Source organism: Kitasatospora sp. NPDC089913 (assembly GCF_044748625.1).
Lineage (GTDB): Bacteria > Actinomycetota > Actinomycetes > Streptomycetales > Streptomycetaceae > Kitasatospora.
Genome location: NZ_JBIVGI010000009.1, coordinates 57,672 through 114,207 on the forward strand (window position 1 = coordinate 57,672; position 56,536 = coordinate 114,207).

Here is a 56,536-nt window from a genome sequence, read left to right on the forward strand (position 1 = left end):
AGCACCGGCGAACGGACCCGGTGCACGTACGACCGCGGGTCGGCCGCGCGGTAGCGCTCGGGCACCTCGTCGGGACTCCCGCCGAAGAGCTGCCGGTCGAGTGCGCGCAGGGCCGGGGTGGTGCCGCGGTAGGTGGCGGGGTAGTCCGCGATCGGCTGGGCGGCCATGCCGAGCGACCACAGGTCCGGCTGGGCGCCCATCGCGAGCAGGGTCAGGTAGCCGCCCCAGGAGAACCCGCAGAGGCCGGTGCGGTCCGCGAGCGCCGTGCCGTCGGCGACCAGCTCGGCGCGGACGGCGGCCAGGTCCTCGATCTGGGCCAGCCCGACCCGGTGGTCGTACTCGTGCTGCCAGCGGGCCCCGTAACCGGTGGAGCCGCGGTAGTTGGTGCGCACCACCGCGTAGCCGTGGCCGACCAGGATGTTCACCCGGGGGTCGTAGGAGTCCCGGTCGTGGGTGGCGGGGCCGCCGTGCACCAGGAACAGCGTCGGCCACGGGCCCGGGCCGGGCGGGGTGCTGACGAAGCTGTGGATCCGCCCGTAGGGGCTGGGCGTCCAGCGGCGGCCGCGGGAGGTGCCGTCGAGGTCCGGGCCGGGGTGGTCCGGGTCCGCGTGGTCCGGGTCCGCGTGGTCCGGGTGGTCCGGGTGGTCCGGGTGGTCCGGGTCCAGGTCGGGGCCGGGGCGGGCCGTCGCCCCGGCTTCCGGACGCAGCACCAGCGGTCGGGGCGGGGTGGACTCCCGGCTCCAGACGCAGTGCAGGGTGCCGTCCGGGGCGCAGGACAGGTCGTGGATGGTGCCGCCGGGTGTGCCGAGCTCCCGGACCACGGGCGACGGGCCGAGGTCGGCGAGCAGCAGTCGGCTCCGCCCGGCCCGCTCGTGCTGGATCAGCACCCCGCGCGGACCCCGGTACCAGCCGGCCGATATCTGGGCGTCGAACGACAGGCCCGGGTAGCGGCGCAGGCCGGTGTCCGCGCGCCAGGTCGCGACCGTGTACCGATCGTCCTCCTCGACCACCAGCAGCAGTTCGGGGTCGAGGAGCGCGAGCGGGTCGAACTCGATCGGCCAGAGCCGCAGTCCGCCGCCCCCGGCCGCACGGACGGCCGGGCCCCCGTCCGTCCGCCACAGCAGCACCGCGTCGTCCCCGTCGGGCCGCCCGCCGAGGGCGAGCAGCCGACCGTCCGGCGACAGGTCGGCCAGGCTCAGGTACCCCGGCGCGGAACCGATCAGCCGCGCCTCGCCCGCGGGCGGTCCGACGTAGCAGTGCGAGGCCCCGTCGACGCCGACCGCCACCGCCGCGAGCGCGCCCGTCCGGTCGAAGGCGACGCCGTACGGGCGACCGGGCGGCACCCCCCGCAGCGCCTCGCCGTCCGCACCGCCGGCGAACGGCTCCCGGCGCCACCGGCCCCGCTCGTCGCTGTCGGCGTCGAACCACCAGATGGCGTCGCCGTCCGGCTCGATCTCGCTCAGGTGGACGCCGCCGGGCCGGTCGGTGACCACCCGGCGGCGGTCCGTCCGGAGGTCCCAGGCCACCGCCTGCCAGCGCTCCTCGACGAGCCGCGTCTCGACCGCGCGGTCCGCGGCGAGCGCGGCGAAGCCCGGGGACTGGTACGCCTGTGTCACGGACCCGCCCTTCCGGCTCGATGGTGGGAACAGGCTGCGCCGAACGATCGAGGAACCAGTGAACTCCTGTGACGTAAAGGTCACTTGTGGAGGAGCGCGGTCCACTCTAGGGGGGTGCTGCGGCCTCGAACAGACCTCTCGCACGGTTGACCGGAAGAAAATTGAAATGGACACCGCCCGACCGGGGGGAGCCGCCCCGGACGTGCCGGCCGTCCGCCGGACGCGGCCTCCCCCGCCGTCGCCCTCGGCGGACTCCGGACCTCGGCGTCAGCGCAGCGAGTCGATCCAGCGCTCCAGCCGGTCCCCCTCGGCCAGCATCAGTCCGGGGTCGCGGAGGGTGTTGGTGAGCAGCGAGATCCCCTGGTAGGCGGCGACCAGTGCGACGGCCAGCTCGCGGGAGTCCTCACGCCCCATCTCGGCGAACTGCGCCTCGGCCCAGTCGATCAGCCTGCGCACGACCTCCGCGACGGCGACGTCGAGGCCGTCGGCGCGCTTGTCGAGCTCGGACGCGAGACTCCCGGTCGGACAGCCGTACCGGGCGGTGAGTTCACGCTGTCCGACCCAGCCGGCCAGCAGCGCCTTCAGCCGCTCCTGGGGGTCGGGGAGCGCGTCGAGCCGTGCGATCAGCTCCTCCAGCCCGGCCCCGTGGGCCTGGATCGCGGCCTCGACCAGCTCGTTCTTGGTCTTGAAGTAGTAGTAGACGTTCCCGACCGGGACGTCCGCCACGCGGGCGATGTCGGCGAGCGTGGTCTGCTCCACGCCCTTCTCGTGCAGCACCCGCGCCGCCGCCGCGGCCAGCCGCTCACGTTTTCCCGGGGCGCGCCCGGCGCCCCTCGCGCCCCCCGCGGCCTTCGCACCCTCCGCCGTCCTCGAGGTCTTCACGGCCTTCGCCGCCTTCACGGCCTTCGCGGCCTCGGAGGTCTTTGAGTCAGTCACCTGACTAAGAGTAGACGCCTGACGCGGCGTCGGCTACGGTCGTTCTAAGTCAGCCAACTGACTAACTCAACCGGAGCGGCCGACTGCCGCTCCCCACAGGGGGGTTCACGATGATTGTTGTCACGGGTGCGACCGGGAACGTCGGCCGCGAGCTGGTCCGGACCCTGGTCGACGCCGGCGAGCGGGTGACCGCCGTCTCCCGTCGGCCGGGGCCGCTCCCGGCCGGCGTCCGGCACGTTCCGGCAGACCTCGCCGACCCGGCGAGCCTGCGCCCCGCCCTCGACGGTGCCACGGCCCTGTTCCTGCTGGTGGCCGGCGAGGAACCGCGGGAGATCCTCCGGCTGGCCCGTGCGGCCGGGGTGCGCCGGGTCGTCCTGCTGTCCTCCCAGGGCGTCGGGACGCGGCCCGAGGTCTACCGCCACGCCGCCGGGTTCGAGGAGGCGGTGCGCGACTGCGGCCTCGACTGGACGGTACTGCGCTCCGGCGGCCTGAACTCGAACGCCTTCGCCTGGGCCGAATCGATCCGCACCGATCGCACGGCCGCGGCACCGTTCGGCGACGTCGGACTGCCGTCCGTCGACCCGGCGGACGTCGCCGCGGTCGCCGCCGTCACCCTGCGCGAGGACGGCCACACCGGCCGGACGTACGAACTGACCGGCCCGGCCCCGGTCACCCCGCGCGAACGGGCCGAGGCGATCGGCGCGGCCCTGGGCACCCCGGTGCGGTTCGTCGAGCAGACCCGCGACGAGGCCCGGGCCCAGCTGCTGGCGTTCATGCCGGAGCCGGTGGTGGAGGGCACCCTCGCCATCCTCGGCCTGCCGCTGCCCGCCGAGCGGACGCCGGGCCCGGACGTCGAGCGCGTCCTCGGCCGCGCACCGCGCCCCTTCGCCGACTGGGCCGCCCGCACCGCCCCGGCGTTCCGCCGATGACCGCCGGAGGAGGAGAACCGACGAACCGTCATCACCTCGTGCCCTCCCGTCGGTCCACTCCGGTGCCGATGCCCCCGGGAACGCGGCCGTCGCGCTCCCGGGGGCCGGCCCCGGCCGGATCAGCCGAGGGTGGCACCGCGCTCGGCGGCCAGCTCCTCCAGGCCGTACCGGGCGACGTGCTCCGGGTTGGCCAGGTCGACGGTGCGGACGCCCTCGGCGGCCAGCCGCTCGTTGATCTCGTCCAGACGCTCCCGGACGACCTGCTTCTCGGCGTCGGTGGTACGGCCCTTGTGCGGACGGCCGGCGTGCTCCGGGCTCGCGTAGTTGACCCGCTCCCGCCCCGCCCCGGCGGCCGCGGCCTGCACCGGGACCGTCCGGGCGGCGACCCGCTCGGCGCCGCGCAGCACCTCCGCCATCGGCGTCGCCGTGGCCAGCCGGTCGAAGGCCTCGGCGGTCATGACGACCGTCTCCGGCTCCTCCCCGTCCGGGTGGTGCAGCTCGATCGTCACCAGGTCGAGCGCCAGCCCCCGCACCTCGGCCAGCTCCCCGACGAGCGCCTCGATCGCGACCGGCCCGTCGGTGAGGCCCGGGTGGGCGCGGACCACGACCCGCACCAGCTGGTCCTCGTCCTCTGCGTGCCGGCCGGTCAGGTCCGAGAACCGGATGATCTTCTGCCCCATGGCTTCCTCTCCTGCCCCTCATGATCAGCTCAGCGAGCCTACGGCCTGTCCCGCGGGGATCGGCCCCGGCATCGGCCCGGGGATTGGCCCGCCGAACGGCAGATGCGGCACAGTGGCCACATGAGCGCGGACACGAGGGGTCACCGGACATCGGGAGGGACGGCCCCCGGGCGGCGGCGGCCGGTGCAGCAGCGCAGCCAGGAACGCTACGGCAGGATCCTGGACGCGTGCGGCGCGCTGCTCGACGAGGCCGGGGCCGCCGCGCTCACCACCAAGGAGGTGGCCCAGCGCGCCCAGGTGCCGATCGGCACCCTGTACCAGTTCTTCGCGGGCAAGGAGGACCTGCTCGCCGCGCTGGCCGGCCGCAACCTGGACCACTACCTGCACCGGCTGGACGACCGGCTGCGCGCCGAGGCCCCCACCGGGCCGGCCGGGTTCACCGACCTCGCGGTGGACGAGTTCGTCGTGATGAAGCGGACCGTCCCCGGCTTCGGCCAGGTGGACTTCGGACTCACCGGACCGGCCGCACCGGGCGGTGTGCACGACGACCGGCACCTGCTGGACGCCGAGGTGGACAACAACACGGCCGTCGCACTGCGGCTCCAGGCCCTCGGCGGCACCCTGTTCGGCACCACCGACCCGGCCGCGCTGACCCTCGCCCTGCGGGTGGTGCTGGAAGCGGCCGACGCGGTGCTCAAGCTCGCCTTCCGCACCGACCGGGACGGCGACCCGGCGATGATCACCGAGTGCAAGCGGCTGGTCCGGTGCTACCTGGCCGACCTGCTCGGGCCGCGCTGAACCGCACCGTCCCGTGCGGCGCCCGGACGCGCCGTTGCGGGCCGTGCGCGCCCGCAGCAGAGTGGAGGGAGCGGACGGGGAGCCGAGCGGCCCCGTCGGCCGCCGGTGTCCGCACACACCCGAGGAGCACGACCATGCACGCAGCGGTAGGTGACCAGCTCCACGTCCACAGCCGGGCGGTGGGCATGGTCGACCAGAAGGGCGAGATCGTCGAGGTGCGCGGCCAGGACGGCTCGCCGCCGTACGTGGTCCGCTTCGAGGACGGCCACACCGGCCTGGTCTACCCGGGCCCGGACTGCAACATCGAACCCCGCGGGGCGACCCGCTGACGCCACCGCCCACCGCCCCGCGGCCGTCCGGCCCGGGGCGGTGAGCCGTGTCCCTCCCACCCTGGACGGCACGGCTCCTCGCCGAGGCCGCGCCCGAGCTGCCGGGGCCGCTCGCCGCGCTCGCGCCGCTGCTGCAGGAGTACGGCTACGCGCTGGTGGCGCTGTTCGTGCTGCTCGACAACTGCGCCGTCCCTGCACCCGGCCAGACCGTGCTGGTGCTGGCCGCCGTCTACGCGGGCACCGGACAACTCGACCTCGCCGCCGTGGTGGCGATCGCCTTCACGGCGGCGGTGCTCGGCAACACCCTCGGCCATCTGATCGGTGCCACCGGCGGCCGGGCCTTCGTCCACCGCTGGGGCCGGTACGTGCTGCTCACCCCGGAGCGGACGGCCCGCGCGGAGGTGTTCTTCGCCCGGCACGGCGGCAAGGTGGTGACGGTGGCCCGGTTCGTCGACGGCCTGCGGCAGACCAGCGGCCTCATCGCCGGGACGACCGGCATGCCCTGGCGCCGCTTCCAGGTGTTCAACGTGCTCGGCGCGGCGCTCTGGGTCGGGGTGTGGGCGGCCGTCGGCTACGTCGCCGGGGCCAACGTCGGCACGGTGTGGCGGACGGCGGTGCGCTACCAGCTCTGGCTGCTGGCCACGCTCGGCCTCCTGGTCGCCGCCCTCGTCGTCCGTCAGTTGCTGCACCGCCGCCGGCGGCGGCGGGCCGAACCCGAGGCACGGGAAGCACCGGAGGCACGGGAAGCACCGGAAGAACCGGAAGAACCGGAGGCACCGGAAGAACCGGAGGATCAGGCAGCAGGGGAGGACCCGCGGCGGGATCGACCGCAGGAGCCCTGAGAGCGGCACCCGCGCCCGGTTGCGGGGGCCGTCCCGGCCGGTGAGCCTGGAAACCACCGGCTGGGAGGCGAGGATGAGCGGACCCGGCACCCCGACGGACTCCGTACCGGCCGGCCAGGTCCGGCCGCCGCGCGACCGGACGGTGGCCGTCGCCGTGCTCGCGGCCACCGTGCTGCTGCTGGCCGCGCAGGCGGTGAGCGGCAGCAGCGCACGGCTCGTGCTGCTGCTGGTGTTCGTGCCCGCGCTGCTGGCCGGCCTGGGCACGCTCGCGCAGACCGTCGCCGCCGCGATCTGGGTGACCGGGGTGATCGTGATCAGCTCGCTGGTCTTCCCCACGCCGTCGGTGGCCGGGCGCGCGCTGACCCTGGTGGCCGTCGTCCTCGCGCAGACGGTCGGCGTGCTGCTCTGCGCGCGCCGCCTGCGCCGGGACCGCGAACTCTTCCGGATGCGGCAGACCGCCGTCGCCCTCCAGCGCCAGCTCCTGCGCCCGCTGCCCGCCCCGACCCGGCACGCCGGGCTGGACGGCCGCTACCGCCCGGTCGAGGAGGACGCCCTCGTCGGCGGCGACCTCTACGACATCGCCGACACCCCGTACGGCACCCGGGTCCTCGTCGGCGACGTCCAGGGCAAGGGCCTGCCCGCGATCGGCGCCGGCTTCGCCGTGCTCGGCGCCTTCCGCGAGGCGGCGTTCCGCGATCCGACGCTCACCGCGGTGGCGCAGGCGCTGGAGAACGCCGTCGCCCGGCACAACGCCTACGCCGCACAGAGCGGCGAGGACGAGCGCTTCGTCACGGCGACCGTGTTCGGCCTGGACGACGGCAGCACCGTCCAGGCCGTCAACTGCGGCCACCTCGCCCCCTATCTGCTGGGCGACGAGCGCGAACCCGGGGCCGTCCCGCTGGCCGCCGGGGTCCCGCTCGGGCTCGCCGAGCTCGCCGGAGAGGTCCGCGCCGTGCAGCGGTTCGAACTGGCCGAGGGCGAGACCCTGCTGCTGGTGACCGACGGCGTGACCGAGGCCGCGGACGCCGAGGGCGAGTTCTACCCGATCGACCGGCGGCTGCGGGGGCTGTCCGACCGCTCCCCGGACGCGCTCGCCGGGGCCGTCGAGGAGGACGTCCGGCGCCACAGCCACGGCCCGCTGCGGGACGATCTCACCATCCTCACCCTGCGCCGCGCAGCCGGGGGCGACGGGCCGGACGGGGGCGCTCGGCCGAACGGGAGCCACCGGCCGAGCGGGGCCTGAGGCCCTCCGCCGAGGACCTCAGCCGAGCGGGAACACCTCGAACGGGACGGCGAAGCGGGTGCCGAGCCGGGTGCCCGCCGCGCGGCCGAAGCCCTCCAGGAAGCCGCGCGCGTCCGCCATCGCGCCGCCGAGGCCGGCCAGGTACGCCTTGTGCTCCTCCAGCGAGGCCACCCCCCGGTCGAAGTGCTCGGTGATGTCGACCGCGTGCCCGGACTCCGGCGAGCCGGAGACCAGGATCGCCCGCACCCCGTTCCACGGCTCGTGGCCCTCCGCGGTCAGCTCGCGGAAGATCCAGCGGTTGCCCGCGTCCCGCACCCCGTCGAGAACGGCCCGGCCGACCGCGATGTGGTCGGCCTGGTTGAGGTACGGCCCGCCCCAGGTGTCGTGGAAGTTGATCGTGACGACGACGTCGGGGCGGTGCCGGCGGACGGCGCGGGCGATGTCCCGGCGCAGCGGCAGTCCGTTCTCGACGGTGCCGTCGGGGTGGCCGAGGAACTCGACGGTGTCGACGCCGACCACGGCCGCGGAGGCGATCTGCTCCGCCTCGCGCAGCGGGCCGCACGACTCCGGCTCCATGCTGTCGATCCCGGCCTCGCCGCTGGTGGCCATCACATAGACGACCTTCTTGCCCTGGTCCGTCCAGCGGGCGACGGCGGCGGCCCCGCCGTACTCCATGTCGTCGGGGTGGGCGACGACCACGAGGGCGCTCTGCCAGTCCTCGTCGAGGTGCTCGAACGGCTTCGGCTGCGGCTCGGTCATGGTGCTGCCTCTCCCTGGAACCGGTGCGCGCGATGGAAACGCACCGTGCGGTCGTACGGTCCGACGGTCCTACCGGACGCGACTCTAGAAGATCATCGGACCGCCCGGGATGCGATTCGGGACAATTACAAAGATGCAGAGGATTCTCTGCAGATACCTCTATGCAGAGGATCCTCTGCAATCTAGGCTGCCGTCATGACCACCGAATTCCCCGCCGCTCCGGAACCCCCCGCCGCTCCCGGACCGCCCGATCCCCCGGGACCGCCGCAGCGCCGCCTGGACGCCCGCAGTCTGCGCGGGCTCGCGCACCCGCTGCGGATGCAGATCTTCGAGCTGCTCAACCTCGACGGGCCCGCGACCGCGACCCGGCTCGCCGAACGGCTCGGCGAGAACACCGGCACCGTCAGCTGGCACCTGCGCCACCTCGCGGAGCACGGATTCATCGAGGAGGAGACCGGGCGCGGCACCAAGCGGGAGCGCTGGTGGCGGCGGGTGGAGGTGTCCAACCGGCTCGACACCGCCGACTTCCGCGACGACCCGGACACCCGCGGCGCGGTCTCGCTCTATCTGAACCAGCTGGTCCAGCAGTACTTCAACCGGGTCAACGACTACATCACCGAGGACTGGCCGGACGAGTGGCGCAACGTCGGCACCATCTCCGACTGGCGCCGGCTGCGGCTGAACCCGGCCCAGCTCCAGGCGCTCAACGACGAGATCTTCGCCGTCGTCGAACGCCACACCCCGGCCCCGGACGCCGCCCCGGACCCGGCGGCGCTGCCGATCGTCGTCCAGCTCCAGTCCTTCCCGCGACGGTCCCGTACCGACGCGGCCGGGAGCGCCGAGTGACGGGCGACGGGCGCCGCCGCAGCCTGCTGCGCCGCCACCGGGACTTCCGGCTGCTCTGGTGCGGCGAGACCGCCGGCAAGTTCGGCGCCTCCGTCACCGGCGTCGCGATGCCGCTCGTCGCCGTCTCCGAGCTGCACGCCTCCACCTTCCAGATCGGCCTGCTCAGCGCCGCCTCCTGGGCACCCTGGCTGGTCATGGGCCTGCCGGCCGGCGTCTGGGTGGACCGCTTACCCCGCCGGACCGTGATGCTGGCGGCCGCCGCCGTCTCGCTCGTCCTGTTCACCGCCGTCCCCGCCGCAGCCTGGGCCGGGCGGCTGAGCACCGGTCTGCAGCTGGCGGTCGCCCTGCTCACCGGCACCGCGGCGGTGTTCTTCCAGACCGCCTACACCGCCTACCTGCCCGACCTGCTCTCCCCCGCCGACCAGCCCGAGGGCAATGCCAAGCTGCACGGCAGCGCCTCCGCCGCCCAGATCGCCGGCCTCGGCTCCGGCGGCCTGTTCGCCCAGCTCGCCGGCGCCGCCAACGGCATGCTCGCCAACGCCGCGACCTTCCTGGTCTCGCTGCTCTGCCTGGGCCGGATCCGGCACCGCGAGACCCCGGCCGACCGCGCCGGGCGCGGCGCCGACCGGGCGTTGCGGCGCGAGATCGGCGAGGGCCTGCGGCTGGTCGCCCGGGACCGCTGGCTGCGCACCCTCACCCTCTACGGCGCCACCTCCAACCTGGCCCTGATGGGCTACCAGTCGATCCTGGTCGCCTTCCTGGTGCGCGAGGTCGGACTCGCCCCCGGCACCGTCGGCGGACTGGTCGCGGCGGCCGGCGGTGGCGGAGTGGTCGGCGCCTTCGCCGCCCGCCGGGTGGCCGCCCGGGTCGGCACGGCGCGCGCGATGATCCTGTTCGAGCTGGGCCTGCCCGTGCTCGCCCTGCTGATCCCGCTCACCGGGACCGGCGCGGGCATGCTCTGCTACGCCGTCGGCGGCTTCGGGGTCTCGGCCGGGGTGGTGGCCGGGAACGTCATCAAGTCCGGCTTCCAGCAGCACTACTGCCCGCCCGAGCTGCTCGGCCGGATCACCGCGAGTGCCGCCGTGCTCAACTACGGCACCATCCCGGTCGGCGCCCTGCTCGCCGGTGTGCTCGGCACCGCGGTGGGCCTTCGCCCGGCGATGTGGATCACCACGGCCGGGGTGCCGCTGGCGGCGCTGGTCCTCCTGTTCTCCCCCGTCGGCCGGGTCCGCGACCTCCCCACCACCCGCCGCCCGGCCGACCCGGCCCCCGCACCGGCACCGGCGCCGGCGCCCGGCACCACCGCCGCCCCCGCCTGACCCGCCCTCACCCGCGCGGTGGGCCCCCGGGCCGGCCCGCCCCGCCCGTGCCCGCTCCGCCCGTGCCCCGCCCCGCCCCTGCCCGCTCCGCCCGTGCGCGCCGCGCCCGGGGCCGTACCGCCGGGCACCGTAGGTTTGGCCCATGGCACAGCGCGCACACGGCGTCCGGCTCTCGCCGCCGACCTGGCTGACGGCCGGCCTGCGGCCGCAACCCGCGCCGGTGCCGTGGGCGGCGGTGGCCCGCGCCGCGGTGGCGCTCTCCGCGCCGCTGGCCGTCGGCCTCGCCGCCGGGCGGCCCGCGTACGGCGCGCTGGTCTCGATGGGCGCCCTGTCCGGCGTGATCGGCGACACCGCCGACGCCTACCGGATGCGGTTCTTCAACATCGCCGTCCCCCAGCTCTTCGGCGCCGTCGGCGTCACCCTCGGCACCCTGGTGTACGGCCGCGACTGGACCGCCGTCGCCGTCCTCACCCTGGTGGCGCTGGTCTCCGGGATGATCTCCTCGATCGGCTCGGTCGCCTCCGTCTCCGGACTGCTGCTGCTCCTCAACGCCGTCGTCGGGGCCGGGCTGCCGATGCCCCGCCCGTGGTGGACGGCACCGCTGCTGCTCACCGCCGGCGGGGCCGTGGTGCTGCTGCTCACCCTGTTCGGCTGGCCACTGCGCGGCGGCGTCCCCGAACGGGCGGCGGTCGCCGCCTCCTACCGCGCGGTCGCCGGGTTCGTCCGGGCCGCGGGCACCCCCGAGCACGACGAACGGCGGCAGGCCGTCACCCAGTCGCTCAACACCTCCTACGACCTGCTGCTCACCCACCGCACCCGCCGGCACGGCCGCTCCCCCGGGCTGACCCGGCTGATCGCCGGACTCAACGCGCTGATCCCGATCGTCGAGGCGGCCTCCGCCGCCAAACTGCGCCCGGCCCGGCTGGGCCCGCTGCCGGAGGCCTGGCCGGCGGCCGTGCTGGCTCTCGCCGACAGCATCGAGCGAGGCCCCCGGACCGGTGCCGCCGTCGCACTCGACCTGCCCGCGCCCACCGGCCCCTCGGAACGCGCCCTGGACCGGGCGCTGCGCTACGCGGCCGCCGTCGCCGCCGAGCCCGACCACGCGCACGCCGCCGATCCCGACCGGCTCGGCCGCCCCGCCGCCCCCTGGGTGCGGACCCGGCGCGCGGCCCGGGCGGCGCTGCTCTCCGGCGCGTCCTGGCGCTACGGCCTGCGGCTGGCGCTCTGCATCGGCCTGGCCCAGGTGGTGGTGTCGGTGCTGCCGGTGCCCCGCTCCTACTGGGTCGCGCTGACCGTCACCTTCGTCCTCAAACCGGACTTCGGCTCGGTGTTCTCCCGGGCCGTGCTGCGCGCCCTCGGCACCGCCGGCGGGCTGCTGCTCGCCGTGCCGGTACTGGCCGAGGTGCCGCGCGGCTGGTGGGACGTGCCGACCGTCGCGGTGCTGGCCGCACTGATCCCGGCCTTCTCCGCCAAGGGGTACGCGTTCCAGACCGCGGCCATCACCCCGGTCATCCTGCTGCTGTCCGACCTGCTCAACCACCAGGGGTTCGGACTCGTCCTGCCGCGGCTCTACGACTCGCTGATCGGCTGCGGGATCGCGCTGGTCGCCGGGTACCTGTGCTGGCCGGAGTCCTGGCACACCCGGATCGGCGACCGGCTGGCCGACACCGTGGCGGACGCCGCCGCGTACGTGGCACTGGCCTTCGCCGGCGCCCCCGGCCACGACCGCCCGGCCCGGCCGCTCCGGCGCCGGCGCCTCTACCGGGACCTCTCGGCGGTCCGCTCCGAGTTCCAGCGCGCGCTCACCGAACCGCCGCCGACCGGACCGCGGGCGGCGGCCTGGTGGCCACTGGTGATCGCGGTGGAACGGGTGGTGGAGGCGACGACCGCCACCCGGGTCCGGGTCGAGCACGGGGAACCGGCGCCACCGCCGGGCGAGGTCGCCGCCATCGCGGCGGACCTGGCCGCGCTGGCCGGGGCGCTGCGCTCCGGCACGCCCCTGCCGGGGCCGGACGGGGAGGCGGCCGCGCGGCCGGCCGCCGTCGCGGCGACCGGCCCCGCCGCACCCGACGTGCTCGGCCCGCTGCGCAGCGAGGTCCGGGCCGCCTGCGCCATCGCCTCCCCGGTGCTCGGCTGAGCGACCCACCCCGGACCGCGGCCGTACGGGCCCCGCGCGTCCGACCGCCCCGCCCCCGGTCCTGGATCCCCCCCCGGTCCTGGATCCGCCCTCAGTCCTGGATCCGCCGCCAGGGCCGGTCCGTCTCCAGGGCGAACGCCAGCTCCAGCAGCACCCGCTCCTCCCCGTGCGCCGCCGACAGGTGGACGCCGATCGGCAGGCCCTCGGCGCTCGCACCGGTCGGCAGCGCGATCGCCGGGCCACCGGTGACGTTGTTGACCGGTGTGATCGCCACGTACCGGGTGAGCCGGTCGATCAGCTCCTCGAAGGCGACGTTCGGGCTCAGGTACCCGATCGGCGGTGCGACGTGCGCCAGCACCGGCGAGAGGACCACGTCGTGGGTCCGGAACATCCCCGCGTACGTCTCCTCGGCGTGCCGCAGCCGCCGGACCACCCCCGGCACCCGGCGGAACTCCCGGTGGAAGAGCCGCCGCAGGCCGGTGGTCAGCCCGTCGAGACGGCTCGCCCGGAAACCGGGGTCGACGGTCAGCCGGCCCGTGGTGGCGATCAGGAAGGCGATGTAGCCCCAGTAGAGGACGAAGTCGCGGGAGAACTCCTCGCCGAACGGCATCACGGCCGGGGTCACCTCGTGCCCCAGGGCCTCCAACCGGGCCGCGGTCGCCTCGACCGCCGCCCGGGTCGCCGCGTCGCTGGGTGCGACCGGCGAGTCCACCACCAGGCCCACCCGCAGCCGGCGCTCGCCCGGGCCCTCGACCAGGCCGAGCGGGGGCAGCGCGGGATTGCGGTAGTGGCGTTCGGCGGCGGCGAAGAACGCGGCGGTGTCGCGCACGGAGCGGGTCAGCACGCCGTCCGTCACCAGGTCCACCGGCAGCCGGCGGCCCTGGGCGTTGGCCACCACCCGGCCCCGGGTGGGCTTGAGTCCGACCAGCCCGCAGCAGGCGGCCGGGATCCGGATCGACCCGCCGCCGTCGTTGGCGTGCGCGATCGGGACCACGCCGGAGGCGACCAGGGCGGCCGCGCCGCCCGAGGAGGCGCCCGGGGAGTGCGAGGTCAGCCAGGGGTTGCGGACGGGTCGGGCGGAGGCGAACTCGGTGGAGGCGTTGAGCCCGAACTCCGGCAGCCGGGTCTTGCCGAGAACACCCAGGCCGGTGCCGAGGAACTGCTCGGCGAAGCCGGCGCTGCGGCGCACGGGCCTGGCCCGGTAGGCCGAACTGCCCTGGCCGGTGGGCATCCCGCGCAGGTCGGTGTTGTCCTTCAGATAGCTGGGCACGCCGTACAGCGGAGCGTCCCGCACGCTTCCGTCCGCCGTGTGCGGCCGCCCGTACGCGGCGAAGGCGACCGGGGCGAGCGCGGCGTCGACCCGTCCGGCCCGGGCCGCCGCGGCCGCGGCCAGCTCGGCGGGGGCGACCTCACCGGCCCGCACCAGGGCGGCCAGCGCCACCGCGTCGTGCTCCCCCAGCGCGTCGTCCGCGTACGCGTGCACCCGCTCGTCGGCCATCCGGACTCCCCATCCCTGCCAGTCGGTGGCGGCGCCCGCGGATACGTACCTACCCGCCGGTAATGCCGCGCGAGCTGAGCAGTCTAGGGGCGGAGCGGCGTGTGCGACAGCCTGTGTCCCGCACGCCGGCCCGTCCTGCGGACGCGGAACGACCGCCCGGGCGCGGCGCCCGGAGCGCCGGTGGTGTCGAAGCCACTGCGGGAATCCCGGGGCACGGGCGTCGGCGACCTCGCCCTCCTGCGGAGTGCCGCGTGCCCGCCGAAAGCCGGGTGGGGCGCGTACGGACCTCGTATACGCTGGCCGGACGAGGGCCGGCCCGGGGGGCTGACGCCCCGGGGCCGGTTCCGACGCAGCAGTACCCGACCGACGACCGCGTCAACCGAAAGCTGGTCCGCATGATCGAGCTCGACTTCGACGACGACGGCTTCCGCCGCAACGGCGTGCCGCACCGGATCGTCTCCGGCGCTCTGCACTACTTCCGGGTGCACCCGGAGCTGTGGGACGACCGGTTGGCCCGCCTGCGCGCGCTGGGTCTCAACACGGTGGACACCTACATCCCCTGGAACTTCCACGAGCTTCCCTCCGGCGAGCTGGACTTCACCGGCTGGCGGGACATCGCGCGGTTCGTCCGGACCGCCGAGCGGCACGGGCTGGACGTCATCCTGCGCCCGGGTCCCTACATCTGCGCCGAGTGGGAGTCGGGCGGCCTGCCGGCCCGGCTGCTCGCCACGGAGGCGACGGGGCTGCGCAGTTCCGACCCGGCGTTCCTGGCCGAGGTGGACGGCTGGTTCGACGCCGTGGTGCCCGAACTGCTGCCGCTGCTGGGCAGCCGGGGCGGTCCGGTGGTGGCCGTGCAGGTGGAGAACGAGTACGGGAGCTACGGCACCGACGCCGCCTACCTCGCCCATCTGCGCGACGGTCTGCTGGCGCGCGGGGTGGACTGCCTGCTGTTCACCGCCGACGGTTCCGAGGACTTCATGCAGCAGGGCGGCGCGATCCCGGGGCTGCTGGCAACCGGGACCTTCGGCTCGCGGGCGCCGGAGCGCTTCGAGGTGCTGCGGCGGCAGCAGCCCAAGGGGCCGCTGGCGGCGATGGAGTTCTGGATCGGCTGGTTCGACCGGATCGGCGAGCCGCACCACGTCCGGGACGCCGCGGAGACGGCGGCCTCGCTCGACGAGCTGCTCGCGACCGGGGCCTCGGTCAACCTGTACATGGCGCACGGCGGCACCAACTTCGGTTTCTGGGCGGGGGCCAACCACTCGGGAACCGGGCCGGACACCGCCGGCTACGAGCCGACCGTGACCAGCTACGACTACGACGCGCCGATCGGCGAGGCGGGCGAGCTGACCGACAAGTTCCACGCCCTGCGGTCCGTCATCGGCAAGTACCTGCCGCTCCCCGAGGGTGAACTCCCCTCTCCGCTGCCCCGCTTGGCGCCCCGCCGACTGGAGCGGGCGACCGGGCGGGCACGGCTGCTGGACTCCCTGGACGCGCTGTCGACACCCGTCCACCGGCCGACCACCGAGCCGATGGAGCGGGTCGGCCAGTCGCTCGGCCTGATCCACTACCGGACGCGTGTCCCCGGCCCGCGCCCCGAGATGCCGCTGCGGATCGACGGCATCGGGGACCGCGCGCAGGTCTTCGCGGACGGCCGCCCGATCGGTGTGCTGGACCGCAACGACCCGGGTGCGACACTGCGGCTGGCCGCCGGCCCGGCCGGGGTCACCCTGGACATCCTGGTCGAGGCCCTGGGGCGCGCCAACTACGGGCCCCAGCTGGACGATCGCAAGGGCATCCGGCGCGGCGTCTCGCACGAGCGCCAGCGGCTGCACGGCTGGGAGATCCGGCCGCTGCCGCTCGCCGACCTCTCCGCCCTGGCCTTCGGCGACGCCGTCGGCACCACCGACGGCGACCCGGCCTTCCACCGTTTCGAGACCGAGGTCGACGCGCCGGCGGACGCCTTCCTCGCCCTCCCGGGCTGGGGCCGGGGGCTGCTCTGGCTGAACGGTTTCCTGCTCGGCCGCTACACCGCGGAGGGCCCGCAGCGCACCCTGTACGCGCCGGGTCCGCTCTGGCTGGCGGGCCGCAACACCCTGGTGGTGCTCGAACTGGACCGGCACGCCGAGGCGTTGGAGATCCGCGACGAGCCGGACCTCGGCCCCACCACCCGCGCGCCCAGCGCGGACTACTGAGGCCCCCGAGGGGCTCCGTCCCGCGTCCGGGCGGGGCCCCTCGGCCACGCGAACCGCCGCCGTACTACTCGACGGTGACGCTCTTGGCCAGGTTGCGCGGCTTGTCGACGTCGCGCCCCAGCGCCACCGCCGCGTGGTACGCGAGCAGCTGGAGCGGGATGTTGAGCAGCAGCGGGTCCAGCTCGGGCTCGCTCCTGGGCACCAGGATGCAGTGGTCCGCGAGCTTGGCCTCGGGCCGGCGGTGGGCGACGGCGAGGACGCGGCCGGAGCGGGCCTTGATCTCGCCGAGGGTGGTGAGGTTCTTGTCGAGCAGCTCGTCGTCCGGGACGAGGGCGACGGTGGGCAGCTCGGGGCTGATCAGCGCCAGCGGGCCGTGCTTCAGCTCGCTCGCCGGGTAGGCCTCGGCGTGGACGTAGGAGATCTCCTTGAGCTTCTGCGCGCCCTCGCGGGCGACGGGGTAGCCGCGCACCCGGCCGATGAACATCATGCCCTCCGACCCGGCGTACTCGGCGGCGAGTTCGGCGATGGCGTCGCTCTGCGCGAGGACCTCGCGGATCTGGTCGGGCAGCGCCTTGAGGGCGGAGACGATCCGGCGGCCGTCGGCGGGCGAGAGGTCGTGGATCCGGCCGAAGTGCAGGGCGATCAGCGCGAAGGCGACGACGGTGGAGGTGAACGCCTTGGTGGAGGCGACCGAGATCTCCGGACCGGCGTGCAGGTAGATGCCGCCGTCGCACTCGCGGGCGATGGCGCTGCCGACGGTGTTGACGACGCCGAGCACCCGGCCGCCCTTGCGCTTGACCTCCTGGACGGCGGCGAGCGTGTCGTAGGTCTCGCCGGACTGGCTGACCGCGATGTAGAGGGTGTCGGCCTCGATCACCGGGTTGCGGTAGCGGAACTCCGAGGCGGGCTCGCTGTGCGCGGGGATCCGGGCGAGCTCCTCGATCAGCTGGGCGCCCATCTCACCGGCGTAGTAGGCGGAGCCGCAGCCGAGGATCTTGACCCGGCGGATCTCGCGCAGTTCGCGGGCATCCAGGTTGAGGCCGCCGAGGTGGGCGGTGGCGAACCGCTCGTCGAGGCGGCCGCCGAGGGTGCGCTCGACCGAGCCGGGCTGCTCGTGGATCTCCTTGAGCAGGAAGTGCTCGTAGCCGCCGGTGTCGTAGGAGTCGATCTCCCAGTCCACGGTGGACGGCTGGCGGTGGGTGGTGCGGGCGTCCTCGGTGAAGGTGCGGAAGCCGTCGGCGCGCACGGTGGCCAGCTCGCCGTCCTCCAGGTGGACCACCTGGCGGGTGTAGCGAACCAGGGCGGAGACGTCGGAGGCGACGAACATCTCCTTCTCGCCGATGCCGAGCACGATCGGGCTGCCGTTGCGGGCGACCACGATCCGGTCGGGCTGCTCGGCGTCGAGGACGGCGATGCCGTAGGTGCCGACGACCTTGCCGAGGGCGGCGCGCACGGCCTCCTCCAGCTCCACGCCCTCGGCGGCGTGGGCGGCGATCAGGTGGCCGAGCACCTCGGTGTCGGTCTCGGAACGGAAGACCGCGCCGTCGGCGGCCAGCTTGGCCCGCAGCTCGTCGGCGTTCTCGATGATGCCGTTGTGGACGACGGCGATGCGCTCGGCGTTGTCGAGGTGCGGGTGGGCGTTGGCGTCGCTGGGGACACCGTGGGTGGCCCAGCGGGTGTGGCCGATGCCGGTGGCGCCCTTGAACCGGGCGGGGACGGCGGCGGCCAGGTCGGCGACCCGGCCCTTGACCTTGCGGACCTTGATGCCGCCGGTGCGTCCGGCGACGGCGACGCCGGCCGAGTCGTAGCCCCGGTACTCCAGTCGGGCGAGGCCCTCCAGCAGGAAGGGGGTCGCGTCCTTGGGGCCGATGTAGGCCACGATTCCGCACATGGTGGTGGGCTCCTTGGTTGCTTGGTTCCTTGGTTCCGGCTCCGCTACCGGTAGCGGTGGCGGCCGGTTCCGGCGCTCGCCGCTCCGGCACCGGCAGTCGCCGTTCCGCTCCGGCACCGGCCGGTCAGCCGTAGACGATCCGGCGCAGCTGGCGGGCCGAGAGCTCCGGAGCCGCGACCCGGCGGGCGGGCAGCTCCTCCGCGAGCCGGGCGAAGATCTTCTCGTTGGTCAGGCCGCGCGCCTGCAGCTCGCCGTGACGGCGGCGGACGTACTCCTCGGTGGTCTCGGAGAAGTACGCCAGCACCTCCGCCACCACCCGCGCCGCCTCCCGGGGCCCGAGCGGGCTGGTCCGGGTGAGGTGGGCGAGGAGGTCTTCGTGAGGGTGCGAGGAACCGGTCGGGCTGGACACAGTCGGTGAGCCTAGGCGGCCCTCCCGGGAAAGATCAAAGATCCTGCCCGAAATCGGGCAGGATTCAGCGTCAATCGGCGCAGTGCCGGGGTCTTGTCCGCATCCGGGCCATCACGTAGCGTGATGCCCTGCTCACACACCGGGGGGTCGCGGGTGACCAGGGGGGCTGGAGCATCGAAAGAGTGTCGGAAGAACCGGAGGCTTGCTGATGTGCGGGATCACCGGATGGGTCGCCTACGACCGCGACCTGACCCTCGAACGCGACGTGCTCGACGCCATGACGGCCACCCAGCTCTGCCGCGGCCCGGACGACGGCGGCTCCCGGCTGGAGCGGCACGCCGCCCTCGGCCACCGGCGCCTCGCCGTGCTCGACCCCGGGGGCGGCGCCCAGCCGATGACGGCCGAGCACGACGGCCGGCTGCTGGCCGCCCTCAGTTACAACGGCGAGGTCTACAACCACCACGAGCTGCGCGCCGAGCTGGTGGCCGCCGGCCACCGCTTCCGCACCCGCTGCGACACCGAGGTGGTCCTGCGCGGCTACCTCGAGTGGGGCGAGCGCGTCGCCGAGCGGCTCAACGGCATGTTCGCCTTCGCGCTCTGGGACGCCCGCGCCGAGGAACTCCTCCTGGTCCGCGACCGGATGGGCGTCAAGCCGCTGCACTACCACCCCACCCCGGACGGCGTCGTCTTCGGCTCGGAACCCAAGGCGCTGCTCGCCCACCCCGCGGTGCGCCCGGTGGTCGACCTGGACGGGCTGCGCGAGCTGATCGCCATGACCCGCACCCCCGGCCTCACCCCGTACCGGGGCATCGCCGAGGTCCGGCCCGGCCACCTGGTGCGGGTCCGGCGCGGCGGCGTCTCGGTGCACCGCTACTGGGCGCTGGAGGCACGCCGGCACACCCAGGACCTCGCCACCACGATCGGCACCGTCCGGGCCCTGCTGGAGGACATCGTCCACCGCCAGCTGGAGGCGGACGTGCCGCTCTGCTCGCTGCTCTCCGGCGGTCTCGACTCCAGCGCGGTCACCGCCCTGGCCGCCCGCAACCTGGACGCGGCAGGCACCGGGCCGGTCCGCTCCTTCGCGGTCGACTTCACCGGGCAGAGCGAGCACTTCCGCCCGGACGCGATCCGCACCACCCCGGACCGGCCGTACGCGGAGCTGCTCGCCCGGCACGTGGGCGCCGACCACTCGGTGATCGAGCTGGACAGCGCCGCCCTCACCGATCCGGCGCAGCGGCTTGCCACCCTGCGCGCCCGGGACCTGCCGGGCGGCGTCGGCGACATGGACACCTCCCTGCTGCTGCTCTTCCGCAGGGTCCGCGAGCACTCGACGGTCGCACTGTCCGGCGAGTCCGCGGACGAGCTGTTCGGCGGCTACCGCTGGTTCCACGACCCGAAGGCCCTCGACACCGACGACTTCCCGTGGGCGGCCGCGGTCAGCGGCTTCGGCGGCGCGGGCACCGGCCCGCGCGAGCAACTGCTGGACCGGGAGCTGCTCGCCAAGCTCGACCTGCCCGGCTACCGGCGCGCCCGGTACCGGGAGGCGCTCGCCGAGGTGCCGCACCTGCCGGACACCGAGCCGTTCGAACGGCGGATGCGGGAGGTGTCGTACCTCAACCTGACCCGCTTCGTCCGGATCCTGCTGGACCGCAAGGACCGGATGAGCATGGCCGGCGGGCTCGAGGTGCGGGTGCCGTTCTGCGACCACCGGCTGGTGCAGTACGTCTTCAACACGCCGTGGACGATGAAGTCCTTCGACGGCCGGGAGAAGAGCCTGCTGCGCGCCGCCGTCCGGGACGTGCTGCCGGCCGTGATCGCCGACCGGGCGAAGAGCCCGTACCCGATCGTCCAGGACCCGCGCTACCCGGAGCTGCTCCGCCGCGGCCTCGCCGGGCTGGCCGCCGACCCCGCTTCCCCCGCCCTCGCCCTGCTCGACCGCCGTGAGCTGGCCGACGCGCTCGCCCCGGACACCGACCCGCAGACGGTCCGGCTGGCGGCCGATCTGGCCCTGGACCTGGACACCTGGCTGACGGAGTACCAGGTGTCGCTCGAGCTCTGACCCCGGGCGCCCCGGGTGGTGCGCCGTTGCGCCGCCCGGGGGAGGGTGACCCGCCGTGAACCCGCCTCGTTGACCGGGCGGGACGTGCGATAGCGTCGCCGACACCTCCCGAATGGCGGCCGAAAACACGGAATCCGAGACCCGTGCCGTCAGGATGGGGAACGTCCCGTCCGTCCCGATCCGCCGGGGGATCTCCGTCATGCAACCGCGCGCCTTCGCGATCCTCACCGCCCTGCTGCTCGGGGTGCTGGGCCTGGGGTCGGTGGCCGTCACCGACTGGACGCCCCAGCAGACCGCCGACCGCGCGGCCGTCGCCGCGGCCGTCCCGGGAACCGGGGCCGGGGGCACCACCGGCCCGGCCGGCGCCGCGCCCGCCGGCACCGGCCGGCCGGCCGCGTCGGCCACCGCGACGGGCGACCCGGCGGTGTGGACCCGCTCGACGCTGCGCAACAAGCTGATGGCCGAGATGGACGCCAGCGACCCCGGCGTCGCCCTGGCCGACCTCGACCGGATCACCAAGCAGCTGCCCTACACCGTCCGGTTCTGCCACCCGATCGCCCACGAGCTCGGGCACGCGGCGGTCAAGCGGTTCAACGCCGACTTCCAGAAGGTCATCTCCTTCCCGCACGAGACCTGCGCGGCCGGCTACCTCCACGGCGCGGTGGAGGAGATGCTCAACGCCTCCGCCCAGCCGGAGACCGACCTGGTCAAGCTCTGCGCGCCCAAGAACAGCGGCCCGTGCATCCACGGCGTCGGCCACGGCACCATGTTCGTCGCCAAGCAGGACGTCGCCAAGGCGCGCGAGCTGTGCAACAAGTTCACCACCGACCAGAACCGGATCCGCTGCTCCGAGGGCCTGTTCATGCAGCTCTTCGGCCCGGACGAGGAGGACGAGAAGGCCAAGGCCAACCTCCCCGCCGACAAGCTCGCCCAGGACCCGCTGTACCCGTGCAAGGACCAGCCGGCGCTGTTCCAGTCCGCCTGCTTCTTCTACGCGCCGACCTTCTACCTCTCCTCGCACGACTACCCGAACCACCCCGAGGTGTACGCCGAGGCACTGAAGTGGTGCCTCAACGGCAAGGCCTCCGGCGGGGCGGTCGACTGCAGCCGGGGCGTCGGCTCGCGCACCATGAAGTACAACCTTGACCGCGAGGACTGGGCCGCCCAGCAGTGCGCCACCGCCGCGGACGGCTGGCAGCGCAAGGCCTGCGCCGAGGGACTGGTCAGCTACTACACGGTCAACTACACGGACGCGGGCGCGGCCGGCCGGCTCTGCGCCAAGTTCTCCGACAAGGAGATGCAGGGCTACTGCCGCTCCGCCGGCGGGCTCTCGGCCTCCCTCGACTGAGGAGGTGCGGCGCGTACGGCACGGCGTCCGCGGGCGGCCGGCGCGGGAACTCCGACGGCCGCCCGCTCGCGGACGGATGCCGCACCGGCGGCGGGACGGCAGGGTCCGGCGGCCCCACCGCCGTGGCGGGGCCGCCGGACCGGGTGCGACCGTACGGCCGGGGCCGTACGGTCACGGCACTGCGATCAGAGCACTGCGGTCAGAGCCGGGTGGTCATCACCATCGGCTGCGGGAGTCGCTGCTTCTCGTAGTTGAAGGCGCCGGTGACGGTCACCTCACGGCCGCTGGTGGACACCTTCCAGGACCAGTACGCCGTGCCCGCGCCGGACTCCGGGAAGTCCAGCGAGGTCGCCCGCGAGCCCGTCACCCGCAGCGCGTACGCGTCCTCGCCGCCGCCCGAGACCCGGCCCACCGTCACGATGCCGCCCGGCGCGGACGCGGCGCCGCTCACCGCGCCCGCGCCCTCGGGAGCCTCGACCCGGCTCCAGGCGCGACCGTCCCAGTGCATGAGCAACGCGTGGCCGCGGTCCTTCTCGTCCAGCACCACGCGCCCGACCGCCCACACGTCACGCGGCCCCTTCACCACGACATCGTTGAACTCGCCGTACAGGCCGCCGAAGGCCGGCACCGGCACGACGCTCCAGCCGCGCCCGTCGTAGTGCAGGGCGACCGGCCGGTCGTCCTCGGCGTAGCCGTTGCCGACCGCCCAGACGTCGTCGGGGCCGGCCGCGGCGATCGCGCTGAGGCCCCAGCTCTGGTACGGCGCGGGCAGTTCGACCTGCCGCCAGGAGCGGCCGTTCCAGTGCTGGACGATGCCCACGTGGCTGTCGGCCCCCTGGCTCCAGCCCGCCGCCCAGGCATCGTTCGGCGTCAGCGCGGCGATTCCCAGCAGGCCGCCGCCGGCCGAGTCGGCGGGCATCGGAGCCTGCTCGATCTGCCAGGAGCGACCGTTCCAGTGCTGGGTCATGACCGGCCCACCGCCCCGGCCGGAGTCACCGACCAGCCAGCCGTCGCGGGCCGAGGTCGCCGCGACGGCGTTGACCCGCTCGGTCCCGCCGGGAGCGGTCGGCACTTCGGTCCACTTCCCGTCGCGGCGGTCGTCGCGGGCGTAGAGCACGGGGTCGAACCCGACGCTCCCGTCGCCGCCCGGGACGACCCGGAAGCCGGCTGCCCAGGTGGTGCGGGCCTCGGGACGGGTGGAGCCGGTCAGCACGGTGTCGCCACCGGGCAGTTTGGCCGCCGTCCAGCGCGCCGCCCCCGCGGCGGGCGATGGTTCCGGGGCGGCCGAGGCGGTGGCGGGCAGGACCCCGCACGCGAGGAGCGCGGCGAGCGCGCCTGTCAACGACAGTCGGATGCGTGTTCCGACAGCCATGTCGTACCTCCAGACCCGGGGCGCGGTGCCCCGATGCCCGGATGACGCCCGTCCCTCCGCCGGAGGTTGCCCGCCCGGTCCCGGGAATTCGGCGCATGCGAAGTTCTTCTGAGGACATGTCAGTTCCGTTGTCCCGCAGGCGCACCGGGCAACCGCCGCCCCGTTCGGGGCACCGTCGCGGTTCGCCCGGCGCCGGACGATCGGGCGATCGCCCGCGCCACCCGGGCCACCACCGGCGCATCACCGCTCGCGGTCGACCGATCACCCTGGCCTCCCGGGCGCCGGGCCGTCCCGGATACCGGGCCCGCGCCGCACGGCGCGGGCCCGTTTCCGTAGGATCGCGGCGTTCGGGTGCGCCGAGGACGCCGCGCCACCGGGCCCCGCACCACCAGGAGCCACCGCATGACCTCCGACGACTTCCGCGCCGCCGCGCACACCGCCGCCGACCTGGCCGCCGACCACCTCGCCGGGATCGCCGCCGGTCCGGTCTGGCGGCCGATGGACGACGCCGCCCGCCGCACCCTGCTGGACGCCCCGCTGCCCGCCGCCGGCCGTCCGCTGGACGAGCTGCTGGCCGCCGTCGGCCGCGACGTCCTGCCGTACCCGATGGGCAACGGCCACCCGCGCTTCTTCGGCTGGGTGAACTCGGCGCCCGCCCCGGCCGGCGTGCTCGCCACCCTGGCCGCCGCCGCGATGAACCCGAGCTCGGCCGGCGGCGACCACGCCGACGTCCACCTCGAACGGGCGGTGGTCCGCTGGATCGCCGAACTCGTCGGCTTCCCGCACCCGCCCGGCGGCGGGCTGCTCACCTCCGGCACCTCGATGGCGACCATCGTCTGCCTCGCCGCCGCCCGCAACCGCGCCGCGCGCGCCGCCGGGTGGGACGTCCGCGAGGACGGCCTGGCCGGGATGCCGCCGCTGGTCGGCTACGTCACCGGCGAGACCCACTCCTGCGTCCGCAAGGCCGCCGAGCTGCTGGGCCTCGGCAGCAAGCACCTGCGCGCCGTCGCCACCGGACCGGACGGCCTCCTCGACCCCGCCGAGCTGCGCACCGCGATCGCCCGCGACCGGGCCGCCGGACTGCTGCCGTTCCTGGTGGTGGCCTCGGCCGGCACGGTCGGCACCGGCACGGTCGACGCCTTCGACCCGATCGCCGACCTGTGCGCCGAGGAGCGGCTCTGGCTGCACGTGGACGGCGCCTACGGGGCGTTCGGCGTGCTGGACCCGGAGATCGCCCACCGCTACGCCGGGCTGGCCCGCGCCGACTCGCTCGCCCTCGACCCGCACAAGTGGCTCGGCGTCCCGGTCGACTGCGGCTGCGCGCTGGTCCGCGACCCCGCCGAGCTGCGCGCCGCCTTCAGCCTCGTCCCCTCCTACCTGCGCGACGAGGCGGCCGGCGAGCTCGGCTGGTTCTCCGAGTACGGGACCGAGCAGACCCGCCCGTTCCGCGCCCTGAAGGTGTGGGCGACCATCGCCCACCGGGGCCGCGACGGCCTGGCCGCCGACATCGCCCGGACCACCGCCCTGGCCCGCCGGCTCGGCGAACTCGTCACCGCGGACCCGGAGCTGGAACTCCTCGCCGAGGTCCAGACCTCGATCGTGGCGTTCCGGCTGCGCCCCGCCGGCCGGACCGACGAGGCCGCCCTCGACGCCGTCAACCGCGAGCTCCCCGCCGCCGTCCAACGCCGCGGCCGCGCCTTCCTCACCGGCGCCCGGCTCGACGGCCGGGAGATCCTCCGCGCCTGCCTGCTCAATCCCGCCACCACCGAGGAGGACCTCGCCGTCCTGCTCGCCGAGGTCAAGGCCGCCGGGCGCGAGCACTCCGGGTGACCGGCGACGGTGATCGAGTCACGGCACCATTAACCGCGGGGTCACGGAGGATTCGTGATCGTGAAACACGGAAGCGGCAGATTGATGGCATGGAGCACACGGAGCAGCTGACGTCCACGACCGATCCGACCACGACCCCCTCCCGTGCCCAGCGCCGCGGCCTCCGCAGCCACCGCTGGCGGCGCGACGCGGTGGAGCTCTCCGCCGTCTTCCTCTCGGTGACCGCCGCCGATCTGGTGGCCAAGCTCGTGGTGCACGGGCCGGACGGGCCGGTGGTGCTCGGCGCGTCCGCCGTCGCGCTGCTCGCCACCGCGCTGTTCCACACCTGGTGGGCACACCGCCACCAGTTGCACGGCCCCCCGGCGCCGGACGCGCCCGCGCCGCCGGGGGAGCCGGGGGCGCCCGAGGCCGAGCCGCTGCGGGGACCGCTGCACGACTTCGAGGGCAGCACGCTGTGGCGGGTCCGCACCACCGTGCAGGACTCCCCCGGCAGTCTGGCCCGGGTCTGCGCGGCCCTCGCCGGGCGGCAGGTGAACATCGTCTCGATGCAGTCCCACCCGCTGCCGACCGGCGCCGTGGACGAGTTCTTCGTCCGCGCGCCGCGCTCGCTCACCCGGGCCGACCTGACCGCGCTGGTGGCCGGGGCCGGCGGGCACGACATCTGGACCGGCCCGGCCGACGCGCACGACCTGGTGGACGTGCCCACCCACGTCCTGGCCCTCGCCACCCGGACGGCGCTGGACGCCGCGGAGCTGCCGATCGCCCTGCGCCGGCTCTTCGGGCAGTGCAGCATCCGGCAGTACCCGGGGGCGGCCGGGCGCGGCACCGCCGGGGTGGACGGCCATGTGATGCGGCTGCCCGCGCCCTCGGGCGAGCTGATCGAGCTCACCCGCCCGCAGCTGCCGTTCACCCCGACCGAGTTCGCCCGGGCGCAGGCCCTGGTCGAGCTGGACACCCTGCTCGGCCCCCGGGTGCCGGACGTCCGGGCCCGGCCGAGCGTGCCGGCCGGCGCCGAGCTGACCGTGCGCCGCGCGGACGCGGACGACAAGGCGGCCGCGCTGGCGATGCACCACCGCTGCTCGCCCGAGACCCTGCGCAAGCGCTACCACGGGCCGGTCCGGGACGCCGACCGCTACCTGGACCACCTGCTGGACGCCCGGCACGGGCAGGCCCTGGCGGTGGAGACGGCGGACGGGCGGATCGTCGCCCTCGGGCACCTGATGTGGGACGACGACAGCGCCGAGGTGGCGGTGCTGGTCGAGGACGCCTGGCAGCGGCGCGGGCTGGGCCTGGACCTCGTGCGGCGGATGTCCGCGCTGGCCCTGGAGGCCGGGGTGGAGACGGTGTACGCGGTCACCCGGTCGTCCAACACCGGGCTGATCGCGACCATGCGCCGGCTGGCGGCCCCGCTGGACTACGAGGTGGATGAGGGCACCCTGGTGATCACCGCCCATCTGGCGGAGGCCGCCGAGGAGCTCCCGGTGCCGTGGCAGACCCGTCCGGGGCGCTGAGAACGGCCCCTCGGGGCGTGCTGCCCGGGCCGCGCTCGGGGCCGGTCTCCGGGCCGCCCTCGGGCCGCCCGGCGTCGCGATCGAGCCGTACCGGTGAGCGGATCGGCGAGCGGATCGGCGAGCGAATCCGTGAGCTGATCGGACAGGTCCGGTAATCGTCCGGTCATTTCTTCACCACATCCTCACCAAGAACCTCACCGGCCCCGGGCCGGGCGGCCTCCGTGCCGCCCGGCCCGGGGCGCGCGGGGAACCGCCGCACCCCGCCCACGCGTCCCCGACGGCGAACGGCCCGTCCGTACACCGCCGATCCTGACCCCGCGTCAGGATCTCCCGGACCGCCGCTCCCGGGGCGTCGCAGCAGGCGGCACGGGGTCCGGGGCGTCGAGCCGGGCGGCGGAGTCGGTAGGCTGATCCCGTCCCCGCCGCCCGACGGCCCGTAGTCCGGCCCCCGGGCGGTGCCGCAGCAAGGAGGAACCACTGAGCATGGCAGGCACCGAATCGGAGCCCACAGGCGCACGCGACGCCTCGCTGCCGGCACGCGCGAAGATCGCGGTGACCGCCGGCAAGGTGGCGGCCGCCGTGTCCCGCAAGGCCGGCCGAGGCAGCGGCTCGGTGATCGGCGGCAAGGTCGCGCTCAGGCTCGACCCCGATCTGCTCGCCACCCTCGCCGACCACCTGGACGTGGTGCTGGTCAGCGCCACCAACGGCAAGACCACCACCACCCGCCTGATCGCCGAGGCGCTGCGCGCCGCCGGCCCGGTGGTCTCCAACGCCCTGGGCGCCAACATGCCGGCCGGCATCACCTCCGCCCTGGCCGGCGGCTCGGAGGCCCGCTTCGGCGTGATCGAGGTCGACGAGAAGTACCTGGCCGGCGTCGCCCGCGACACCCGCCCCAAGGCGATCGCCCTGCTCAACCTCTCCCGCGACCAGCTCGACCGCGCGGCCGAGACCCGGATGATGGCCGAGAAGTGGCGCGAGGGCCTCCAGGACACCGAGGCCGTGGTGATCGCCAACGCCGACGACCCGCTGGTGACCTGGGCCGCCTCCTCCTGCAAGAAGGTGGTCTGGGTAGCCGCCGGACAGGCGTGGAAGGAGGACGCCTGGTCCTGCCCCGCCTGCGGCGGTGTGATGCAGCGCCCCGGCGACGACTGGTTCTGCCAGGAGTGCGGCTTCCGGCGCCCCAACCCGCACTGGGCGCTCCAGGGCACCCACGTGATCGACCCGCAGCGCGGCGCCTGGCCGATCCAGCTCCAGCTGCCCGGCCGGGCCAACCTCGCCAACGCCACCAGCTCGGCCGCCGTCGCCGCCGTGTTCGGCGTCTCCCCGCAGGTCGCCCTGGAGCGGATGCGCGGCGTCACCGCGGTCGCCGGCCGCTACGACGTGGTGCAGTACCAGGGCCGTGACATAAGGCTGCTGCTGGCCAAGAACCCGGCCGGCTGGCTGGAGACCTTCTCGCTGATCGACGGCCCGCCCACCCCGGTGGTGCTCTCGGTCAACGCGCTCGACGCGGACGGCACCGACACCTCCTGGCTGTGGGACGTCGACTACGAGCGGCTGGCCGGGCACCCGGTCTTCGTGCTGGGCCAGCGCAAGCTGGACCTCGCGGTGCGCCTGGAGGTCGCCGGGCTGCAGTTCCACGTCGTGGACTCGCTGGAGCAGGCCGTCCGGATGGCACCGCCCGGCCGGATCGAGGCGATCGCCAACTACACCGCCTTCCAGCAGCTGCGGAAGGTCGTGGCCGGCTGATGCCGGAGCGGCACCCGCAGCACCCAGCAGCCCACCGCACGTACGTCATGGAAGGCCTTCGAGGATGAGTGAGAGCAGCCTGCGCGTGGTCTGGGTCTACCCCGACCTGCTCAGCACCTACGGCGACCGGGGCAACGCCCTGGTCGTGGAGCGCCGGGCCCGCCAGCGCCATCTCAACGTGACCCGGATCGACGTCCGCTCCGACCAGTCGGTGCCCACCAGCGGGGACATCTACCTGATCGGCGGCGGCGAGGACCGCCCGCAGCGGCTCGCCGCCGAGCGGCTGCGCAACGACACCGGTCTGGTGCGGGCGGCCGAGAACGGCGCGATCATCTTCGCGGTCTGCGCCGGCTACCAGATCCTCGGCCACGAGTTCGTCAACGACCTCGGCCAGCGCGAGCCGGGCCTCGGCCTGCTGGACGTGTGGACCACCCGCGGCGAGGGCGAGCGCTGCGTCGGCGACGTGCTGGCCGACGTGGACCCGGCGCTCGGCCTGCCGCAGCTGACCGGGTTCGAGAACCACCAGGGCGTGACCCACCTCGGCCAGGGCGTCAAGCCGCTGGCCCGGGTCACCGCCGGCCGGGGCAACGGCACCGGCGACGGCACCGAGGGCGCCTGGCGGGACACCGTCTTCGGCACCTACCTGCACGGCCCGGTGATGGCGCGCAACCCCGCCGTCGCCGACATGCTGCTCAAGCTGGCACTGGACGTGAGCGCCCTGCCGCCGGCCGACACCACCTGGTACGACGCGCTGCGCGCCGAGCGCATCGCGGCCACGACGCGCCCCGCGTAGTACTCCCCGGTCCGTCCGCCCGGTGCCCGCGATGCGGTCATGGGCTCCCCGGGTGGGCCGGGACGTACGACAATGGGGCTGCCCCGTCCCGGGGCTGCCGGCTGCACACCCTCCTCGGCAGCAGGCTGCATTTCCACGCGGGGGCGTCGACGACGCCGCTCCCGCGTCGGCTCCTGCCCGGCCGGACGCAGGCGCCGTATGCTCGACTCCACGGCCGGTTTCGGATGTTCTGTCCGGATCGGCCGGTCCTTCACCCGACGGTCACCTCCGCGCCCACCGGCGCGGGTACGGCCTGTCGTGGTGGCGGTCCGTCGTCCCAGCCTGTAGTCCGGCCGTTCCTCGGTTCTGCTCGGGAGTTGCAAAGCAATGCGTATTGGAGTGCTGACCAGCGGCGGTGACTGCCCCGGCCTGAACGCGGTGATCCGGTCCGTGGTCCACCGGGGGGTGGTCGACCACGGCGACGAGATCATCGGGTTCGAGGACGGCTGGCGCGGTTTCCTCGAAGGGCACCACCGGCCCCTGACCCTCGACTCGGTGAGCGGCATCCTGGCCCAGGGTGGCACCATCCTCGGGTCCTCCCGGGTCCAGCCCAGCCATCTGCGCGACGGCGTCGAGCGCGCCAAGAAGTACTGCGCGGACCTCGGCCTGGACGCGGTCATCCCGATCGGCGGCGAGGGCACCCTCAAGGCCGCCAAGCTGATGAGCGACGCGGGCCTGCCGATCGTCGGTGTGCCGAAGACCATCGACAACGACATCGCGTGCACCGACGTCACCTTCGGCTTCGACACCGCCGTGTCGGTCGCCACCGAGGCCCTGGACCGGCTGAAGACCACGGCCGAGTCGCACCAGCGCGTCATGGTGGTCGAGGTCATGGGCCGCCACACCGGCTGGATCGCGCTGAACGCGGGCATGGCGGCGGGCGCGCACGCGATCGTGGTGCCGGAGCGCCCGTTCCACATCGAGAAGCTCACCGCGGTCGTCCGGGAGCGCTTCGACCGGCAGAAGAAGTTCGCCATCGTGGTCTGCGCCGAGGGCGCCAAGCCCGAGCCCGGCACCATGCACTGGGAAGAGGGCACCAGGGACATCTACGGCCACGAGCGGTTCACCGGCATCGCCACCCAGCTCTCCGGCGAGCTGGAGCACCGGCTCGGCAAGGAGGCCCGTCCGGTCATCCTCGGCCACACCCAGCGCGGCGGCACCCCGACCGCCTACGACCGGGTCCTCGCCACCCGCTTCGGCTGGCACGCCGTGGAGGCCGTCCACAAGGGCGCCTTCGGGCACATCACCGCCCTGCAGGGCACCAACATCAGCCTGGTGCCGCTGGCCGAGGCGGTGGCCGAGCTGAAGACCGTGCCGGCCGACCGCTACCTGGAGGCGGAGACGGTCATCTGACCGCCCGCCCCCACGACGTCCGGTGCCCCGGCCCCCGAGAGCGCGAGTCTCGGGGGCCGGGGCCGTTCGCGGCGACTGCCCCGCCGGGAGCGGAACCGGACCGGCGGACCGGCCGGTCAGAAACCGGTGTCGTAGGTGTACTTGCCGCTGTGGTCGAGCAGATCGGCCGGGGTGACCGTGTTCCACGGCTTCATCCGGTCGTTGAGGTCGATCACGTCGGGCGTGCCGGCCGTCGGCAGATAGGTCTGGCCGGGGTTGCGCTTCTGCCACTCGGACCAGAGCTTGTCGACGAAACAGTGGTGCAGCCAGAACACCGGGTCGTTGGGCGACATGCCGGTGGCCATCTGACCGCCCACCCAGACGTGCACCCGGTTGTGCAGGTTGACCCCGCGCCACCCCTCCAGGTTGTTGCGGAAGCCGGAGGAGGAGCTGTTCCAGGGCGCGGCGTCGTAGGTGGTGATGGCGAGCACCGACTCGGTGTCGGTGCGGCTGGGCAGTTGGGCCACCCCGGTGCCGAGCTGGCGGCGCAGGTAGGTGCGGCTGTCGGTGTTGACGTTGAGCCGCCAGTTGCCGCCCGAGAAGGCGAACGGGCCGGTGGTCACCTGACCGTCGCTGCTGCGGCCGTTGCCGCCCATGAAGTCGGCGCCCCAGATGCCGGCGGTGGCCGTGCGGTCCGCGGTCCAGTCCCAGTACGGGAGGTTGACGCTCGGGTCGATCGCCTGCAGCGCCCGCTCGAACTCCAGCAGGTACTGGCGGTGCCAGGGCAGGAAGGAGGGCGAGCGGTGCCCGGTGCGCTCGCCGTTGTCGACGTCGCTGAGGATGAACTGGTTGTGCGTGGTGACGAACGGGTCGTAGCCGCCGTTGGCCTTGAGCGCCAGCACGGCGTTCACGAACGCGCGCTTCTCCTGGGACGTCAGGGTCGCCTGGTTCTTGCGGACTCCCATGTGAGTCCCCCCTCTTGTGGTGGTGGTCGGTCGCGGTGGGCGAGTGGCCGGAATCAGACGGTGACGACCGGGACGAGCGTCGCGCCCTGGAGGTCATTGACGGCGGCCCGGGCGAGCGCGCGCGGCGTCGCGAAGGTCTGGTAGTGGTTGACGACGCTGATCCAGGTGCCGTCGGCGTTGCGCATCATGTGCAGCTCGTCGCCGTCGATCCGCACCTCGTAGCCGGTGCCCCCGCCGATGCCGGTGCCGCCGCCGTGGTGGTGGCTCCCCCCGGCGGCCGGGCGGCCCTGGATCCGCCGGCCCTGGAAGACCTCGTCGAAGCTGTCGGACGCGCCCGGGTCGGCGGCGGTGGCGGCGCCGCCGCCCGGACCCGCGAGACCGATCACGACGGTGCCGGTGGCGACGGTCAGGGCGGCCGCGGCCCCCTGGAGCATCCGTCGGCGCGTCAGCTCCGTGGCCTGGGTGTCTTCGGACATGGTGATACCCCCTCAGGTGCCCGGGACTGTGGTTCGGGCACTGTTCACGAACGGTTGGTTAACCGTTAAACGAAGGTGATTCCTTGATCGAATCACCCGTTTCGATGGTCGCAATGCTTTTTGACCTACGGAACAGCCGATCGGCGGGGGTGCATAGGGTTGCGTATAAATTCGGTCATTTTCTGTCACCTGCCGAACACGCAGCGGTCGCACCCGGCGGGGCGCACCCGGCCGCCCCCACGGGTTGCGGCTAGCGTGACCGGAGGGCCGCAACGGACCGGACGAACCAGACGAACCCCCGGAGGGACCAGGCGATGGAGATCCTCGCGTACGGCGTGCAGGCCGACGAGCGACCGCTGCTGGAGAAGGCCTTCGCGGGCCGGCACGCGCTGCGCTGCCTGTCCGTCTTCCTCAACCGCGACACCGCCCCGCTCGCGGCCGGCCACCCGGTCGTCAGCAGCAGCGTCAACGCCGAACTCGACGCCGCCACCCTCGCCGTCCTCGCCGCCGGCGGCACGAAGCTGATCGCCCAGCGCTCCACCGGCTTCAACAACATCGACCTCGACGCCGCCGCCGACCTCGGCCTGACCGTCGCCCGGGTCTCCCACTACAGCCCGTACGCGGTCGCCGAACACGCCTGGACCCTGGCCCTGGCCGTCAACCGCCGCCTCACCCGGGCCGCCAACCGCTCCCGCGAGTTCGACTTCCGCCTCGACGGCCTGCTCGGCCGCGACATCCACGGCATGACCGTCGGCGTCATCGGCACCGGCAAGATCGGCGAGTGCTTCGCCCGCATCGCGGCCGGATTCGGCACCCACCTCCTCGGCTGGGACATCGCCGAGAACCCCGCCTGCCGCGACCTCGGCATGACCTACACCGAACTGCCCGAACTCCTCTCCCGCGCCGACCTCGTCAGCCTGCACGTCCCCCTGCTGCCGTCCACCCACCACCTGATCGACGCCGCCGCGCTCGCCCGGTTGAAGGACGACGCCATCCTCGTCAACTCCAGCCGCGGCGGCCTCGTCGACGCCGCCGCCCTGGTCGAGACCCTGCGCGCCGGCCGCCTCTCCGGCGTCGGCCTCGACGTCTACGAGGAGGAGACCGGCGTCTTCTTCACCGACCGCTCCATCGAGGGCATCACCGACGACACCCTCGCCCGCCTCGTCACCTTCCCCCAGGTCCTCGTCACCAGCCACCAGGCGTACTTCACCCGCACCGCCGTCGGCCAGATCATCGACACCACCGTCCAGAACGTCGACGACTTCGCCAACGGCCGCACCAACGGGAACACCCTCGTGCCCCGCGACGCCGGCTGACGCCCGGGGCTGGCACTCCTCACACCCGTCACGCCGTCACGCCGTCACGCCGTCACGCCGTCACGCCGTCACGCCGACCCGCCGACCCGCCGACCCGCCGACCCGCCGACCCGCCGACCCGCCGACCAAAGTGTTCGAGGACAACAAAGCCTTCCTATCTGTGAAAACGCTGTAAAGTTGGCACTTCCTGACCTCTTGTCAGAGACACCCTTCCTCCCTACCTTCGTGGATCAGGACCGCAGCCCAGCAGGCCGCCGGTCCGCAGCGGTCGCGACCCGCGCCCTCACCCACGCACAGGACTTGGAGGCGTCACATGCCCGTAGCCATGATCGAACTCCCGAAGGTCGACGAATTCCGCAACGCCGGCCCGCTGGTGGTCGACGACGAGGCCATCGTGTTCGAGGACGACGACCGCAGCGACCACGGCGCCACCGCCTGCCTGGCGGACCCCTGGGTGACCGCCACCACCCGCTTCGCCTGCGGGGACTAGGGGTGCTCTGGTCCATCGCCGGCCGCAGCGGGTGGTCGGACCACAGGTGGTCGTATCTCAACGACCCGCGAATGCCTGCGATGGACCACGGCTGGAAGCTCCACATCTCGGCCCGCCCCGACGGGCTCGAGGCCCTGACCGGTCTCGTGCTTCCGGTGCTGGAGCGGTTCGTCTGCCACGCGAAGTCCGCCCGGAGCCCGCAGGTCCTGCGCGAGATCAACTCCGGCACGGCGAGCGCGGGGGTGGTCGGCAAGGCGATCACGGTCTACCCGGCGACGGGTGTCGTACTCGAACTCGCCGAGGAGCTCGTCTCCGTCCTGGACGGCCTGGAGGGCCCGCAGGTCGTCAGCGACCGACGGGTCGACCCTCGGGCCCCGGTCTACTACCGTTACGGCCCCTTCACGGGCAGCTACCGCACCGGCCGCGGCGGACGGTTGGAGTCGGTCATGGTCGGGCCGGACGGCCGGGTCTTCGACGGACTCGCCACCGGCTCCTACCGGTGCCCCCCGTGGGCCGAGGACCCCTTCGCCGGCCGGCGGCGGAACGTGAGCGCGTCCGGGGCCGGCGGCGAGCCGTCGACGCCCGCGTCCGGCACGTCGACGCCCGCGACCGGCATGGGCGGTGGACGCTACCGGATCACCGGCGGCATCGCGCGCAAGCCCGGGGGCAATGTCTACCGGGCCCTCGACCGGGTCACCGGGGCTTCGGTGGTGGTCAAGCAGGCCAGGGCCTTCGTGGCCGAGGACGAATCGGGTGCCGACACCCGGGACCGACTGCGCCACGAACGCACCGTCCTCACCGCGCTCGACGGCGTCACCGGGGTACCGCGCGCACTGGACTACTTCGGCCACGAGGCCGACGAGTACCTGGTGCTGACCGACTGCGGCGACCGGAACCTGCGACGGGACGTCCGGGACCAGGGACCCTACGGGGACGCCGGACCCCCGCGCGGGCTGCGCGAACTGGCCCTCGGATTGCTGTCCGTCCTCGACGAGGTCCACGAACGGGGCGTGGTCGTCCGCGATCTGAAGCCCGACAACGTCGTACTCGACGCCACCGGCCGGTGCCGGTTGATCGACTTCGGGATCGGCGAACTGCACGGCGTCGGCCAGGACGGCGCAACTCCCGGGTACAGCGCGCCGGTTCGGCGTGCGGCCGGACCCGCCGAGACCGTCGACGACTACTACGCCCTGGGCGCGACCCTGCACTTCGCCGCCACCGGTCTCGACCCGGTGATCGTCGATGCGGACGCCGGGGTCAACCGGGAGCGCACCCTGGCGGGCCTGGCATGGGTCCTCCCGGACGACCGGCACCGGTGGATCCGGACGGTGATCGAGGAGTTGACGAGCCTCGCCCCCGCCGTGCGCGGGGCCGGCGCCGAACGGCTCCGCGCCTCGAGGACCGGGGCACCCGGGGCCCCCGCAGCACCGGCCACGCCCGCAGCGCTCGCGGCGCCCGCCGCACCCGCCGCACCCGCCGCACCCGCCGCACCCGCCGCCCGGGAGACGCGCAGGACGTCCGGGGGTCCGCAGCGCCTGCGGCCCGACGCCGGACTGCTCGCGGAGATCGTCGAGCACACGACGGCGTTCTGCGTCGACGAGGCACGCAGGATCGTGGATCCGGCGCTCGCCGCCCGTGCGGACGTCCCGACCCCGGTCGACGTCTACGCCGGCAGCTCGGGACTCGGACTGGAACTGCTGCGCCACGCGGACCGGCCCGAGGTGCGCGAAGCCGTGGACGCCCTGGCGCTGTGGACGGCGCAGCAGACCCGGAGCCGGTCCACGGGCTTCTACACGGGCCGCACCGGCGTCGAGCTGTTCCTCGCGGCGGCGGAAGCGGGCCCGGTCGGCAGCGCGCGGGCGCCGCGTGCCGACGAACCGGTCGACCACGCCACGCTGCCCGCCCGGGGCCCGGACGGCGGACCGCCGGAAGCGGACATGATCGAGGGTGTCGCCGGCATCGGCGTCGGCCGCCTGCTGCTCGCACGTCAGGCGCGCGAAGCGGGCGATCCCGGCCTGGCCGACCGGCACCTCGCCGTCGCCGCCGAGTGCGACCGGATGCTGGCCGACGACCGGGCCCGGCTGACGCCCCCGACCGTCGAACGGGCCGGTGACGCCGCACTGCGGGAGGGCCTGGCCCACGGCACGGCGGGTGTCGCGTACTTCCTGGCGGAGTACGCCGCGGCGACCGGGGATCCCGGGGCGACCGCCAGGGCCCGGCTGGCGTGCGCGCGTCTGGCGGCCGTCACCACGGACATCGTCGCGGCGGCGACCGCACCGGCCGCGACGCGACGCTACGGCTCCTGGTGCCGCGGGCTGGCGGGGATCGGGGCCGTGCTGGTCCGGGCCGCCGACCGGCTGGGCGAGCCGCAGCACCTCGTCCTCGCCGAGCGGGCCGCGCGCACCTGCGCCGTGCTGGCGCCGCGGATGCCGCTGGTCACGCAGTGCTGCGGGCTGTCGGGGGTCGGCGACCTGATGGTGGACGTGGCCCTGGCGACCGGCTCCGAGGAGTACTGGGAGGCGGCCGGGACCGTCGCGGCGATCGTCCTGACCCGCAGCGGCGGCCCCCGGTCCCGTCCGGTCTTCCCGGACGCGAACCTGGCCGCGGCGAGCGCGGGCTGGGCCGGCGGTTCCGCCGGTGTGCTCGCGTTCCTCCGCCGCCTGCACCGGCAGGGCGGCCCGCGGCTCGGCCTGATCGGCTGACATCCCGGGCCGCGAGGTGCCGGTCCGTGCGTGCCCGCGGCGGGAACACCCTCGGCCCGCGCGACGCCGGCCGACCGGGTCCTGTCCGTGGCGACAGTCCGGCGGCCGGCCTTCTTGGCGCCCGCGCCATGGTCCGCGGGCCGGCCGGGCGGCACGGTGGGAGGTGCCGCGCCCGGGACGGTCCCGGGCGGCCGGCGTCTGGAAGGACGGCGAACACCATGGACGTCAACTCCCGCGGGCAGTACGGGGACTACCAGAACGAGATCTACTTCGACGGTCTCTTCGGGGTGCAGCCGACGATGCCGATGACCTTCCCCGAGCTGGAGGCCCGCGCGCAGGCCGCGCTGCCGCCGTCGGTGCTCTCCTACGTCGCGGGTGGCGCCGGGGACGAGTCCACCCAGCGGGCGAACGTGTCGGCGTTCGAGCGCTGGGGCCTGGTGCCGCGGATGATGGTCGGCGCGACCGGGCGCGACCTGTCCGTGAACCTGTTCGGGCTCGAGCTCCCGTCGCCGCTGCTGATGGCCCCGGTCGGGGTGATCGGCCTCTGCGCGCAGGACGGTCACGGCGACCTGGCCACCGCGCGCGCCGCCGCGCGCAGCGGTGTTCCGATGATCGCCTCGACGCTGACCGTCGACCCGCTGGAGGAGGTGGCCGCGGAGTTCGGCGACACCCCCGGGTTCTTCCAGCTGTACACCCCGACCGACCGCGCCCTGGCGGAGAGCCTCGTGCACCGGGCGGAGGCCGCCGGTTTCCAGGGCATCGTGGTCACCCTGGACACCTGGCTGACCGGCTGGCGCCCGCGTGACCTCAGTACCAGCAACTTCCCCCAGCTGCGCGGCCACGCGCTGGCCAACTACACCTCCGACCCGGTGTTCCGGGCGCGTCTCGCCAAGTCGCCCGAGGAGGACCCCCGGGGCGCCGTCCGCGAGTGGATCAACGTCTTCGGCAACCCGCTCACCTGGGACGATCTTCCGTGGCTGCGGTCGATCACCGACCTCCCGATCGTCCTGAAGGGCATCTGCGCGCCGGAGGACGTCCGCCGGGCCAAGGACGGCGGCGTGGACGGCGTCTACTGCTCCAACCACGGCGGCCGGCAGGCCAACGGCGGGCTGCCGGCCCTGGAGGCCCTGCCCGGTGTGGTCGAGGCCGCCGACGGGATGCCGGTGCTGTTCGACTCCGGCGTGCGGACCGGCGCGGACGTGGTCAAGGCGCTCGCCCTCGGCGCCACGGCCGTCGCCGTCGGCCGGCCGTACGCCTACGGTCTCGCCGTCGGCGGCGTCGACGGCGTCGTGCACGTGCTGCGCTCGCTGCTCGCCGAGGCCGACCTGATCATGGCCGTGGACGGTTACCCGACGCTCGCCGACCTCCGGGCCGAGGGCGCGCTGCGCCGGCTCTGACCCGCGCCGTCCGGCCGGCTCACGGCCGGCTCACGCACAACCGGCGGAAGGCCCGGCCCCCCGAACCCGCACAGGGTTCGGGAGGCCGGGCCTTCCGCCGTGCGCCGCATCTGCGGCTCTCCGTCTCCCCGTCCCGGGACCTCAGCCGGTCACCCTGGCCAGCCAGGCCACCAGGTCGGCGGTGACCTCCCCGTGGTTGGTCTCGTGCAGCAGCTCGTGACGGGCACCGGGATAGCTGTGGTGGACCACGTCGGTGAATCCCACGTGCCGGTAGCGGCGGGCGACCAGGTCCGCGGGCACCAGACCGGCCACGAGCGGGTCGTCCTCCCCCGCGAAGACCGCGACCGGCAGGTCGGGGCGGACCCAGGAGGGGTCGGTGAGCCGGGGTGCGGCGGCGGTCAGCCCCGCCAGCCCGGCGGCGTCCAGGGCGAATCCGCACAGCGGGTCGGCGAGGTAGGCGTCGACGGCGTCCGGGTCGCGGCTGAGCCAGTCGGCCGGCGTGCGGGCGGGCCGGAACGGCTCGTTGAGGGCCGCGAGCATCTCTGGCCCGGTCCCGGTGAGGCTCCGGGCCAGGTGGTCCAGCGCGGTGGTGCCGAACAGTGCGAGGCCGGACAGCCGTGCGGCGTGGTCGAGGGTGTACTGCTGGGCCGCGAACGATCCCAGGCTGTGGCCGAGCAGCACGACGGGGAGTCCGGGGTGGCGGCGTTCGACGACGGCGGTGATCCGGGCGAGGTCGCCCACGAGCTCGTTCCAGCCGTCCGGCCCGAGCCGGCCGCGCCCCGCGTGCATGGTCAGGCCGTGGCCGCGGTGATCGCCCGCGTAGACGGCGCAGCCCGTCACGGTGAGGGCCTCGGCCAGGCGCGCGTAGCGGCCGCTGTGCTCACCCATGCCGTGGGCGATCTGGACGACGGCGCGGGGCGGGCCGTCGGGGGCCCAGGTCCGGACATGGAGGCGGATGCCGCCGGGGCTGGGGAGGGTGAACAAAGGGGGCTCCAGGTGTCGAGGGTGGTGGAGACGTACGGCCGCCCGGCCCGTGGCGGGAGCCTCGGGCCGGGCGGGGGTAGGAAGGTGCGGACGAGGAACCGCCGGGCTCAGCCGGTCGTGGCGGCGAATTCGACGATCAGCCGGGCGACCGCGTCGGGGCGGTCCAGGTGGACGGGGTGGCCGGCCCCGGGGACGACCGCGGCGCGGGCCAGCGGACTGAGGGCCGCGGTGGCACCGGCGTGCTCGCTCGACCAGAACTGGCTGTCGGCACCGGCGGCGATCAGGGCGGGCACGGTGAGGCCGGCCACGACGTCCCGCCAGTCCTGGCAGGCGTGGTCGAACAGCAGCGGGTAGGTGTCGTCGGTGATGAGCCGGCTCATGCCACGCCCCCCGGCCCGTCTGATCCCCGCGTCGACGGCCACCGGGTCGGGCCACGCGCGGCCGCGGCCGGTCGCGACGGCGTCAGGCCGCAGGAAGAAGGTGCCCAGGTTCTCGGTGGTCAGCCCGTGGAAGCCGTACGGCCAGTCGGGGCCGTTGACCATCCGCGGGGTCTGGTCGAGCGTGACGATCCCGGCGAGCCGCTCGCCACCGAACAGGCTGACGTACGACCAGACGGTGCTCGCGCCCATCGACGCGCCGACCGCGGTGACGTCGTCGAGGTCCAGCCCGGTGAGGAACTCGTGCAGGTCCGTGCCGTGCCGGGCGATGCGCTGCCCGCCCGCCGGCCGGTCGGACTGCCCGTGCCAGCGCCGGTCCAGGGAGATCACCCGGTGTCCGGCCGCGCGCAGGGCGGCCCACTGCATCGCCCAGCTGTCGGCGGGCGCCCCGTAGCCGGCGATCAGCACGACCGGTCGGCCGGTGCCCTCGTCGTAGTAGTGCAGGGCGGTGTTGTCGCTCGTGACGAACCTGGGCACGGCGGCCTCCGGGAGGGTGTCGGGGCGGGGATGTCGGAAGAGGAGTACGAAGGGGGGTCAGTGGGCGGCGGGCCTCCGCCGCCAGGGGTGACCGACGGCGACGGCGACCCCGCAGGCGAGGAGGGTGTCGACCAGCCGGGCGGTGATCACCCGGCCGTCCGAGGGCGGACCGGGGACGGCGAGCACCAGGACGACGACGCTCGCCAGCGCTGTGTGCAGGGCGTAGGAGCGGTCGGTGGCCCCGGGGAGGACCGCGCCCACCAGGACGGCGAGCAGGACCAGCGTCCAGCCGGACAGCGTGCGGGCCGCCAGCGCGGCGCCCAGGACTCCCAGGACCGTGCCGGCCACCCGGTCGCCGACCCGGCGCAGCACCGAGGCGTCGGCCGGACGGAAGGCCAGGGCCGCGGTGAGCGGCAGCCAGAAGGCGTGCTCGGGCCGGAGCAGCTCGGCGAGGACCGCGGCGGTCCCGACGCACAGCGGCAGCCGCAGGACGGCGTCCCGGCGGGCCGGACCGGACCGGACCGCCCGTGCCGGGCGGTCCGTGGTGCCGGCGGCGGGGCGGCCGCGCAGGCGGGCGAGGACGAGAAGCAGACCCATCGGCGCGCAGCCGAGTCCGTAGAGGGCGACGGTCCGGACGGACGTCGGACCGGCGCCCATGCCCATGCCGATGGCGGTCAGCACCATCAGCTTGAGGCCGAACAGCTGGTCGGCGGGCCGGGCGAAGCCGACGACCGCGGCGGCAAGGGCGGCCAGCACCATGCACAGGGCCTGGCCCCAGCCCGGCGTGGGCGCGGTACGGCCGAGGAGCAGACCGGCGGACCCGCCGACCAGGATCGCGGCGAACCGGACCGCGCGCTCGCGCACCGGACCGCTGTGGTCGCCGTTGACGCTGCACACCGCGCCGGCCACGGCCACCGGCACCCCGGCGGCACCCGCCAGCGCGTGCGCGCCGAGCAGGGCCGCGGTGATCGCGACCGCACTGCGCACCGTCCGGTCCCACGGGATCCGTCGCCCGGGCGGGGCGGCGGCGGGACGGTCGGGGCGAGGCATGGCGGACGGCTCCTGGGCTGGACGGGGCTCGGGCGGGACGGATCCGGGCGGAACGGGATCCGGCTCCCGGTCTCCACGGTGCCCCGCGGCCGGCTCGGCGGCCATGGTGCGCGGCACAGCGTCGACGGGGCCAGAATTGTCCGTGTGAACAAAGGAACCGGGTCGACCGTGGCCGAGGAGCGCAGGCGCGTCCTGGCGGATGTGTCCCCCGACGACATCGCGACCGCGGCGGCGGCCACCGTGGTCCGCGAGATCCCGGCCTACCACGGGCACGACACCGGCCGGGTGCGCGGCGACCTGCTCGCCGTCCTGGCACCGGTCCTGGCGATGCTGCGCGAGGGACGCGACGCCACCGCCGGGGAGCGGGCGGCGTTCGCCGCCTTCGGGGCGCTGCGTGCCGAGCAGGGCATCGGTCTGGAACCCCTCCTGGAGGCCTTCCGGCTGACCACCCGCCGCGCCTTCGACGCCCTCTACCTGCAGATCCGCCGCGTCGACGCCCAGCAGGCCGGGCTGGAACTCGCCCGCGACTTCTGGGACTGCTGCGACCGGTTGTCCGCCGCCGTGGTCCAGGGACACCGGGAACGCGACCTGGCGGAGGCGACCGCCGCGCAGGAGCACCGCACCCTGCTGCTGCGCCAGTTGCTCACCGGGGACCTGCCCACCGACTACCTGGCCACCGCCGCCGCCGCGCTCGGCCTCGATCTGCGCAGCGAGTACCACGTGTGCCACGCCCGGCCCGGTGCGGGCCGGACGATCGCGGTCGTGGAGCGGGAGCTGCGCCCGTACACGGTCGCCCTGCTGGCCGAACCCGGGACCGACCGGGTGGTCGGCCTGACCGCCCGCCCACTGCCGGACCGGGTCGCCGTACCGTCCGGCCTGGGGGCGGCCCGGCCGCTGGCGAGGCTGCGCGAGTCGCTGGCCGAGGCCGAGCGGTGCGACGAACTGGCCGTGGCGTTCGGCCTGGACCGCCCGGTGCGGACCGGGGAACTACCGCTCCACCTGGCGGTGCTGACCCTTCCGGCGGTCGGCGGGCAGCTGGTCGAGCGGTGCTTCGGGCACACCTCCGGCGACCGCCGGGCCACCCTGGTGCGTACCGTGGACGCCTACCTGGCCGCCGACGCCAACGCGGAGCAGGCCGCGGCCGCGCTGTTCGTCCACCCCAACACCCTGCGCTACCGGCTGCGCGCGCTGACCGCCGCCACCGGCCTGGACCCGGCCCGCACCGAGGACGCGCTGTCCCTGTGGTGGGCGGTTCGGCACCTGGAGGCGGTGAACGGGCGGACCGGCGGGGAGCACTGAGGCGGCGCCCCGCCGGAAGGCCGGGGCCGGAGCACCGGGGCGACCGGACGACCGTGCCCGGTACGCCGGGCGGGTGAGGCCCGTCCGCGCCTGCCCGGTGCGCCCGGCGCCCGCCGCGACGATGGACCGGTCCATGCCCCGAACCCGGTCAGGAGCCCCCCGTGCCCAGGATCACCACCAACGACGGCGTCTCGCTCCACTACTACGACGAGGGCGACGGACAGCCGGTCCTGCTCGTGCCCGGGTACGGCGCGCCCGCCGACGACTGGGCGCTGCAGTGGGCCCCGCTGCGCGCCGCCGGGTACCGGGTGATCTCGCTGGACCGCCGCTGGCAGGGGCAGTCCGACCGGCCGTCCTGGGGGCAGCGGATGTCCCGGCACGGCAAGGACCTGGACGACCTGGTCACCGCCCTCGACCTGCGCGGGGTGGTCGCGATCGGCCAGTCCATGGGGGCGAGCACCATCTGGGCGTACGTCAGCCTGTTCGGCACCGGCCGGCTCGCCGGGGTCGCCACCGTCGACCAGTCCCCGAGGATGGTCAACTCCCCGGACTGGCCCTACGGCTTCTACGGCCTCACGGAGGAGAACCTCGGCACCTTCTTCGGCTCGCCGGCGGCCTTCGCCACCGGCCACGGCCGGGACTGGCCCGACCCGGCCGGGCTGGACGCCGCGATCAGGGCGGCCGGCGGGCGCGGTGCCGAGAGCCTGATCACGCCCGACACCTATCCGCTGCTGCTGGACCACTCGCGCCAGGACTGGCGCGACGTCGTCGCCCGGGCCGAGGTCCCGGTGCTGATCACCGCGGGCGCGGAGAGCCAGTTCTGGCCGGCGGCGCACGCGGAGGCCACCGCGGCGCTCAACCCGCGGGCCGGGTGGACCGTCTTCGAGGGCGCCGGGCACACCGCCCACGTCGACCAGCCGGAGGCCGTGGCCGAACGGCTGGTGGCCTTCGCCGGTTCGACGCGCGCGGACGGCTGACCCCGGACGGCTGACCCCGGACGGAGGCCCCGGGTAAGGCCCGCCTAGGCTGTACGACGAAGCAAAACGGGCGAACCGGACCCACCCAGGGGCCGCGAGGACGGAAAGCAGGACCCGCCGATGGGCGACGGAATGTCAGGCATGCACCACCACGGCGGGATGACCGAGCTAGGACCGTTCTCGTTCTCCAATGTGCTCACCTGGTCCCCGGACTGGGTGTTCCTGGCCGCCGCCCTGGCCGGGCTCGCGCTGTACCTCCTCGGCGTGGTGCGGCTGCGGCGGCGCGGGGACGGCTGGCCGGTCGGGCGCACGGTGGCCTGGGTGCTGGGCATCGGCTCGGTGATCCTGGTCACCTGCAGCGGGCTGAACGACTACGGCATGGTCCTGTTCAGCGCGCACATGATGCAGCACATGGTGCTCTCCATGCTGTCGCCGATCCTGCTGCTGCTCGGGGCGCCGATCACGCTGGCCCTGCGCGCGCTGCGGCCGGCCGGGAAGGGGCGTCCGCGCGGGCCGCGCGAGTTGCTGGTGGCACTGCTGCACAGCACCTACGTGAAGGTGATCTCGCACCCGGCGTTCACCATCCCGCTGTTCATCGCGAGCCTGTACGGGGTCTACTTCACCCCGCTGTTCGACTTCCTCATGGAGTACCGGCTCGGGCACATCTTCATGATGGTCCACTTCCTGGCGACCGGGCTCGCCTTCTTCTGGCCGATCATGGGCGTGGACCCGGGCCCGAACCGGTCCGGCCACGTGATGCGGATCATCGAGCTGTTCATGGGCATGCCGTTCCACGCCTTCTTCGGTGTCGCGGTGATGATGGCCAACCACCAGCTGGTCAAGACCTTCACCGCCGAGGGGGCGCCTCCCGGCACCGACCTGCTGGCGGACCAGAAGCTGGCCGGCGGCATCACCTGGGCGTTCGGCGAGATCCCGACCGCGATCGTGCTGATCGCGCTGGTCTACCAGTGGATGCGCTCGGAGGAGCGGCTCTCGCGCCGCCGGGACCGCGCCGAGGACCGCAGCGGTGACGCCGAGCTGGCGGCGTACAACGCCTACCTGGCCTCGCTGGACCAGCGCAACCGGCGGCCGGCGGCCGACGCCGGCTGATCCGGCCCGACCGGGCCGACCTGGCCGACCTGGCCCACCGACCAAGAACCACCGACGAGCCCCCGTCCGACCGCGGACGGGGGCTGCGTCGTACCCGGGGACGGGGGCTCCGTCGCACCCGGGGACGGCCTCAGGCCTGGCGCGGGACCTGCCGGGCGAGACCCGCGACCAGGATGTCCAGGCCGAACTCGAACCGCTCGTCGCCGACGTTGCGGGTGAGCGCGGCGGCCATCGAGGTGATCATCGGGTAGCGCCCGGTCGGGACGGTCGCGAAGTAGTCGCGGATCCGCTCGGTGAACTCCTCGGTGTTGCCTCCGCCCCGGGTGGACGCCTCGAAGGCGGTCGCGGTGGTGTAGAGGCCCAGCAGGTCGACCCCGTAGGCGGCCGTCTGCTCGTCCAGCCCGCCGGCCCGCAGCATGGCGAGCATCGTCTCGGCGATGTCCATCGCGTGCGGGGTGACCGGGACGTTCGCGACCACGGCGGCCTTGGCCAGGTCCCGGTGCGAGAGCAGTGCCTCGCGGGAGCGCCGCAGCAGGCCCTTGATCTGCTCCTCCCAGCGGGCCGGGTCGGCCTCCTCCAGCTCGATGCCGGCGTAGGCGAGGTCGAGGACCAGCTCGACCAGCTCCTCCTTGGAGCCCACGTGGGCGTAGAGGCTGGCCGCGCCGGTGCCGAGCTCCTGGCCGACGCGGCGCATGCTCAGGGCGTCCATGCCCTCGGTGTCGACGATCCGCAGCGCCGCCTCGACGATCCGCTCCCGGCTCAGCGGCTGCCGCCGGGGTGCCCGCTCCCTGTCCTGCCAGTGCTCGGGCCAGCCGGAGCGCGGGGCGGCACTGGTCATGGGGGCTCCTTCGTGGGTCGGTGACAGGACCCACAGTACTTGACACGAACACCGTTCCATGGGAGAACACTGTTCGTTCAGAAAAACAGTGTTCGTTATGACGAACGTCGTTCGTCGCTGGCTCTCGCTCCGGAGACCTCCCCATGACCAGTCAGATCGCCCCACCCGCGCCCGTCGGAAAGCCGTCCACCGGCTACCGGCTGCGCTGGGCGGGACTCGCCGTCGTCCTCGCCGCCGAGGTGATGGACCTCCTCGACACCACCATCGTCGGCGTCGCCGCCCCCGCCGTCCGGGAGGACCTCGGCGGCAGTGACGCCCAGATCCAATGGATCACCGCGTCCTACACGCTCGCCTTCGCCGTCCTGCTGATCACCGGCGGCCGGCTCGGCGACCTCTTCGGCCGCAAGCGCCTGTTCGTCCTCGGCGCGACCGGCTTCACCCTCGCCTCGGCGCTCTGCGCGGCCGCGCCCGGTGCCGGCACCCTGGTCGCCGCCCGCACCGTGCAGGGCCTGTTCGCGGCACTGCTCATCCCGCAGGGGCTCGGGCTGATCAAGGCGATGTTCCCGCCCAAGGAGCTCGGCACCGCCTTCGGCCTGTTCGGCCCGGTCCTGGGACTCTCCTCGGTGCTCGGCCCGACCCTCGGCGGCTACCTCACCGGGGCCGACTGGTTCGGCCTCGGCTGGCGGGCGGTCTTCCTGATCAACCTGCCGGTGGGCCTGCTCACCGTCCTCGCCGCCGGGCGGATCCTGCCCGGCGACCGCACCACCACCAACCGCACCACCAGCGCCGCCACCGGCACCGGCACCGGCACCGGCACCGGCAGGGTCGACCCGGTCGGTGTGCTGGTGCTCGGGCTGGCCGTCCTGCTGCTGGTCTACCCGCTGGTGCAGGGCCGGGAGCTCGGCTGGCCGCTGTGGACCTTCCTCTCGATGGCCGCCTCGGTACCGACGGCCTGGCTCTTCACCGTCCAGCAGCGCGGCGTCCTGCGCCGCGGCGGCACCCCGCTGATCGAGCCCTCGCTCTTCGGGAAGCGGGCCTTCGTCTCGGCGCTCGCCACCGGGCTGGTCTTCTTCGCCGCCCTCTCCGGCCTGATGCTGGTCTTCACCCTCCACCTCCAGCTCGGTCTCGGCTGGACACCGCTGCACGCCGGGCTGTCGATGATCCCGCTCTCGATCGGCGTGGTCGTCGGAGCCGTGCTCTCCGGTGCCCTGCTCGCCCCCCGGTACGGCCGCCGGGTGCTGCACCTCGGCATGGTGCTGGCCGCCGCGGGCGCGCTCGGCCTGTGGGCCACCGTGGACGGGGCCACCGGCCTCGGCTCCTGGCAGCTGGCACCGGGACTCGCCGTGGCCGGCCTCGGTCTCGGCCTGATCATGGCGCCGTTCTTCGACATCGCGCTCGCGGGGGTCGAGGAGTCCGAGACCGGCTCCGCGTCCGGCGTCCTCAACGCCCAGCAGCAGCTCGGCGGCTCGATGGGCGTCGCCCTGCTCGGCACCGCGTTCTTCGGCTGGGCCCCCACCGAGGGGTTCGGGCACGCGGCCGGGCTGACCTACGGACTCGTCGCCGCGCTGCTCGCCGCGGCCTTCGTGATCGCCTTCCTGCTCCCCCGGCAGGCCCGTCCGGACGGCGAGGGGCACTGAACGCCCCTGCGGGGGGAACGCCGGGAGGCCCCGGGGTCCGTGGGTACGGACCCCGGGGCCTCCCGGGTCGTGCGCGGTGCGGGTGGGATCAGCCGAGGTTGGCGATCGCCTCGTTGAGCGTCTTCGAGGGACGCATCACGGCCGCGGCCTTGGCCGGGTCCGGCTGGAAGTAGCCGCCGAGCTCGACCGCGGAGCCCTGCACGGCGACGAGCTCCTCGACGATGGCCGCCTCCTGCTCGGTCAGCGTCTTGGCCAGGCCGGCGAAGGCCTCGGCCAGGGCGGCGTCCTCGGTCTGGCCGGCCAGCTCCTGGGCCCAGTACATGGCCAGGTAGAAGTGGCTGCCGCGGTTGTCGATGCCACCGAGGCGGCGGCTCGGCGACTTGTCCTCGTTGAGGAAGGTGCCGGTGGCGCGGTCCAGGGTGTCGGCCAGCACCTGGGCGCCGGTGTTGCCGGTGGTCCGGGCCAGGTGCTCGAAGCTGGCGGCCAGCGCGAAGAACTCGCCCAGGCTGTCCCAGCGCAGGTAGTTCTCCTTGACCAGCTGCTGGACGTGCTTCGGGGCGGAGCCGCCGGCGCCGGTCTCGAACAGGCCGCCGCCGTTCATCAGCGGGACGACCGACAGCATCTTGGCGCTGGTGCCCAGCTCCAGGATCGGGAACAGGTCGGTCAGGTAGTCGCGCAGCACGTTGCCGGTCACCGAGATGGTGTTCTCGCCGCGGCGGATGCGCTCCAGCGAGAAGGTGGTGGCCTCGACCGGGGCCAGGATCTCGATCCGCAGGCCGGTGGTGTCGTGCTCCGGCAGGTACGCCTTGACCTTCTCGATCAGCACGGCGTCGTGGGCGCGGGTCTCGTCCAGCCAGAAGACGGCCGGGTCGCCGGTGACCTGGGCGCGGGTGACGGCCAGCTTCACCCAGTCGCGGATCGGCAGGTCCTTGGTCTGGCAGGCGCGGAAGATGTCGCCCGGCTGGACGGCCTGCTCCAGGACGACCTCGCCGGTGGCGGCGTCGACCAGGCGGACGGTGCCGGCCGCGGCGATCTCGAAGGTCTTGTCGTGGCTGCCGTACTCCTCGGCGGCCTGGGCCATCAGGCCGACGTTCGGGACCGAGCCGATGGTGGCCGGGTCCAGGGCGCCGTTGGCGCGGCAGTCGTCGATCACGGCCTGGTAGACACCGGCGTAGCTGCTGTCCGGCAGCACGGCGAGGGTGTCGGCCTCCTGGCCGTCCGGGCCCCACATGTGGCCGGAGGTGCGGATCATGGCCGGCATCGAGGCGTCGACGATGACGTCGCTCGGCACGTGCAGGTTGGTGATGCCCTTGTCCGAGTCGACCATGGCGAGCGCCGGACCGGCGGCCAGCTCGGCCTCGAAGGAGGCCTTGATCTCGGCGCCGTTCTCCAGCGCGTCGAGGCCGGCCAGGATGCCACCGAGGCCGTTGTTCGGGTTCAGACCGGCGGCGGCCAGCACCTCGCCGTACGTGGCGAAGGTCTGCGGGAAGAACGCCCGGACCACGTGGCCGAAGACGATCGGGTCCGAGACCTTCATCATGGTGGCCTTGAGGTGGACCGAGAACAGCACGCCTTCGGCCTTGGCACGGGCGACCTGCGCGGCCAGGAACTCGTTCAGCGCGGCGGCGCGCATGACCGAGGCGTCCACGACCTCCCCGGCCAGCACCGGGACCGACTCGCGCAGCACGGTGGTGGTGCCGTCCTCGGCGAGCAGCTCGATGCGCAGCGCGCCGGCCTCGGCGATCACGGTCGACTTCTCGGTGGAGCGGAAGTCGTTCACGCCCATGGTGGCGACATTGGTCCTGGAGTCCGCCGACCAGGCACCCATGCGGTGCGGGTGGGTCTTGGCGTAGTTCTTGACCGACGCGGGGGCGCGGCGGTCGGAGTTGCCCTCGCGCAGGACCGGGTTGACGGCGCTGCCCTTGACCTTGTCGTAACGGGCGCGGACGTCCTTGTCCTCGTCGGTCCGCGGGTCGTCCGGGTAGTCCGGCAGCGCGTAGCCCTGCGCCTGCAGCTCGGCCACGGCGGCCTTGAGCTGCGGGATCGAGGCCGAGATGTTCGGCAGCTTGATGATGTTGGCGCCCGGGGTCTTGGCCAGGGCGCCCAGCTCGGCGAGGGCGTCGCCGATCCGCTGGTCCTCGGTCAGACGCTCCGGGAAGCTCGCGATGATCCGCCCGGCGAGGGAGATGTCGCGCGTCTCCACCTTCACGCCCGCGGTCGAGGCGTACGCCTGGACGACCGGCAGGAACGAGTACGTTGCCAGGGCAGGCGCCTCGTCGGTGTGCGTATAGATGATGGTCGAGTCAGTCATCGGTACTCCGCTTCACGTCTCCAACGTCTTGACGTCAAGATATCTCGTGACCGGCCCTCCGCTCCACCTCCCCCCGGCACGGATCAGCTCCACGGTCGACCCGATGCCGTCGCGGGGCAAGCCGGACGCGTCACCCGGAGGGCCGGTGGGCGCCGTTCCGGGCCTCGCGCAGCGCGTCGATCCGGGCGTCGAACTCGGCCTCGTCGGCGAGGAACCACAGCTGGCGGCCCCGGTTGCTCTCGCGGACGAAGTCCCGCAGCGCACCGCTGGCCCCGGTGTACGCGGAGAGGTCGCCGACCACGGCGAGGCCGACCCGGTACTGGGCGAACTTCTGGGTGACCTCCCCGGCGAGTCGGGTGCCCAGGGTGAAGAACTCCGGCCCGAACCGGGCGGCGGGCACCACCAGCCACTCGGCGTCCTGGGCGAAGGCCTCGCCGAGCAGGTCCGTGCCGTCGCGCGGGGCGCGGACCACCGGGCCGTCGGCGGACAGCCGCACCACGACCGGGGCGGGGACGGCCCGGGGGAGGGACCCGGGGACGGACGCGGGGACGGACAGGGGCGCGGGCGCGGGCGTCGGGAGCGGCTCAGACATGGCGGTTCTCCGTGGTCAGGGTGTGAATGAGGAGCAGCAGCTCGGCGGTGTCCGCCGGGGCGCCGAGGACGATCACCTTGAGGGTCGCGCGATCCTCGTTGTGCAGCGTCTCGATCCGCAGCGGCACGGCCCCGCCCCGCGGACCGGAGACCGCCGCGAGCAGGGTGTTCGACAGCCGGGCGGCCTCCCGGACGCCGATGCCGTCGATCTGCACCACGGCGGACGCCTCGGCGTGCAGTGGTGCCGGGGCGGCCGGCGGCGCGGCGTCGGCCCCCGGGGCGCCGCCGGGGGTGTCGGCGACGGTGCCGCCGGCGAAGGACTCGAAGTCGCGGCGGGCGATCCGGTACTGCTTGCCGATCCTGGTGGCCCGCAGCCGGCCGTCGCGGACGTAGCCGCGGACCGTCCGGACGTGCAGTCCGAGCAGTTCGGCAACCTGCTCGACCGAGAAGTACTCCGGGGGGTGCTCCGGCACCGGCCGCCTCCTTGACTCTGTCATTTCATTACGCAAACTACCATGACACAGGGCACGATAGGGAAGGATGAGGAAGGGCGTCCGGTGAGCGGTGCACCCGACCGTCAGGACTTCGTCAACGCGGCGCTGCATTCGGTCAACGCTGCGTCAGGAAGGTTCTCCCGCCGGGCGCGACGGTCCTAGCGTCGGAGGTGCAGTTCCGGCAGGCCCCTCTCCACCACTCGGGAGCACCCGCATGGCCCGCGTCGTCGTCTGGCACGTCCCGGTCACCGTCACCGGACGGACCACCTCCCTCCGCCTCTTCCGCCTGCGCGACGGGCGCCGTTGCGCCGTCGGCTTCAGCTCCGCGGGCGCGCTCGCCGAGCTCCTCGGCCCGGAGCAGGCCGCCGTCGAACTCGGCGAACCGGCGCTGCGGGCGCTCACCGCGCCGCTCGGCGTCGAGGAACTCGTCCTGGACCCGCGGCTGGTCGCCGCACCCGTCGTCCCCCCGGGCGGTCGTCCGGCCCCCACCGACCGGGGCACCGGTCCGGGTGGACGCCCCACCGGCCGGCCCGGCGCACAGCTCCAGCACAGGTGAGCGCACTCCACCTGGTTCCCGGGACGCCCGGGCCGGAGCCGGCCCGACCGCTGCACGCCCTCGCCCGGGTGAGCTTCGGCCCCGTGCCGCTCGACTTCGACCGGCTGGTCGCCGAACTCCCGGCAGTGCAGAGCGGGTTGGCGCTGGCGGGCGGTGCCGACCTGGAACTCCGGCTGGCCTGCACGGGACCGGAGGAACTGCGCGCCGTCTCGGCTGCCCTGCTCCGGGCCGGCGCGGCCCACGTCCACGTCGATCTGGTGCTCCGTGCCCTCGTCCCGGCCCGGCCGGCCCTGCGGCCGGTGCCCTGAGGACTCCCGGGGGCCCGGGTCGGTGCGCCCGGGCCCCCGGGTCGCGGCACCCCGTCGCCCCCGCCGCCCCCGTCGCGGCACCCCCCCGGGCCGGTCAGCCGATCCCCTGGCGGTCCGGGCGCAGCGCGAAGGCCCGGACCTCCTGATCGCCCTGCTCCTGGGTCACCGCACGGACCAGCAGGGCCTGCTGCTCCAGGAGTTCGGGCCTGCGCAGATCGGGCGCGATGCGCAGCAGGTCGTCCAGCGCGGCGGTCAGGCGGCGGGTCACCTGGGGGTGGCCGGCGCCGCAGAGCCGGATCTCGGTGAAGGCGAGGTCGACGACGGCCGACCAGCCGGGGACCGGTTCGACCAGCCGGACCGCACCGTGCCGGTCACGGTGGCAGAGGTCGCCGAAGCTCTCGTGCAGGAGCATCGCCAGCAGTTGGTGGATCCGGTCGACGGCCTGCACCGCGGTGGTCGGGTCGTTGACGGCGGGCGAGAGCGCGCGGATCGCGATGTCCACGAGCTGGCGGAAGCCGAAGCTCAGGTCCTGGTGCATGGTGCGGTCGACGCCGACGTTGAGCGCCTGGGCGATCCGCCGCGAGGGCGGCGGGCGCTCGCCGGCCACCCGGACGATCGGGGTCCCGGGGGCGATGAAGTCGCCGATCCTCGGTACCAGGTGCAGTACCGCGTCGTGCTTGCGGGCGATCCGCAGCAGCCGCCCGATGTTCACGTCCCGCAGCACGCCGGAGCGCCCCTCGTGGAGCAGGGTGTACGCCTGGTCGGGCACGGGCGGCGCGGGTTCGGCCGGCATCAGCCGGTACTGGAGCAGGACGGCCGTCGACTCGTTGGCCACTCGATCAATGACGTGCGGGACGCGCAGCAGCCGCATCGTGGACTGCACGTAGAGCACGAACAGGGCGAGGCTGAGCACGACCAGGAGCACGGCCACCACGCTGGAGAAGACCGGCACCGAGGTGAGCTTGGCCGGGTCGGTGGAGTCGTCGTAGCTGAACTGGACCAGCAGCGCGAAGAGGAAGGTGGCCAGGCAGACCGAGAAGGCCGCTTTGGTCAGCCGGCTGCGGACGTAGAGCCGCAGCACCCGCGGGGAGAACTGGCTGGCGGCCATCTGCAGCGCCACCAGGGAGATCGAGAAGACCACGCCGATGAACGTCAGCATCGCCGAACTCACCGTGGAGACGACGGACTTGGCGGCGCTGTTGAAGCGCAGCAGCTCGTCCACCGAGCCGGTGTCGGCGACACTCTGGCTCACCACGGCCTCGTCCAGCTCGGCGGTCAGCCCGGCCAGCAGCACGGCGGCGACGCAGGCGAGCAGCGGGGCGAACCAGAACGACTCGCGCAGGTGCTCGCGCAGCGGGGAGAGCGGTCGGTAGCGGACCGGCGGCCGCGGCCCGGTCTGGCGGTCGGTCATCGCCCCAGGCTAGGTGCCCGCACGCGGCAGCCCCCGGCACGCCACGCGCCGGTATTTCTATGCACTCCGGCCGATTTCTATGAATCGAGATGCCCTCCATATTGCACGAGTACGGACCGAGGCTCAATTCGCGCTCAGATACCGGAACTACTGGTGAGTCACGTAACGGGCACATGAACACATGGCCTCCTACCTGCGGGAATATCCCGCGAAGTAGGTAAACATTCAGTAATGAAATCTGTGCAGAGGTCTATGAATACGCCTACTGTGTGGCAACTCTCCGCGCTCCGTTCAGCCGGAGCTCCCACAGCACAGAGAGATTGCGCATGGCTTCCCTCAACCAGCTCTCTCCGCCCGGATCGAGCACCGGCACCACCGGCACCACCACCCACCGCTCGCTCCGGCGCGAGGTCGGCCTGATCGGCCTCATGTGGGCCTCGGTCGGATCGATCATCGGCTCGGGTTGGCTCTACGGAGCCAAGAACGCCGTCGTCGTCGCCGGCCCGGCGGCGATCGTCGCCTGGGGCATCGGCGCGGTCGCGATCGTCCTGCTCGCGTTCGTGCACGCCGAGCTCGGCGGCATGTTCCCGGTCGCCGGCGGCACGGCGCGCTACCCGCACTACGCCTTCGGCGGCCTCGCGGGCATGTCGTTCGGCTGGTTCTCCTGGCTCCAGGCCGCCACCGTCGCCCCGATCGAGGTCGAGGCGATGATCGGCTACGCGGGCCACTGGGAGTTCGCGAAGAGCCTCCTCAACGACAACGGCACCCTCACCGCCAGCGGCTTCGTGGTCGCCGTGCTCCTGATGGGCCTGTTCGTCGCGGTCAACTTCCTCGGTGTCCGGGTGCTCGCCCGCACCAACAGCGCCACCACCTGGCTGAAGATCTTCGTCCCGCTGTTCGCGATCTTCGTGCTCGCCGTGACCAACTTCCACGGCTCCAACTTCACCTCGCACGGCTTCGCCCCGTTCGGCGTCAAGGGCGTGCTCACCGCGGTCAGCGCCAGCGGCATCATCTTCGCCCTGCTGGGCTTCGAGCAGGCGATCCAGCTGGCCGGCGAGAGCAAGAACCCCAAGCGCGACATCCCCCGCGCCGTGCTCGGCTCGGTCGCCATCGGCACCGTGATCTACGTCCTGCTGCAGGTCGTCTTCATCGCCGCGCTGCCCGCCGCCTCCTTCGCCAACGGCTGGGACAAGCTGGACTTCCCCGGCATCGACGGCCCGTTCGCCGGCCTCGCCACCCTGGTCGGCCTGGGCTGGCTGGCCTGGGTGCTGTACTTCGACGCCATCGTCTCCCCCGGCGGCACCGGCCTCATCTACACCACGTCGACCTCGCGCATCGCGTACGGCCTGAGCAAGAACGGCTACGCGCCGCAGCTCTTCGAGCGCGTCGACAAGCGCGGCACCCCGTGGTTCGGCCTGATCATGTCGTTCGTCACCGGTGTCATCTGCTTCCTGCCCTTCCCGAGCTGGCAGGAGCTGGTCGGCTTCATCGTCTCCGCCAGCGTGCTGATGTACGCCGGCGCCCCGCTGGCCTTCGGCGCGCTGCGCCGCCGGCTGCCGCACCGCGAGCGTTCCTACCGCCTGCCCGGCGGCGCGGTCATCGCCCCGGCCTCGTTCGTGGTCTCCAGCCTGATCATCTACTGGTCCGGCTGGCACACCCTCTCCCGCCTGGGCATCGCCATCGTGGTCGGCTACGGCCTGCTCGGCAGCTACGCCTTCTACGCCACCCGCAAGGGCCTGCCGAACGCCCCCCGCCTGGACCTGCGGGCCGCCCAGTGGCTGCCGGTCTACCTGCTGGGCCTCGGCCTGATCTCCTGGCAGGGCGGCTTCGGCGACGGCACCGGCCGGATCCCGATGTGGTGGGACATGGCCGCGGTCGCCGCGTTCTCCCTGGCGATCTACTACTGGGCGATCCGGGTCGCCCTGCCCGCCGAGGTCATCGAGCAGAACATCGAGGACGTCGAGGTGGTCGACGCGGGCGGTCACTGACCCGCGCCACCCAGCACGACGGGCCCGCCGGTACGCACCGGCGGGCCCGTTCCGCTGTCGGACAACCCCTAGAGCGAGAGCACCAGGCGCAGCGCCCGCTCGACCACCCCGGCCGGGTCCTCGGCGGGACCCTCGGAACGCCAGGCCACGAAGCCGTCCGGACGGACGAGCAGCGCGCCCTCGGGGCCGATGCCGTGCAGGGCCGCGAAGTCCTCGCCCGGCTCGGGGGCCAGGTCGTCCTCGCCGTCGGGGCCGATCCGGAACGCCTCCAGCGGGACGGCCAGCCGGTCCGCCGCCCGACGGGCGCCCTCCTGCCAGGCGGTGCCCGCCGAACCGGTCAGCAGCACCATGCTCTGCTCGTACAGGTCGAGGGTGGAGAGCCGGACCCCGGCCCGCAGCAGCCACTGGTGCGGCGCCCGGCTGCCCGGCTCGCCCGTCGACCCGAAGGCCTCCGGCACCACCGGACCCTCCGGGTCGGTGCCGGTCACCGCGCCCCGCGGGTAGCGGTAGCCGAGCGCCACCGCCAGTACCCCGGCCTGCCGGCCGACGCCCGGCACCACCGCGTAGCCCGGGTGGCTGTGCTCGGCGGAACGGGCCGAGGCCCGCTCACTGGTCACCCGCGCCACCGGGCGGCGCTCCTGCCCGTAGGTGTCCAGCAGGCCGGGACCGGCCCAGCCGCAGAGCACCGCGGCGAGCTTCCACGCCAGGTTGTGCGCGTCCTGGATGCCGGTGTTGGAGCCGAACGCCCCGGTCGGGGACATCTCGTGGGCCGAGTCCCCGGCCAGGAACACCCGCCCCGAGGAGTAGCTCCCGGCCACCCGCTCGGCGGCGTGCCACGGAGCCCGGCCGGTCACCTCGACGTCGAGCTCCGGCATCCCGACGGCGGCCCGGATGTGCCGGGCGCAGCGCTCGTCGGTGAACGCCTCCAGCGGCTCGCCGTGCTCCGGGTGCCACGGCGCGTGGAACACCCACTCCTCCCGGTTGTCGACCGGCAGCAGGGCGCCGTCCGCCTCCGGGTTCGTCAGGTAGCAGGCGATGAAGTGACGGTCGCCGACCACCTCGGCCAGCCGCTTCGCCCGGAAGGTGATGCTGACGTTGTGGAACAGCTCGCCCTTGCCGGTCTGGCCGATGCCCAGCGCGGTGCGGGCCGGGCTGCGCGGGCCGTCCGCCGCGACCAGGTACTGCGCCCGGACGGTCCGCTCCTCCCCGGTCTCCCGGCTGCGCAGCAGTGCCGTCACCCCCTCGTCGTCCTGCTCGAAGGAGACCAGCTCGGTGCCGAAGCGGATGTCCGCGCCCAGCTCCCGGGCGGCGTGGCGCAGCACCGGCTCCAGGTCGTTCTGGCTGCACAGGCACCAGGAACTGGGGCTGAAGCGGGCCAGCCGCCCGCCCGGGTCGATCTCGCGGAACAGCCACTCCTGCTCCTCGCCGGTCAGCGAGGGGGCCTGCAGGATGCCGTGGTTCGGGGCCAGAACGGACGCCGCCTCGCGGATCGCCGCCTCGATGCCGGCCACCCGGTACAGCTCCATCGTCCGGACGTTGTTGCCTCGGCCACGCGGGTGATGCGAGGTGTCGGCGTGCTTCTCGACCAGCAGGTGCCTGACACCCAGTCGGCCCAGGAAGAGTGCGGCCGACAGCCCGACCAACGAGCCGCCGACGATCAGGACCGGTACCCGGTCGTCCACCTTCGGATTCATCAATTGCTCCAGCCTGTACGGGAGTTCGGGGCCGAATGCGGGGCTCGGCGCGACCCTCGGAGGGGCCCGCGGACACGGCGGCCCGGTCCTACCGTCCCCCGCGCCGGGTCCGTTCTGGCGGTTCATCGCTCGGATGGCCCGCATGGCTCGCGCCACCCGGGAGCACCGCGCACGATCGACCTCAGACCTGGTGGCCGACGCCACCCCAGCACCCCTCCCCGCCGGAGACCGCCCGGCTCTTCCGGCACCGGAGCCGCCGCACGCGGCCCCCGACGCGTGCGGCCCAGAAGCAGAAAGTGGATCATGACGACTCTGTCCGAACCGCCCGCGCGGCACCACTCCGCCTCCGACACCCGGCTGCGGGTGGTGCTGATGCTGGAGATCCAGGACGGCGCCCAGCAGCGCTTCATGGACGTCTACGAGCAGCTCCGCCACCAGGTCGCCTCCGTGCCCGGCCACGTCAGCGACCAGCTCTGCCAGAACATCAACGACCCCCGGCAGTGGCTCATCACCAGCGAGTGGGAGGACCAGGACACCTTCCTGGAGTGGGTGGACAGCCCGGCCCACCGCGAGA

The 56,536-nt window shown here is 74.1% G+C and carries 47 protein-coding genes (2 of these 47 only partly in view); 28 read left to right on the forward strand and 19 right to left on the reverse strand.

Features of this window, described 5'->3' with window-relative positions; genetic code table 11:
• Positions 1-1,616, reverse strand: the 5' portion of a protein-coding gene (locus tag ACIPYS_RS16365) for a prolyl oligopeptidase family serine peptidase (protein ID WP_400746728.1). Its footprint begins 265 nt before the window's first position; 1,616 of the gene's 1,881 nt are visible here — the first part of the coding sequence; its start codon is at positions 1,614-1,616; its stop codon lies beyond the left edge, outside the window.
• 267 nt (positions 1,617-1,883) lie between these two features.
• Positions 1,884-2,498, reverse strand: coding sequence for a TetR/AcrR family transcriptional regulator (locus tag ACIPYS_RS16370; protein ID WP_197698795.1), 615 nt, complete (start codon positions 2,496-2,498; stop codon positions 1,884-1,886).
• A 164-nt stretch (positions 2,499-2,662) separates the two neighbouring features.
• Between ACIPYS_RS16370 and ACIPYS_RS16375 the strand changes: the two genes are divergently transcribed.
• Positions 2,663-3,481: an SDR family oxidoreductase gene (locus ACIPYS_RS16375; RefSeq protein ID WP_400746731.1), complete on the forward strand. Its 819-nt coding sequence runs from the start codon at positions 2,663-2,665 to the stop codon at positions 3,479-3,481.
• A 119-nt stretch (positions 3,482-3,600) separates the two neighbouring features.
• Here ACIPYS_RS16375 and ACIPYS_RS16380 read toward each other — a convergent pair whose 3' ends face one another.
• Positions 3,601-4,161, reverse strand: coding sequence for a hypothetical protein (locus ACIPYS_RS16380; RefSeq protein WP_093859212.1), 561 nt, complete (start codon positions 4,159-4,161; stop codon positions 3,601-3,603).
• Positions 4,162-4,281: 120 nt separating this feature from the next.
• Between ACIPYS_RS16380 and ACIPYS_RS16385 the strand changes: the two genes are divergently transcribed.
• The 4 genes from ACIPYS_RS16385 (at position 4,282) to ACIPYS_RS16400 (ending at position 7,373) form a co-directional block, all read left to right on the forward strand.
• On the forward strand, positions 4,282-4,959 hold the full coding sequence (locus ACIPYS_RS16385) for a TetR/AcrR family transcriptional regulator (RefSeq protein WP_093859213.1): 678 nt from the start codon (positions 4,282-4,284) through the stop codon (positions 4,957-4,959).
• Positions 4,960-5,093: 134 nt separating this feature from the next.
• Complete coding sequence (locus ACIPYS_RS16390; RefSeq protein ID WP_400746735.1) at positions 5,094-5,288, forward strand: DUF1918 domain-containing protein; 195 nt, start codon at positions 5,094-5,096, stop codon at positions 5,286-5,288.
• A gap of 47 nt (positions 5,289-5,335) precedes the next feature.
• The gene (locus ACIPYS_RS16395) at positions 5,336-6,130 is read left to right on the forward strand and encodes a DedA family protein (protein ID WP_400746738.1); all 795 of its coding nucleotides are present in this window, start codon (positions 5,336-5,338) and stop codon (positions 6,128-6,130) included.
• Positions 6,131-6,203: 73 nt separating this feature from the next.
• The gene (locus tag ACIPYS_RS16400) at positions 6,204-7,373 is read left to right on the forward strand and encodes a PP2C family protein-serine/threonine phosphatase (protein ID WP_400746741.1); all 1,170 of its coding nucleotides are present in this window, start codon (positions 6,204-6,206) and stop codon (positions 7,371-7,373) included.
• Positions 7,374-7,391: 18 nt separating this feature from the next.
• Here the strand turns inward: ACIPYS_RS16400 and ACIPYS_RS16405 are convergent, their stop codons facing one another.
• Complete coding sequence (locus ACIPYS_RS16405) at positions 7,392-8,132, reverse strand: PIG-L deacetylase family protein (RefSeq protein ID WP_093859216.1); 741 nt, start codon at positions 8,130-8,132, stop codon at positions 7,392-7,394.
• Positions 8,133-8,327: 195 nt separating this feature from the next.
• Between ACIPYS_RS16405 and ACIPYS_RS16410 the strand changes: the two genes are divergently transcribed.
• The 3 genes from ACIPYS_RS16410 to ACIPYS_RS16420 all read left to right on the forward strand — a co-directional run bounded on the left by ACIPYS_RS16410 (position 8,328) and on the right by ACIPYS_RS16420 (position 12,434).
• Entirely contained in the window at positions 8,328-8,978 is a 651-nt protein-coding gene (locus tag ACIPYS_RS16410) for an ArsR/SmtB family transcription factor (RefSeq protein WP_400746745.1), read from the forward strand.
• Positions 8,975-10,297, forward strand: coding sequence for an MFS transporter (locus tag ACIPYS_RS16415; RefSeq protein WP_400746747.1), 1,323 nt, complete (start codon positions 8,975-8,977; stop codon positions 10,295-10,297). The genes ACIPYS_RS16410 and ACIPYS_RS16415 overlap by 4 nt, the downstream gene beginning before the upstream one ends.
• Positions 10,298-10,439: 142 nt before the next feature.
• Complete coding sequence (locus tag ACIPYS_RS16420; protein ID WP_400746751.1) at positions 10,440-12,434, forward strand: FUSC family protein; 1,995 nt, start codon at positions 10,440-10,442, stop codon at positions 12,432-12,434.
• Positions 12,435-12,525: 91 nt separating this feature from the next.
• On the opposite strand, the gene ACIPYS_RS16425 is transcribed toward ACIPYS_RS16420, so the two are convergent.
• Positions 12,526-13,932 (reverse strand): amidase, encoded by a 1,407-nt coding sequence (locus tag ACIPYS_RS16425; protein ID WP_400746753.1) that lies wholly within the window; start codon positions 13,930-13,932, stop codon positions 12,526-12,528.
• Between the two features lie 395 nt (positions 13,933-14,327).
• Between ACIPYS_RS16425 and ACIPYS_RS16430 the strand changes: the two genes are divergently transcribed.
• The gene (locus ACIPYS_RS16430; RefSeq protein ID WP_400746756.1) at positions 14,328-16,124 is read left to right on the forward strand and encodes a beta-galactosidase; all 1,797 of its coding nucleotides are present in this window, start codon (positions 14,328-14,330) and stop codon (positions 16,122-16,124) included.
• 64 nt (positions 16,125-16,188) lie between these two features.
• On the opposite strand, the gene glmS is transcribed toward ACIPYS_RS16430, so the two are convergent.
• Positions 16,189-18,015 carry a glutamine--fructose-6-phosphate transaminase (isomerizing) gene (gene glmS, locus ACIPYS_RS16435; RefSeq protein ID WP_093859221.1) on the reverse strand — a complete coding sequence of 609 codons (1,827 nt, stop codon included), beginning with the start codon at positions 18,013-18,015 and terminating at the stop codon, positions 16,189-16,191.
• Positions 18,016-18,139: 124 nt separating this feature from the next.
• A complete protein-coding gene (locus tag ACIPYS_RS16440; protein ID WP_093859222.1) occupies positions 18,140-18,424 on the reverse strand; it encodes a hypothetical protein in 285 nt (94 codons plus the stop codon).
• A 208-nt stretch (positions 18,425-18,632) separates the two neighbouring features.
• On the opposite strand from ACIPYS_RS16440, the gene asnB reads away from it, so the two are divergent.
• Positions 18,633-20,483, forward strand: a complete 1,851-nt coding sequence (asnB, locus tag ACIPYS_RS16445) for an asparagine synthase (glutamine-hydrolyzing) (RefSeq protein ID WP_400746760.1) — start codon at positions 18,633-18,635, stop codon at positions 20,481-20,483.
• Positions 20,484-20,682: 199 nt separating this feature from the next.
• On the forward strand, positions 20,683-21,831 hold the full coding sequence (locus tag ACIPYS_RS16450; protein WP_400746763.1) for a hypothetical protein: 1,149 nt from the start codon (positions 20,683-20,685) through the stop codon (positions 21,829-21,831).
• Between the two features lie 199 nt (positions 21,832-22,030).
• Here ACIPYS_RS16450 and ACIPYS_RS16455 read toward each other — a convergent pair whose 3' ends face one another.
• A complete protein-coding gene (locus ACIPYS_RS16455) occupies positions 22,031-23,203 on the reverse strand; it encodes a WD40/YVTN/BNR-like repeat-containing protein (RefSeq protein ID WP_400746766.1) in 1,173 nt (390 codons plus the stop codon).
• Positions 23,204-23,605: 402 nt separating this feature from the next.
• Here ACIPYS_RS16455 and ACIPYS_RS16460 point away from each other — a divergent pair, with 402 nt between their 5' ends.
• The 5 genes from ACIPYS_RS16460 (at position 23,606) to ACIPYS_RS16480 (ending at position 30,475) form a co-directional block, all read left to right on the forward strand.
• Positions 23,606-25,033, forward strand: coding sequence for a pyridoxal phosphate-dependent decarboxylase family protein (locus ACIPYS_RS16460; RefSeq protein ID WP_400746768.1), 1,428 nt, complete (start codon positions 23,606-23,608; stop codon positions 25,031-25,033).
• Positions 25,034-25,122: 89 nt separating this feature from the next.
• A complete protein-coding gene (locus tag ACIPYS_RS16465) occupies positions 25,123-26,544 on the forward strand; it encodes a GNAT family N-acetyltransferase (protein ID WP_400746771.1) in 1,422 nt (473 codons plus the stop codon).
• Positions 26,545-27,027: 483 nt separating this feature from the next.
• On the forward strand, positions 27,028-28,290 hold the full coding sequence (locus ACIPYS_RS16470) for a MurT ligase domain-containing protein (RefSeq protein WP_093859229.1): 1,263 nt from the start codon (positions 27,028-27,030) through the stop codon (positions 28,288-28,290).
• A gap of 64 nt (positions 28,291-28,354) precedes the next feature.
• Positions 28,355-29,083 carry a type 1 glutamine amidotransferase gene (locus tag ACIPYS_RS16475; protein ID WP_093859230.1) on the forward strand — a complete coding sequence of 243 codons (729 nt, stop codon included), beginning with the start codon at positions 28,355-28,357 and terminating at the stop codon, positions 29,081-29,083.
• A 366-nt stretch (positions 29,084-29,449) separates the two neighbouring features.
• A complete protein-coding gene (locus ACIPYS_RS16480; RefSeq protein ID WP_093859231.1) occupies positions 29,450-30,475 on the forward strand; it encodes a 6-phosphofructokinase in 1,026 nt (341 codons plus the stop codon).
• 116 nt (positions 30,476-30,591) lie between these two features.
• On the opposite strand, the gene ACIPYS_RS16485 is transcribed toward ACIPYS_RS16480, so the two are convergent.
• Positions 30,592-31,419, reverse strand: a complete 828-nt coding sequence (locus ACIPYS_RS16485) for a tyrosinase family protein (protein ID WP_093859232.1) — start codon at positions 31,417-31,419, stop codon at positions 30,592-30,594.
• Between the two features lie 53 nt (positions 31,420-31,472).
• A complete protein-coding gene (locus ACIPYS_RS16490) occupies positions 31,473-31,895 on the reverse strand; it encodes a tyrosinase cofactor (protein WP_400746776.1) in 423 nt (140 codons plus the stop codon).
• Positions 31,896-32,209: 314 nt separating this feature from the next.
• Between ACIPYS_RS16490 and ACIPYS_RS16495 the strand changes: the two genes are divergently transcribed.
• The 4 genes from ACIPYS_RS16495 to ACIPYS_RS16510 all read left to right on the forward strand — a co-directional run bounded on the left by ACIPYS_RS16495 (position 32,210) and on the right by ACIPYS_RS16510 (position 37,800).
• Positions 32,210-33,211, forward strand: a complete 1,002-nt coding sequence (locus ACIPYS_RS16495; RefSeq protein ID WP_400746779.1) for a 2-hydroxyacid dehydrogenase — start codon at positions 32,210-32,212, stop codon at positions 33,209-33,211.
• A 313-nt stretch (positions 33,212-33,524) separates the two neighbouring features.
• On the forward strand, positions 33,525-33,701 hold the full coding sequence (locus ACIPYS_RS16500; RefSeq protein ID WP_173862011.1) for an SflA family class IV lanthipeptide: 177 nt from the start codon (positions 33,525-33,527) through the stop codon (positions 33,699-33,701).
• A gap of 2 nt (positions 33,702-33,703) precedes the next feature.
• On the forward strand, positions 33,704-36,403 hold the full coding sequence (gene lanL / locus ACIPYS_RS16505; protein ID WP_400746782.1) for a class IV lanthionine synthetase LanL: 2,700 nt from the start codon (positions 33,704-33,706) through the stop codon (positions 36,401-36,403).
• A gap of 218 nt (positions 36,404-36,621) precedes the next feature.
• Positions 36,622-37,800 (forward strand): alpha-hydroxy-acid oxidizing protein, encoded by a 1,179-nt coding sequence (locus ACIPYS_RS16510; protein ID WP_400746784.1) that lies wholly within the window; start codon positions 36,622-36,624, stop codon positions 37,798-37,800.
• A 141-nt stretch (positions 37,801-37,941) separates the two neighbouring features.
• Here the strand turns inward: ACIPYS_RS16510 and ACIPYS_RS16515 are convergent, their stop codons facing one another.
• The 3 genes from ACIPYS_RS16515 to ACIPYS_RS16525 form a co-directional block, all read right to left on the reverse strand.
• The gene (locus ACIPYS_RS16515) at positions 37,942-38,784 is read right to left on the reverse strand and encodes an alpha/beta fold hydrolase (RefSeq protein ID WP_400746785.1); all 843 of its coding nucleotides are present in this window, start codon (positions 38,782-38,784) and stop codon (positions 37,942-37,944) included.
• A 107-nt stretch (positions 38,785-38,891) separates the two neighbouring features.
• Complete coding sequence (locus ACIPYS_RS16520) at positions 38,892-39,698, reverse strand: alpha/beta fold hydrolase (protein ID WP_400746787.1); 807 nt, start codon at positions 39,696-39,698, stop codon at positions 38,892-38,894.
• Between the two features lie 57 nt (positions 39,699-39,755).
• The gene (locus tag ACIPYS_RS16525) at positions 39,756-40,748 is read right to left on the reverse strand and encodes an FUSC family protein (RefSeq protein WP_107452490.1); all 993 of its coding nucleotides are present in this window, start codon (positions 40,746-40,748) and stop codon (positions 39,756-39,758) included.
• A 144-nt stretch (positions 40,749-40,892) separates the two neighbouring features.
• Between ACIPYS_RS16525 and ACIPYS_RS16530 the strand changes: the two genes are divergently transcribed.
• From ACIPYS_RS16530 to ACIPYS_RS16540, 3 genes are all read left to right on the forward strand, one after another.
• Positions 40,893-42,047 carry a helix-turn-helix domain-containing protein gene (locus ACIPYS_RS16530; protein WP_400746789.1) on the forward strand — a complete coding sequence of 385 codons (1,155 nt, stop codon included), beginning with the start codon at positions 40,893-40,895 and terminating at the stop codon, positions 42,045-42,047.
• A gap of 161 nt (positions 42,048-42,208) precedes the next feature.
• Positions 42,209-43,024: an alpha/beta fold hydrolase gene (locus tag ACIPYS_RS16535; RefSeq protein ID WP_400746791.1), complete on the forward strand. Its 816-nt coding sequence runs from the start codon at positions 42,209-42,211 to the stop codon at positions 43,022-43,024.
• A 141-nt stretch (positions 43,025-43,165) separates the two neighbouring features.
• Positions 43,166-44,134: a cytochrome c oxidase assembly protein gene (locus ACIPYS_RS16540; RefSeq protein ID WP_093859242.1), complete on the forward strand. Its 969-nt coding sequence runs from the start codon at positions 43,166-43,168 to the stop codon at positions 44,132-44,134.
• A gap of 130 nt (positions 44,135-44,264) precedes the next feature.
• Here ACIPYS_RS16540 and ACIPYS_RS16545 read toward each other — a convergent pair whose 3' ends face one another.
• Entirely contained in the window at positions 44,265-44,972 is a 708-nt protein-coding gene (locus tag ACIPYS_RS16545) for a TetR/AcrR family transcriptional regulator (protein ID WP_093859243.1), read from the reverse strand.
• Positions 44,973-45,115: 143 nt separating this feature from the next.
• On the opposite strand from ACIPYS_RS16545, the gene ACIPYS_RS16550 reads away from it, so the two are divergent.
• Entirely contained in the window at positions 45,116-46,609 is a 1,494-nt protein-coding gene (locus ACIPYS_RS16550; protein WP_093859244.1) for an MFS transporter, read from the forward strand.
• A gap of 88 nt (positions 46,610-46,697) precedes the next feature.
• Here the strand turns inward: ACIPYS_RS16550 and ACIPYS_RS16555 are convergent, their stop codons facing one another.
• The 3 genes from ACIPYS_RS16555 to ACIPYS_RS16565 form a co-directional block, all read right to left on the reverse strand.
• Positions 46,698-48,920: an NADP-dependent isocitrate dehydrogenase gene (locus tag ACIPYS_RS16555; protein WP_093859245.1), complete on the reverse strand. Its 2,223-nt coding sequence runs from the start codon at positions 48,918-48,920 to the stop codon at positions 46,698-46,700.
• Between the two features lie 130 nt (positions 48,921-49,050).
• Positions 49,051-49,512, reverse strand: coding sequence for a DUF4180 domain-containing protein (locus ACIPYS_RS16560; protein WP_400746795.1), 462 nt, complete (start codon positions 49,510-49,512; stop codon positions 49,051-49,053).
• Positions 49,505-49,984 carry a helix-turn-helix domain-containing protein gene (locus ACIPYS_RS16565; RefSeq protein WP_231978362.1) on the reverse strand — a complete coding sequence of 160 codons (480 nt, stop codon included), beginning with the start codon at positions 49,982-49,984 and terminating at the stop codon, positions 49,505-49,507. The genes ACIPYS_RS16560 and ACIPYS_RS16565 overlap by 8 nt, the downstream gene beginning before the upstream one ends.
• Before the next feature lie 235 nt (positions 49,985-50,219).
• Here ACIPYS_RS16565 and ACIPYS_RS16570 point away from each other — a divergent pair, with 235 nt between their 5' ends.
• Positions 50,220-50,561, forward strand: coding sequence for an SAV_915 family protein (locus tag ACIPYS_RS16570; RefSeq protein WP_093859248.1), 342 nt, complete (start codon positions 50,220-50,222; stop codon positions 50,559-50,561).
• Positions 50,558-50,869: a hypothetical protein gene (locus ACIPYS_RS16575; protein ID WP_400746798.1), complete on the forward strand. Its 312-nt coding sequence runs from the start codon at positions 50,558-50,560 to the stop codon at positions 50,867-50,869. The genes ACIPYS_RS16570 and ACIPYS_RS16575 overlap by 4 nt, the downstream gene beginning before the upstream one ends.
• 94 nt (positions 50,870-50,963) lie before the next feature.
• On the opposite strand, the gene ACIPYS_RS16580 is transcribed toward ACIPYS_RS16575, so the two are convergent.
• Positions 50,964-52,280, reverse strand: a complete 1,317-nt coding sequence (locus ACIPYS_RS16580) for a DUF2254 domain-containing protein (protein ID WP_400746800.1) — start codon at positions 52,278-52,280, stop codon at positions 50,964-50,966.
• Positions 52,281-52,708: 428 nt separating this feature from the next.
• Here ACIPYS_RS16580 and ACIPYS_RS16585 point away from each other — a divergent pair, with 428 nt between their 5' ends.
• The gene (locus ACIPYS_RS16585; protein WP_400746942.1) at positions 52,709-54,268 is read left to right on the forward strand and encodes an APC family permease; all 1,560 of its coding nucleotides are present in this window, start codon (positions 52,709-52,711) and stop codon (positions 54,266-54,268) included.
• Between the two features lie 68 nt (positions 54,269-54,336).
• On the opposite strand, the gene ACIPYS_RS16590 is transcribed toward ACIPYS_RS16585, so the two are convergent.
• Entirely contained in the window at positions 54,337-55,962 is a 1,626-nt protein-coding gene (locus ACIPYS_RS16590) for an FAD-dependent oxidoreductase (RefSeq protein WP_400746802.1), read from the reverse strand.
• 303 nt (positions 55,963-56,265) lie between these two features.
• Between ACIPYS_RS16590 and ACIPYS_RS16595 the strand changes: the two genes are divergently transcribed.
• Positions 56,266-56,536, forward strand: partial view of a SchA/CurD-like domain-containing protein gene (locus ACIPYS_RS16595; RefSeq protein WP_400746804.1) — the beginning only. It continues 896 nt past the right edge of the window; only the first 271 of its 1,167 coding nucleotides appear in the window; its start codon is at positions 56,266-56,268; its stop codon lies beyond the right edge, outside the window.

Excerpts from the sequence above, each read along its gene's own strand:
- glmS (WP_093859221.1), bottom strand. The coding sequence starts at position 18,015 with ATGTGCGGAATCGTGGCCTACATCGGCCCCAAGGACGCGACCCCCTTC.
- ACIPYS_RS16390 (WP_400746735.1), top strand. The coding sequence starts at position 5,094 with ATGCACGCAGCGGTAGGTGACCAGCTCCACGTCCACAGCCGGGCGGTG.
- ACIPYS_RS16385 (WP_093859213.1), top strand. The coding sequence starts at position 4,282 with ATGAGCGCGGACACGAGGGGTCACCGGACATCGGGAGGGACGGCCCCC.
- asnB (WP_400746760.1), top strand. The coding sequence starts at position 18,633 with ATGTGCGGGATCACCGGATGGGTCGCCTACGACCGCGACCTGACCCTC.
- ACIPYS_RS16405 (WP_093859216.1), bottom strand. The coding sequence starts at position 8,132 with ATGACCGAGCCGCAGCCGAAGCCGTTCGAGCACCTCGACGAGGACTGG.
- ACIPYS_RS16425 (WP_400746753.1), bottom strand. The coding sequence starts at position 13,932 with ATGGCCGACGAGCGGGTGCACGCGTACGCGGACGACGCGCTGGGGGAG.
- ACIPYS_RS16485 (WP_093859232.1), bottom strand. The coding sequence starts at position 31,419 with ATGGGAGTCCGCAAGAACCAGGCGACCCTGACGTCCCAGGAGAAGCGC.
- ACIPYS_RS16420 (WP_400746751.1), top strand. The coding sequence starts at position 10,440 with ATGGCACAGCGCGCACACGGCGTCCGGCTCTCGCCGCCGACCTGGCTG.
- ACIPYS_RS16570 (WP_093859248.1), top strand. The coding sequence starts at position 50,220 with ATGGCCCGCGTCGTCGTCTGGCACGTCCCGGTCACCGTCACCGGACGG.
- ACIPYS_RS16400 (WP_400746741.1), top strand. The coding sequence starts at position 6,204 with ATGAGCGGACCCGGCACCCCGACGGACTCCGTACCGGCCGGCCAGGTC.
- ACIPYS_RS16500 (WP_173862011.1), top strand. The coding sequence starts at position 33,525 with ATGCCCGTAGCCATGATCGAACTCCCGAAGGTCGACGAATTCCGCAAC.
- ACIPYS_RS16460 (WP_400746768.1), top strand. The coding sequence starts at position 23,606 with ATGACCTCCGACGACTTCCGCGCCGCCGCGCACACCGCCGCCGACCTG.
- ACIPYS_RS16560 (WP_400746795.1), bottom strand. The coding sequence starts at position 49,512 with ATGTCTGAGCCGCTCCCGACGCCCGCGCCCGCGCCCCTGTCCGTCCCC.
- ACIPYS_RS16470 (WP_093859229.1), top strand. The coding sequence starts at position 27,028 with ATGGCAGGCACCGAATCGGAGCCCACAGGCGCACGCGACGCCTCGCTG.
- ACIPYS_RS16495 (WP_400746779.1), top strand. The coding sequence starts at position 32,210 with ATGGAGATCCTCGCGTACGGCGTGCAGGCCGACGAGCGACCGCTGCTG.
- ACIPYS_RS16580 (WP_400746800.1), bottom strand. The coding sequence starts at position 52,280 with ATGACCGACCGCCAGACCGGGCCGCGGCCGCCGGTCCGCTACCGACCG.
- ACIPYS_RS16455 (WP_400746766.1), bottom strand. The coding sequence starts at position 23,203 with ATGGCTGTCGGAACACGCATCCGACTGTCGTTGACAGGCGCGCTCGCC.
- ACIPYS_RS16475 (WP_093859230.1), top strand. The coding sequence starts at position 28,355 with ATGAGTGAGAGCAGCCTGCGCGTGGTCTGGGTCTACCCCGACCTGCTC.
- ACIPYS_RS16510 (WP_400746784.1), top strand. The coding sequence starts at position 36,622 with ATGGACGTCAACTCCCGCGGGCAGTACGGGGACTACCAGAACGAGATC.
- ACIPYS_RS16430 (WP_400746756.1), top strand. The coding sequence starts at position 14,328 with ATGATCGAGCTCGACTTCGACGACGACGGCTTCCGCCGCAACGGCGTG.
- ACIPYS_RS16410 (WP_400746745.1), top strand. The coding sequence starts at position 8,328 with ATGACCACCGAATTCCCCGCCGCTCCGGAACCCCCCGCCGCTCCCGGA.
- ACIPYS_RS16375 (WP_400746731.1), top strand. The coding sequence starts at position 2,663 with ATGATTGTTGTCACGGGTGCGACCGGGAACGTCGGCCGCGAGCTGGTC.
- ACIPYS_RS16585 (WP_400746942.1), top strand. The coding sequence starts at position 52,709 with ATGTGGGCCTCGGTCGGATCGATCATCGGCTCGGGTTGGCTCTACGGA.
- ACIPYS_RS16465 (WP_400746771.1), top strand. The coding sequence starts at position 25,123 with ATGGAGCACACGGAGCAGCTGACGTCCACGACCGATCCGACCACGACC.
- ACIPYS_RS16380 (WP_093859212.1), bottom strand. The coding sequence starts at position 4,161 with ATGGGGCAGAAGATCATCCGGTTCTCGGACCTGACCGGCCGGCACGCA.
- ACIPYS_RS16545 (WP_093859243.1), bottom strand. The coding sequence starts at position 44,972 with ATGACCAGTGCCGCCCCGCGCTCCGGCTGGCCCGAGCACTGGCAGGAC.
- ACIPYS_RS16525 (WP_107452490.1), bottom strand. The coding sequence starts at position 40,748 with ATGCCTCGCCCCGACCGTCCCGCCGCCGCCCCGCCCGGGCGACGGATC.
- ACIPYS_RS16590 (WP_400746802.1), bottom strand. The coding sequence starts at position 55,962 with ATGAATCCGAAGGTGGACGACCGGGTACCGGTCCTGATCGTCGGCGGC.
- ACIPYS_RS16450 (WP_400746763.1), top strand. The coding sequence starts at position 20,683 with ATGCAACCGCGCGCCTTCGCGATCCTCACCGCCCTGCTGCTCGGGGTG.
- ACIPYS_RS16480 (WP_093859231.1), top strand. The coding sequence starts at position 29,450 with ATGCGTATTGGAGTGCTGACCAGCGGCGGTGACTGCCCCGGCCTGAAC.
- ACIPYS_RS16490 (WP_400746776.1), bottom strand. The coding sequence starts at position 31,895 with ATGTCCGAAGACACCCAGGCCACGGAGCTGACGCGCCGACGGATGCTC.
- ACIPYS_RS16555 (WP_093859245.1), bottom strand. The coding sequence starts at position 48,920 with ATGACTGACTCGACCATCATCTATACGCACACCGACGAGGCGCCTGCC.
- ACIPYS_RS16540 (WP_093859242.1), top strand. The coding sequence starts at position 43,166 with ATGCACCACCACGGCGGGATGACCGAGCTAGGACCGTTCTCGTTCTCC.
- ACIPYS_RS16550 (WP_093859244.1), top strand. The coding sequence starts at position 45,116 with ATGACCAGTCAGATCGCCCCACCCGCGCCCGTCGGAAAGCCGTCCACC.